General features: G+C 66.8%; 42 protein-coding genes and 2 pseudogenes (2 of these 44 only partly in view). 36 read left to right on the top strand and 8 right to left on the bottom strand.

The window, feature by feature from the left end; translation table 11 throughout:
- The 3 genes from ABYF38_RS00910 to ABYF38_RS00900 form a co-directional block, all read left to right on the top strand.
- Nucleotides 1–381, top strand: the 3' portion of a protein-coding gene (locus tag ABYF38_RS00910) for a dynamin family protein (protein WP_371152255.1). Its footprint begins 1,437 nt before the window's first position; the window shows 381 of its 1,818 coding nt (coding positions 1,438–1,818); the start codon falls outside the window, past its left edge; the stop codon is at nt 379–381.
- Nucleotides 378–1,967 (top strand): dynamin family protein, encoded by a 1,590-nt coding sequence (locus ABYF38_RS00905; RefSeq protein ID WP_371152254.1) that lies wholly within the window; start codon nt 378–380, stop codon nt 1,965–1,967. The genes ABYF38_RS00910 and ABYF38_RS00905 overlap by 4 nt, the downstream gene beginning before the upstream one ends.
- Nucleotides 1,968–2,077: 110 nt before the next feature.
- Complete coding sequence (locus tag ABYF38_RS00900; protein ID WP_371152253.1) at nt 2,078–2,776, top strand: hypothetical protein; 699 nt, start codon at nt 2,078–2,080, stop codon at nt 2,774–2,776.
- Between the two features lie 179 nt (nt 2,777–2,955).
- Here the strand turns inward: ABYF38_RS00900 and ABYF38_RS00895 are convergent, their stop codons facing one another.
- Nucleotides 2,956–5,664 (bottom strand): DEAD/DEAH box helicase, encoded by a 2,709-nt coding sequence (locus ABYF38_RS00895; RefSeq protein WP_371152252.1) that lies wholly within the window; start codon nt 5,662–5,664, stop codon nt 2,956–2,958.
- A gap of 181 nt (nt 5,665–5,845) precedes the next feature.
- Here ABYF38_RS00895 and aspS point away from each other — a divergent pair, with 181 nt between their 5' ends.
- Nucleotides 5,846–7,636 carry an aspartate--tRNA ligase gene (gene aspS / locus ABYF38_RS00890; protein ID WP_371152251.1) on the top strand — a complete coding sequence of 597 codons (1,791 nt, stop codon included), beginning with the start codon at nt 5,846–5,848 and terminating at the stop codon, nt 7,634–7,636.
- Nucleotides 7,637–7,785: 149 nt separating this feature from the next.
- Nucleotides 7,786–8,403: an L-threonylcarbamoyladenylate synthase gene (locus ABYF38_RS00885; RefSeq protein ID WP_371152250.1), complete on the top strand. Its 618-nt coding sequence runs from the start codon at nt 7,786–7,788 to the stop codon at nt 8,401–8,403.
- A 167-nt stretch (nt 8,404–8,570) separates the two neighbouring features.
- Here ABYF38_RS00885 and ABYF38_RS00880 read toward each other — a convergent pair whose 3' ends face one another.
- Nucleotides 8,571–9,575 (bottom strand): cell wall-binding repeat-containing protein, encoded by a 1,005-nt coding sequence (locus ABYF38_RS00880; protein ID WP_371152249.1) that lies wholly within the window; start codon nt 9,573–9,575, stop codon nt 8,571–8,573.
- A 363-nt stretch (nt 9,576–9,938) separates the two neighbouring features.
- Nucleotides 9,939–12,269 carry an MMPL family transporter gene (locus tag ABYF38_RS00875; protein WP_371152248.1) on the bottom strand — a complete coding sequence of 777 codons (2,331 nt, stop codon included), beginning with the start codon at nt 12,267–12,269 and terminating at the stop codon, nt 9,939–9,941.
- Nucleotides 12,270–12,465: 196 nt separating this feature from the next.
- Between ABYF38_RS00875 and ABYF38_RS00870 the strand changes: the two genes are divergently transcribed.
- The 12 genes from ABYF38_RS00870 (at nt 12,466) to nusB (ending at nt 25,826) form a co-directional block, all read left to right on the top strand.
- On the top strand, nt 12,466–13,863 hold the full coding sequence (locus ABYF38_RS00870; RefSeq protein WP_371152247.1) for a replication-associated recombination protein A: 1,398 nt from the start codon (nt 12,466–12,468) through the stop codon (nt 13,861–13,863).
- Nucleotides 13,864–14,041: 178 nt separating this feature from the next.
- Nucleotides 14,042–14,665, top strand: coding sequence for a 30S ribosomal protein S4 (rpsD, locus tag ABYF38_RS00865; RefSeq protein ID WP_371152246.1), 624 nt, complete (start codon nt 14,042–14,044; stop codon nt 14,663–14,665).
- Nucleotides 14,666–14,840: 175 nt separating this feature from the next.
- Nucleotides 14,841–17,531 (top strand): alanine--tRNA ligase, encoded by a 2,691-nt coding sequence (gene alaS, locus ABYF38_RS00860; protein WP_371152245.1) that lies wholly within the window; start codon nt 14,841–14,843, stop codon nt 17,529–17,531.
- A complete protein-coding gene (ruvX, locus tag ABYF38_RS00855) occupies nt 17,524–18,048 on the top strand; it encodes a Holliday junction resolvase RuvX (protein ID WP_371152244.1) in 525 nt (174 codons plus the stop codon). The genes alaS and ruvX overlap by 8 nt, the downstream gene beginning before the upstream one ends.
- On the top strand, nt 18,048–19,655 hold the full coding sequence (gene mltG / locus ABYF38_RS00850; RefSeq protein WP_371152242.1) for an endolytic transglycosylase MltG: 1,608 nt from the start codon (nt 18,048–18,050) through the stop codon (nt 19,653–19,655). The genes ruvX and mltG overlap by 1 nt, the downstream gene beginning before the upstream one ends.
- Nucleotides 19,649–20,491, top strand: a complete 843-nt coding sequence (locus ABYF38_RS00845) for a shikimate dehydrogenase (protein WP_371152241.1) — start codon at nt 19,649–19,651, stop codon at nt 20,489–20,491. The genes mltG and ABYF38_RS00845 overlap by 7 nt, the downstream gene beginning before the upstream one ends.
- 52 nt (nt 20,492–20,543) lie before the next feature.
- Entirely contained in the window at nt 20,544–21,791 is a 1,248-nt protein-coding gene (aroC, locus tag ABYF38_RS00840) for a chorismate synthase (protein ID WP_371152240.1), read from the top strand.
- The gene (aroB, locus tag ABYF38_RS00835; protein WP_371152239.1) at nt 21,788–23,428 is read left to right on the top strand and encodes a 3-dehydroquinate synthase; all 1,641 of its coding nucleotides are present in this window, start codon (nt 21,788–21,790) and stop codon (nt 23,426–23,428) included. The genes aroC and aroB overlap by 4 nt, the downstream gene beginning before the upstream one ends.
- Nucleotides 23,425–23,976, top strand: a complete 552-nt coding sequence (locus ABYF38_RS00830; protein ID WP_371152238.1) for a hypothetical protein — start codon at nt 23,425–23,427, stop codon at nt 23,974–23,976. The genes aroB and ABYF38_RS00830 overlap by 4 nt, the downstream gene beginning before the upstream one ends.
- A 109-nt stretch (nt 23,977–24,085) precedes the next feature.
- Nucleotides 24,086–24,646 carry a Pycsar system effector family protein gene (locus ABYF38_RS00825; RefSeq protein ID WP_371152237.1) on the top strand — a complete coding sequence of 187 codons (561 nt, stop codon included), beginning with the start codon at nt 24,086–24,088 and terminating at the stop codon, nt 24,644–24,646.
- A 172-nt stretch (nt 24,647–24,818) separates the two neighbouring features.
- Nucleotides 24,819–25,382 carry an elongation factor P gene (efp, locus tag ABYF38_RS00820; protein WP_371152236.1) on the top strand — a complete coding sequence of 188 codons (564 nt, stop codon included), beginning with the start codon at nt 24,819–24,821 and terminating at the stop codon, nt 25,380–25,382.
- Nucleotides 25,383–25,826, top strand: coding sequence for a transcription antitermination factor NusB (gene nusB / locus ABYF38_RS00815; protein ID WP_371152235.1), 444 nt, complete (start codon nt 25,383–25,385; stop codon nt 25,824–25,826).
- A 156-nt stretch (nt 25,827–25,982) separates the two neighbouring features.
- On the opposite strand, the gene ABYF38_RS00810 is transcribed toward nusB, so the two are convergent.
- The gene (locus ABYF38_RS00810; protein ID WP_371152234.1) at nt 25,983–26,369 is read right to left on the bottom strand and encodes a cupin domain-containing protein; all 387 of its coding nucleotides are present in this window, start codon (nt 26,367–26,369) and stop codon (nt 25,983–25,985) included.
- The gene (locus ABYF38_RS00805) at nt 26,370–27,179 is read right to left on the bottom strand and encodes a class I SAM-dependent methyltransferase (RefSeq protein WP_371152233.1); all 810 of its coding nucleotides are present in this window, start codon (nt 27,177–27,179) and stop codon (nt 26,370–26,372) included.
- Between the two features lie 252 nt (nt 27,180–27,431).
- Between ABYF38_RS00805 and pyrR the strand changes: the two genes are divergently transcribed.
- From pyrR to ABYF38_RS00735, 14 genes and pseudogenes are all read left to right on the top strand, one after another.
- On the top strand, nt 27,432–27,986 hold the full coding sequence (gene pyrR / locus ABYF38_RS00800; RefSeq protein WP_371152232.1) for a bifunctional pyr operon transcriptional regulator/uracil phosphoribosyltransferase PyrR: 555 nt from the start codon (nt 27,432–27,434) through the stop codon (nt 27,984–27,986).
- The gene (locus tag ABYF38_RS00795) at nt 27,986–28,972 is read left to right on the top strand and encodes an aspartate carbamoyltransferase catalytic subunit (protein ID WP_371152231.1); all 987 of its coding nucleotides are present in this window, start codon (nt 27,986–27,988) and stop codon (nt 28,970–28,972) included. The genes pyrR and ABYF38_RS00795 overlap by 1 nt, the downstream gene beginning before the upstream one ends.
- The gene (locus tag ABYF38_RS00790) at nt 28,972–30,273 is read left to right on the top strand and encodes a dihydroorotase (RefSeq protein ID WP_371152230.1); all 1,302 of its coding nucleotides are present in this window, start codon (nt 28,972–28,974) and stop codon (nt 30,271–30,273) included. Before ABYF38_RS00795 ends, ABYF38_RS00790 begins: the two co-directional genes overlap by 1 nt.
- Nucleotides 30,270–31,436: a carbamoyl phosphate synthase small subunit gene (locus ABYF38_RS00785; RefSeq protein WP_371152229.1), complete on the top strand. Its 1,167-nt coding sequence runs from the start codon at nt 30,270–30,272 to the stop codon at nt 31,434–31,436. Before ABYF38_RS00790 ends, ABYF38_RS00785 begins: the two co-directional genes overlap by 4 nt.
- The gene (gene carB / locus ABYF38_RS00780; protein ID WP_371152228.1) at nt 31,436–34,747 is read left to right on the top strand and encodes a carbamoyl-phosphate synthase large subunit; all 3,312 of its coding nucleotides are present in this window, start codon (nt 31,436–31,438) and stop codon (nt 34,745–34,747) included. The genes ABYF38_RS00785 and carB overlap by 1 nt, the downstream gene beginning before the upstream one ends.
- Nucleotides 34,744–35,652, top strand: coding sequence for an orotidine-5'-phosphate decarboxylase (gene pyrF / locus ABYF38_RS00775; RefSeq protein WP_371152227.1), 909 nt, complete (start codon nt 34,744–34,746; stop codon nt 35,650–35,652). Before carB ends, pyrF begins: the two co-directional genes overlap by 4 nt.
- Nucleotides 35,649–36,212, top strand: a complete 564-nt coding sequence (gene gmk, locus ABYF38_RS00770) for a guanylate kinase (RefSeq protein ID WP_371152226.1) — start codon at nt 35,649–35,651, stop codon at nt 36,210–36,212. Before pyrF ends, gmk begins: the two co-directional genes overlap by 4 nt.
- 10 nt (nt 36,213–36,222) lie before the next feature.
- Nucleotides 36,223–36,459: pseudogene (gene rpoZ / locus ABYF38_RS00765) on the top strand (DNA-directed RNA polymerase subunit omega); the annotation flags it as partial.
- Nucleotides 36,460–36,607: 148 nt separating this feature from the next.
- Nucleotides 36,608–38,002, top strand: a complete 1,395-nt coding sequence (locus ABYF38_RS00760; protein ID WP_371152225.1) for a bifunctional phosphopantothenoylcysteine decarboxylase/phosphopantothenate synthase — start codon at nt 36,608–36,610, stop codon at nt 38,000–38,002.
- Between the two features lie 55 nt (nt 38,003–38,057).
- Nucleotides 38,058–39,401 (top strand): AAA family ATPase, encoded by a 1,344-nt coding sequence (locus tag ABYF38_RS00755; protein ID WP_371152224.1) that lies wholly within the window; start codon nt 38,058–38,060, stop codon nt 39,399–39,401.
- Nucleotides 39,398–39,994, top strand: coding sequence for an RloB family protein (locus ABYF38_RS00750; RefSeq protein ID WP_371152223.1), 597 nt, complete (start codon nt 39,398–39,400; stop codon nt 39,992–39,994). Before ABYF38_RS00755 ends, ABYF38_RS00750 begins: the two co-directional genes overlap by 4 nt.
- Nucleotides 39,995–40,340: 346 nt before the next feature.
- Entirely contained in the window at nt 40,341–42,758 is a 2,418-nt protein-coding gene (locus tag ABYF38_RS00745) for an AAA family ATPase (protein ID WP_371152222.1), read from the top strand.
- Nucleotides 42,755–43,813 carry a 5-methylcytosine-specific restriction endonuclease system specificity protein McrC gene (gene mcrC / locus ABYF38_RS00740; protein WP_371152221.1) on the top strand — a complete coding sequence of 353 codons (1,059 nt, stop codon included), beginning with the start codon at nt 42,755–42,757 and terminating at the stop codon, nt 43,811–43,813. Before ABYF38_RS00745 ends, mcrC begins: the two co-directional genes overlap by 4 nt.
- Before the next feature lie 213 nt (nt 43,814–44,026).
- On the top strand, nt 44,027–45,436 hold the full coding sequence (locus tag ABYF38_RS00735; protein WP_371152220.1) for an IS3 family transposase: 1,410 nt from the start codon (nt 44,027–44,029) through the stop codon (nt 45,434–45,436).
- 1,151 nt (nt 45,437–46,587) lie between these two features.
- Here ABYF38_RS00735 and ABYF38_RS00730 read toward each other — a convergent pair.
- Nucleotides 46,588–47,732, bottom strand: a protein-coding gene (locus ABYF38_RS00730) for an IS3 family transposase (RefSeq protein ID WP_371152174.1) whose coding sequence is annotated in 2 segments (ribosomal slippage) — nt 46,588–47,447 and nt 47,447–47,732 — 1,146 coding nt in all. Because the reading frame shifts where the segments join, the coding sequence is not laid out codon by codon here.
- Nucleotides 47,733–47,931: 199 nt separating this feature from the next.
- Between ABYF38_RS00730 and ABYF38_RS00725 the strand changes: the two genes are divergently transcribed.
- Complete coding sequence (locus ABYF38_RS00725; protein WP_371152219.1) at nt 47,932–48,339, top strand: hypothetical protein; 408 nt, start codon at nt 47,932–47,934, stop codon at nt 48,337–48,339.
- Between the two features lie 284 nt (nt 48,340–48,623).
- On the opposite strand, the gene ABYF38_RS00720 is transcribed toward ABYF38_RS00725, so the two are convergent.
- Complete coding sequence (locus ABYF38_RS00720) at nt 48,624–50,156, bottom strand: hypothetical protein (RefSeq protein ID WP_371152218.1); 1,533 nt, start codon at nt 50,154–50,156, stop codon at nt 48,624–48,626.
- A 1,725-nt stretch (nt 50,157–51,881) separates the two neighbouring features.
- Nucleotides 51,882–52,667 (bottom strand): formate/nitrite transporter family protein, encoded by a 786-nt coding sequence (locus ABYF38_RS00715; RefSeq protein ID WP_371152969.1) that lies wholly within the window; start codon nt 52,665–52,667, stop codon nt 51,882–51,884.
- Between the two features lie 208 nt (nt 52,668–52,875).
- On the opposite strand from ABYF38_RS00715, the gene metK reads away from it, so the two are divergent.
- From metK to ABYF38_RS00695, 4 genes and pseudogenes are all read left to right on the top strand, one after another.
- A complete protein-coding gene (gene metK / locus ABYF38_RS00710) occupies nt 52,876–54,084 on the top strand; it encodes a methionine adenosyltransferase (RefSeq protein ID WP_371152217.1) in 1,209 nt (402 codons plus the stop codon).
- A gap of 77 nt (nt 54,085–54,161) precedes the next feature.
- Nucleotides 54,162–55,469 carry an AAA family ATPase gene (locus ABYF38_RS00705; protein ID WP_371152216.1) on the top strand — a complete coding sequence of 436 codons (1,308 nt, stop codon included), beginning with the start codon at nt 54,162–54,164 and terminating at the stop codon, nt 55,467–55,469.
- Between the two features lies 1 nt (nt 55,470).
- Nucleotides 55,471–56,070, top strand: a complete 600-nt coding sequence (locus tag ABYF38_RS00700; RefSeq protein ID WP_371152215.1) for an RloB family protein — start codon at nt 55,471–55,473, stop codon at nt 56,068–56,070.
- A 332-nt stretch (nt 56,071–56,402) separates the two neighbouring features.
- A pseudogene (locus tag ABYF38_RS00695) lies at nt 56,403–57,671 on the top strand (ISL3 family transposase); it runs 34 nt beyond the window's last position.

Genomic DNA, 57,671 nt, shown 5'->3' with positions numbered 1-57,671 from the left:
CCCGCCACCGGGCTGGAGCCGCGCGCGCGGGAGCTGGTGGAGGGCTGGCGGCGCCACGTCATGGAGATGATCGGCACCCAGGTGGGGGACAAGCGTGCCGCGGCCCGCCTGGCCGCCCTCGGGGTGAACGCCACCGGCGCGGCCCTGCTGATCCTGGTCTTTGCCTCCACCGGCGGCCTGCTGGGCGGCGAGGTGCTGGTGGCGGGAGGCACCGCCGCAGTGGCGCAGCGCGTCCTGGAGGGCATCTTCGGCGACGCTGCCGTGCGCTCCCTGGCCGCTAGCGCGCGGAAGGACTTCCTGGAGCGCGCCACCCAGTTCCTCACCGAGGCCAGCGAGCCGATCGAGCGCGCCGTGGAGAAGTACTGGCAGGAGGAGCGATGAGCACTCGCGATGAGTCCTTGCGCCGCATCCTGGCGGCGCTGGCCGAACTGGAGCGGGCCGACGCCAGCCTGCCCGCAGCGGGCGGCGCGAACGGGAGTGGGGCCGCCCGCAGCGCGGCTATCCGGAGCGCGGACGCCGCGAAGCTGGCGCCGTTCTGGCCGCGCCTGGCGGAACTGGATGCGAAGGTGCGGCAGCGCCGCGCGATGGGCCCCGGGCTGACCGTGGTGGCCGTGCTGGGGGCGACCGGGGCCGGGAAGTCCTCCTTGATCAACGCGCTGGCCGGGGCAGAGGTGGCGCCGGTTTCCGTGCTGCGCCCCACCACCTCGCGTCCCCTGGCGGTGGTGAGCCCGGCCAGCGCGGCAGAGGCGCGCCCCCTGCTGGGCTCGCTGGGGATCGAGGCTGTGCGCCAGGCAGCCATTACCCCGGGGCTGGTGCTGATCGACCTGCCGGACCTGGACTCCACCAGCACCGCGCACCGCGACGAGGCGTTGCGCGTGGCCGAGCTGGCCGACGTGCTGCTGTGGGTGCTGGACCCGCAAAAGTACGCCGACGCCGCCGTGCACACCGAGGCGATCGCCCGCTACGCCGGCCACGAGGCCGTCACCCACGTGGTGCTCAACAAGACCGACACGCTGGAGGCGCACGACGCTGCCGCAGTGGCCGCCCACCTGGGCGAGCTGCTGCCGGCCGGCTGGTCCGTGCTGCCCACCTCCGCCACCGGCGGGCGGGGACTGGCCCGGTTGCGCGAAGAACTCGAGGCGCGGGCGCGCGCCAAGGACAGCGCTTTGGCGCGGCTGCTGGCCGACGCCCGGGAGCTGGGCGGTCAGGTACTGGCGGCCTGCCCCGCAAAATCGCCCACCCCGGACTGGGGGCGCCTGACCGACGCCCTGGTGGAGAGCTGCGGCGCTGCGAGCGCCGCGGAGCAGGGGCAGCGCGCCTACGCGCGCGAGGCCGGCAGGCACTACAACGTCTTTGCCCGCCTGGGCGGGAAGGTGCTGCCCACCGAGGCGACGCTGGTGCCGGCCCGCCCGCTGCTGAGCGGGGTGACCGAGGAGCTGGAGGCTCTCGAGGCGGGCCTGGTCCACCCCAGTGGGGTGACCGAGCGGGCCGAGCGCCTCTCCCACAGCGCGGAGGAGGTGCTGCGCGGCGCCACCGTCGCGCCGGCCAAGCGCACCTGGTGGGCGCTCACCGGCGCGCTGTCCTGGGTCGGGGGCATCCTGCTGGCGGTGAGCCTGCTGTGGCTGGCCGGCCTGGCCGGCGCGCTGGCGCTGGGCTGGCCGCTCGTCAAGGCCCCGCTGCACCTGCTGGGACTGGGCGGTCCGCTGGCTTCTGGAACCTGGCTGGGCGAACTGCCCGCCCCGACCCTGCTGCTGGCCGTTTCCGTGGTGCTGCTGGCGGTGACCGGGGCCGTGGGTGCGCTGGCCGGGAGGACCGGGGCGCGCAAGCACGGCAAGGCCGTGCAGGAGCGGGTGCGGGCCGACCTGGCCAACCTGGTGGACAAGCAGGTGGCGCGGCGCCTGGCGCCGCACCTGGAGCGGCGCCAGGCGCTGGCCCGGGCCCGCGCGGACCTGGCCGCCGCGCTCTAGCTGGGCCCGCGTGGCCCTCCCGGCTCGGCGCTCGTCCTGACTCAGCCCGGCGTCGCCTGCTGGTGCGCCACGATTTGGCAGCTCGGTGTTCCAATCTCTAGGGGAGCAACATGGAGACGTACGACGACTTCACCGCGCGGATACTCGCGTTTCAGCTCGATTCCGTGCCGCCCGAGCCGACTCTCGGGTTGTCGCCTGCGCTGTCGAGCAAGGTGGCTCCGGCGACGGGCGAGTTCCGGCCCTTCCACGGGGACACCGTGGCCTACTTCCTTGACGACGCCGGCAGTGAGCTGGTCGCCGAGGTGACGCGGGACCTCTACGCGAGGTTCGCGCCGGCCCTCTCGGCGCCCATACCGATCGCGACAGCTCACGTCACGCTGCACGACCTGCGCGCCTCGGCAGAACTGGAAAGCATCAGGGCGCAGATGGAGAGCAGCCGGCCCCGCGTGGAGCAGCTCGTGGCGCGGGCGCGCGAGTTGGGGCCGATCCACACCGCCTGCACCGCAGTGTTCAACCTGGTCAACACGAGCATTGCCATCGGGCTCGCTCCGGCAGACGAGTCGGAGCATCGCAAGCTGATGCAAGCCCACGCTCTCTTCGATGAGATCGTCACCTTCGCTAGCTTCACCCCGCACATCACGCTGGCCTACTACCGGCCCGAGCCGCCGGTGCAGCTGCCCGGAGGAGAGCTACGCGAGCAGCTGGCGGGGTTATCGGTGCGCGTGCAGGGCGAGCCCGTGTTGCTCGATCCGGCCCGCCTGTTCGCGCTGCGCTTTGACTCGATGAGCAACTACTGGCAGCTGGGCTGACCCCTCTCCCAGGCCTGGCGCCGAAACTTGTCAATGGGCGTCGAGACTTGTCCTTAGCGCAGACGCTAAGGACAAGTCTCGTGGGGTTTGGACAAGGCCCGGCGCATCAGGACGCGGGTGGGGGGCGGGCGCTGCCGTGCAGTGCCCGCCCCCCACCGATGGTTTGGGGAAGCTGAGGCCTAGTAGTCGCGCTTCTTGCCGCGCCCACCCGGGAAGCCACGCTGGTCGCGGCCACCAAAGCCCCTGCCGCCCTCGCCCCGAGACTCCCAGCCAGAGCGGCCCTCGCGGGGCTCCCAGCCCGAACGCTCCTGGCGCCCAAAGCTGCGCTTGGGCCCTTCAAAGCCGCGCTTGGGCCCGTCGAAACCACCTCGGGTGCTGTGGCCTCGGCGCGCGCCGTGCTCGAAGGAACGCTCAAACGAGCGCACCTTGCGTCCCTCGAAGCCGCGCTCCTCGCGCTCCCCGCCACGCTTAAAGTCGCGCTCGAAACGGCCCCCGCGCTCGAAGTCCCGCGAACCACGCTCGAAACGGCCCGCGCGCTCGGAGGAGCGCTCCTGGCCGTCGCGCTCGAAACGTCCACCGCGCTTGCCGCCCTCGAAACCGCCCTCCTCACGGGAGAAGCGAGAGCCGCGCTCGCCGCCGCGCTTGAAGTCGCCGCGGCCTGGGCGCTCGGTCTCGAAACGCTCGCCGCCCTCGCGGCGCTCACCGTCGCGGTCCTCGCGCGCGAAGCGCCCGGGGCGCTCGGTCTCGAAACGCTCGCCGCCCTCGCGGCGCTCGCTGCGCTCCTGCCCGTCACGCTCGAAACGCCCGGCGCGGCCAAAGCGGCCCCCGCCGCGCGGGCCGTCGTCCTCCCGCAGGCGCAGCTGGCGCCCGGCCACCACTGCCTTGTGCAGGCGGCGGCGCGCCTCGGGGGAGAGGTCAGCGGAGATCTCCACCAGGGAGAAGGACGGGAAGATGTCGATCTTGCCCACGTCGGAACCCGACAGGCCGGTCTCGCCAGTGATGGCCCCCACGATCGCGCCCGGGGCGGCCTTGTCCTTGTGGCCCACCTCCACGCGGTAGCGGGTGGTCAGGCGGGAACGGCGCCCGCCCCGCTCCGCCGCAGAACGGGAGGGACGCGCGGGCTCGCGGCCCGGCTCGAAGCGGGCCCCGATGAACTCGCCGTCCTCGTCCACCTCCTCTTCCTTGCGCACCCGGCGCTTGCCCTCGCCGCGCTCCACACGCTCCGGGCCCTCGTCGCCGATGGCCAGGGCCAGCAGGGCCGCAGCCACGTCGGCCAGCTCCAGCGGGCCCTGCGCCGCCGGTCCCGCCTCGGCAGGAACGTCGGCGGCAACGTCGTCCCCCAAAACGCCGGAGGAAAGCGTGCCGGCCAGCAGGTCGGCGATCGCCTCGCGGTAGATGTCCAGGCGCCCCTTAGCGGCGCGCTCACGCAGACGCCCCAGCAGGGTGGCCGCGCGGTGCAGGGAGACGTCGCGCGGCGTGGGCAGCGCGATCTCCGTCAGCTCACTGCCCGTCAAGCGCTCAATCTGGCGCAGCCGCGACTTCTCCTTCGGGGTCAGGAAGGTCAGCGCGCGGCCCTCGCGCCCGGCGCGCCCAGTGCGGCCGATGCGGTGCACGTATGCCTCCGCCTCACGCGGCACGTCGAAGTTCACCACCAGGTCCAGGCGCTCCACGTCCAGACCACGGGCGGCAACATCCGTGGCCACCAGCACGGACAGCGTGCCCTCACGTAGGCGCTCCACGATCCGCTCGCGTTCGCGCTGCGGCACATCACCGGAGATCGCGGCCGCCGTGATCCCGCGGGTGCCCAGCTCCAGGGCCACCTCCTCCGCAGCCGACTTGGTGCGCACGAACACGATCGCGGCGCGCGCAGAAGACGTGGCCAGCACGCGGGACAGCGCCCCCACCTTGTGTCGGAAAGGCACCACCGCGTACTCCTGCTCCACCGTGGAGACAGTGGAGGACTGGCGGGCCACCTCCACCCGCACCGGGTTACTTAGGTGAGTGTCCGCTATCTGCTTGATCGCGGGCGGCATCGTGGCGCTGAACAACGCGGTGCGGCGGCCCGCCGGAATGCCCGAGGCGATAGTCTCCACGTCCTCGGCAAAGCCCATGCGCAGCATCTCGTCGGCCTCGTCCAACACCAGGAACTTCACCGAGTCCAGGTTCAGCGCCCCGCGCTCGATTAGGTCGATCACGCGGCCCGGGGTACCCACCACCACGTTCGCACCCGCGCGCAGGCCGCGCAGCTGCGGCTCGTAGGAGGAGCCGCCGTAAACCGCCAGCACGCGCGCCTTGTGCAGGGAAGCAGAAAAGTCCTCCAGCGCGTCCGCCGTCTGCATCGCCAGTTCCCGGGTCGGGGCCAACACGATAGCCTCCACGGCCTTCGCGCCCGTCAGATCGGCCAGCAGCGGCAGGCCGAAGGCGGCCGTCTTGCCCGTGCCGGTCTGCGCCACGCCCACCACGTCCCGGCCCGCCAACAGCGGCGGGATCGCCTGGGCCTGGATGGGGGTGGGGTGCACAAAGCCCATCTCGGTGATCGCGTCCAGCAGCTCGGTCGGCAGGCCCAGGTCCGCGAAAGTCGGGCCGGTGGGCTCATCAGAGGCGTCGGCGTCGTCGCCCTCCTCGGTGTCCTCGCCCTCGGCGTCGCCCTCGTAGTCGTCGGCCTCCAGGCCCTCGGCGTCGCCCCCGAAGTCAGCCCTATCGAAGTCCTCGTCCTCGTAATCCTCGGAGCCGAATTCCTCCGCGCCGTCCTCGAACGCGCCATCCTCGAACTCGCCACCATCAAAAGCGGCGCCGGCGGCAGCGTCGTCCAACTCGCCCTCGGTAAGCACCAGGCCGGCATCAGTCTCGGTCAGGGCAAACTCGTCCCTGGGGTTTTCGTTAGACATGGGGGAATCCTCAAAATAGGGCGCAAAACGCGTTAACTCAGCAACCCTAGCGGTTGGGGCTGAACCAATGCTGGGCGCCGGCAGTGACACTTCACACGCAGAGGCGATTGGTGCGGCGGCGAGCCGGACTAGACTTGGCCTGCTCCCGCTCGTCTCGCGGGCTGCAGAAAGAAGGAACTTCATGCTTCGCACTCACGACGCAGGCCTGCTGCGCGCCTCCGACGCCGGCACCACCGTCACCCTGGCCGGCTGGGTGGACCGCCGCCGCGACCACGGCGGTGTCGCCTTCATCGACCTGCGCGACGCCTCCGGCATCGCCCAGGTGGTCATCCGGGAGGAGGTGGCACACGACCTGCGCGCCGAGTACGTGCTGAAGGTAACCGGCGAGGTGCGTCTACGCCCCGAGGGCAACGCGAACGCCAACCTGCCCTCCGGCGACATCGAGGTGGTGGCAACCGACGTCGAGGTGCTCAACCCGGCCGCCCCGCTGCCCTTCCAGGTCTCCATTCACGCCGAGGACGCCGGCGCCGTGGGCGAGGAGGCCCGCCTGCGCTACCGCTACCTGGACCTGCGCCGCGCCGCCCCGCAGCGCGCAATCCGCCTGCGCTCCGACGTGTCCAAGGCCGCCCGCGCCGTGCTGGACTCCCACAAGTTCGTGGAGATCGAGACCCCCACGCTGACCCGCTCCACCCCAGAGGGCGCCCGCGACTTCCTGGTGCCCGCGCGCCTATCCCCGGGATCCTGGTACGCCCTGCCGCAGTCCCCGCAGCTGTTCAAGCAGCTGCTCATGGTGGCCGGCATGGAGCGCTACTACCAGATCGCCCGCTGCTACCGCGACGAGGACTTCCGCGCCGACCGTCAGCCCGAGTTCACCCAGCTGGACATCGAGATGTCCTTCGTGGAGCAGGACGACGTGATCGCGGTGGCCGAGGACGTGCTGCGCGCCGTGTGGAAGCTCATCGACGTCGAGATCGGTGACATCCCGCGCATGACCTACCGCCACGCGATGGAGAAGTACGGCACCGACAAGCCCGACCTGCGCTTCGGGCTGGAGCTGGTGGACCTGACCGAGTACTTCAAGGACACCCCCTTCCGCGTGTTCCAATCCGCGCACGTGGGCGCCGTGGTCATGCCTGGTGGCGCCTCCCAGCCGCGCCGCACCTTCGACGCCTGGCAGGAGTGGGCCAAGCAGCGCGGCGCCAAGGGCCTGGCCTACGTCACCATCGCCGAGGACGGTACCCTGGGCGGCCCCGTGGCCAAGAACATCACCGACGCCGAGCGCGAGGGCCTGGCCGCGGCCACCGGCGCCAAGCCGGGCGACTGCATCTTCTTCGCCGCCGGCGACGTGGACTCCGCCCGCGCCCTGCTGGGCGCGGCCCGCCTGGAGATCGGCAAGCGCACCGGATTGATCGACGAGGACGCCTGGTCCTTCGTGTGGGTGGTGGACGCCCCGCTGTTCAAGCCCTCCGGCCAGGACGACGACGTTGACCTGGGCTCCTCCGCCTGGACCGCCGTGCACCACGCCTTCACCTCCCCGACCCCGGAGTGGATCGACAACTTCGAGGAAAACCCGGGCGAGGCGCTGGCCTACGCCTACGACATCGTCTGCAACGGCAACGAGATCGGTGGCGGCTCCATCCGTATCCACCGCCGTGACGTGCAGGAGCGCGTCTTCAACGTCATGGGCATCGGCCCGGAGGAGGCCCAGGAGAAGTTCGGCTTCCTGCTGGACGCCTTCAAGTACGGCGCCCCGCCGCACGGCGGCATCGCCTTCGGTTGGGACCGCATCGTCTCCCTGCTGACCAAGGCAGAGTCCATCCGTGACGTGATCGCCTTCCCGAAGTCCGGCGGTGGCTTTGACCCGCTCACCCAGGCCCCGGCCCCGATCACCGCGCAGCAGCGCAAGGAGGCGGGCGTGGACGCCAAGCCGAAGTCCGAGCAGGGCGCGGATAAGGCCAAGCAGGGCGAGTAGCGCCGACGCGGGCCGGCAGGCCCTGCCCCGGTGAGGCACTAGCCACGGGGACGACGCCCCGCCCGGCCGCGCGGATACCGCCCCGGCGTGATCAACAGGTTGCGCTAAGTTGTGGCCCCCACCACGAGGTGGGGGCCACAATTGTTCCCATGACTGCTTACCTGGAGATTCACCCGGACAACCCCCAGTCGCGTCTGGTCGACAAGGTGGTCGACACCCTGCGGCGCGGCGGACTGATCGCCTACCCCACTGACTCCGGCTATGCCCTGGCCTGCACCATGGGCAACAAGGAGGGCCTGGACCGAATCCGGTCCATTCGCCAGCTGGGGGAGAAGCACAACTTCACGCTGGTGGCGCAGTCCTTTGCGCAGGTGGGGCCGTTCGTGATCGTCGGCAACTCCGAGTTCCGCCTCATCAAGTCGCTCACGCCTGGGCCCTACACCTTCATCCTGGTGGGCACCAAGGAGGTGCCGCGCATGAGCCTGAACCCGAAGAAGCACACTGTGGGCATCCGCATCCCCGACCACAAGATCACCCAGGCGATCGTGGCCGCCCTGGGTGAGCCGGTGCTGTCCTCCACCCTGTTGTTGCCGGGCCAGGAGGAGCCGCTCAGCGAGGGCTGGGTGGTGCGCGACGAGATCGGCCACCTGGTCGACGTGGTGGTGGAGGGCCCGGTGGAGTCCACCGCCCCTACCACCGTGATCGAGCTGCTGGAGGGCGCGCCCGTGGTGGTGCGCGAGGGCGCCGGCCCGGTGGACATGCTCTGAATGCCCGACGTCGCCGCCGCGCCGCCCGGCCTAGTTAGTGGGCGGCGCCGGCGGAGCGTCGGCTAGCCAAGCTACTGCTCGCACACGGGCGCGAGCTTCCCACTGTTTGGCTAGGTATTGTGAAGCCGAGTGGGGCCAGGAAGCGACGCTTCCTGGCCCCACTGCTGTTACGGCATTACGCACATCCTTCCAATCGCTATTAGGTCAAGGAGCGAACTGGGGCCACCAACAATGATGAGCTTGTCTACATCAAGTTTTCTCATGGCTTCGCGTGTTTTGTTGCCGAGGCAGGTGGGGTCTACGGCCAGTAGGGGTAGGCCTCGGTGGGCGGCGTAGGCGCCACCAACGAGGGCGTCAGGGTAGGCGTAACCAGAGACCATGACGACGCGCTCGGTGACGCCAATTTCCAGCATTACGGCAGCGGAGGTGTCGTAGCGGTCTTTGCCTGCAAGCCGCTTAACCTTGTCTGCCGGGAGCGTTGATTCGATTCTGGTGGAGACGGAGTTGGTGCCACCAACGATATAGATGTGCTGGGGGTTGATTGAGTCAACGATTTGTTTTGTCGCTGAGGAAAGGGCAGGGGCTTTACCGTCGACCAGGAGCAGTGGGGCCTTTCGGGCTGCTGCCAGTGGGGTGACGGACAGGGCGTCGGGGAAGTTGTGTCCGGAGGCGATTACCAGGTTGGCGTCGGCGGGCAGGGGGTGGCGTTTTTGGATCAGCTGGACTAGCTTTTCCGAGGTCTCGTAGCGGTTTTGCCCGGCCACGCGGTTGACCGTTTCTACCGCTGCGTCGATCTCCTGAGCCACGGTTGCAGACACGCTGACTTCGCCGCCCACGATGATTACCTCGGTGGGCTTTAGACGCTTGAGTTCTGCGGTTGAGGACTTGGGCAGGGAGCCGCGCTGGGTGAGTAGTACTGGCGCGCCGAGCCACTTTGCTGCGGCGCCGGCCCCCAGGCTGTCGGCAAAGCCCTCGCCGGAGGCGAGGAGGACCACGGAGGCGCCGTCGGGTGCCATCTCCTTGGAGACGTTGGCGGCGGTCTCGTACCGGTCTGCCCCGGCGATGCGAGCTTCGACAGTGGGCCACATCGAAGCCGCGTGCGCTGTGGTCGCCGTTGTCATTCCAGCGACACCGAACGCCAGGGCCAAACCAAGACCAAGAACCTTCTTCACTCTTCCTCCCGTCGGGTTACTAATCCAGCCAGCCACCGCAACGGTGAGCCTCGGGCTGGTTTCCTTTCCCGTGCCAACTTCCTCTGAGCGACGGTGCTCTGTTGGTTGGTCAGCGAGATTGGAGCGGATTGCGGGCAGGATAACCGATTCGTGCGCCTAGTTGGTGGGGGTAGGGACGCTTTTCCGTTTGGCTAAAGACGTTGCACTGTCGCAGCGTAGTTATACGTCCGCCACTGGCGGATGGACCAGCGGCCCGCATAGTGGGCGGCGCCGGCGGAGCGTCGGCCACCAAAACCAGTGGCACGAAGAGGGGCCGCCGCCTATCACGCAGACCGGCGGCGGCCCCGCTTTGCGCCCGCTTGCCTAGTGCTGGATGGAGAAGCGCTCGTAGATGCGGCGCAGCGGGGCGGGGGCCCACCAGTTCCATTTGCCCAGCAGGGTCATGGTGGCCGGGACCAGGATCATGCGCACCAGGGTGGCGTCGATGGCCACGATCAGGGTGAGGGTGACGCCCAGCTGCTTGATGACCAGGAGGTCGCCGGCCACAAATCCCAGGAAGACCACGCAGATGATGAGGGCGGCGGAGGTGACGATACGGCCGGAGCGTTGCAGGGCGAGCTCCACGGCCTCGTCGTTGCTCTTGCCGGCGTCCCAGTACTCCTTCATGCGGGCCAGCAAGAAGACCTCGTAGTCCATGGCCAGGCCGAAACCGAAGGCCAGGCTCACGGCCACCACCATCAGTTCCAGGCCGCCGGTGGAGGTGTAGTTCAGCACCGATTCGCCGATCCCATTGGTGAAGATCCAGGAACTCACGCCTAGAGAGGCGAACAGGGAGATGGCGTTGACCAGCAGCGCCTTGAGCGGGATGAGGAGCGAGCCGCTCATCAGGAAGAGCAGCACGAAGGTGGCCAGCATGATGATGGAGACGGACAGTGGCAGACCGTCCATGAGGGCGTCCCAGAAGTCAACCTGCACAGGGGCCTGTCCCACCAGCCACACTGGCGTAGGCGAATCCAGGCGGTAGATGGCTCGCACCACGGCATCGGCGGTGGGGGAGTTGGCCGCGCCGTCAACGTCGATCGCGTACATGGTGTGACCGTCGATTGGCATGGGAGCGGAGACGCCGGCCACGCCCGCCACGTGCGCGATGGTGCCCTCCACCCAGGCGCTCGACTCCTCCGGGCCGCCCTGAGTAAGCAGCGTGATGTCCGGCTGCGCGGCGGCGGGGAAGTGCTGCTCGACCTGGGAAAGGAACACCCGCTGGCTGGAGTGGGCCGGCAGCAGCTCCACGGTGGAGAAGACCAGGTGACTGGATCGCAGCGGGACCAGCATCGCCCCCAGGACCGCCAGGGAACCCACCAGGTACCACCAGGGCCGCTTGTGTACCGAGCGGGCCAGGCGGGAGAAGACGCCCTCCTCGGTGGAGACGTCCGCCAGGCGCGCGGTGATTGCCCGCAGTACCGGCAGGCGGGTGACCACGCTGGGCTTGAGTAGACGCCGCCCCAGCAACACCAGCACGGCAGGCACCAGGGTGACGGAAGAGATTAGGGCCAGCAGGATCACCGTGATCGCGCCGGCGGAGATGGACTTGAGCATTTCGGGCCGCATCACGGCCAGGCCCAGGATGGACAGTGCCACCGTGAGCGCGGAGAAGAAGACGGTGCGCCCCGCGGCGATCATCGTGTTGGTCAGCGTGGTGGCGATGAGCGGGTCCTCGCCTGGATGCCTGCGTCCCCTGCCCCGGCCGCCGCGCCGCAGTTGCAGACCGCGCGGGTCGGTGGCTGCCTCCTGCTCTGCGGCCAGGATCTCGGGTGCCAAGCGAGCCAGCTCCTCCCGGTAGCGCGAGACGTAGAGCATGCCGTAGTCGATGGACAGTCCCAGCCCCAGCACGGTGACCACGTTCAGCACAAAGGACTCAATAGAAAGGAAGTGGGCCACTATCCACAGCACACCCAGGGCGCTGACTATGGAGGCGGCCGCGCCCAGCAGCGGCATACCGGCGGCAAGGAAACCGCCAAAGATCAACACCATGATCAGCAATGAGGCCGGGAAAGCGATCGCCTCACCTGTCACCAGATCAGCCTTCACCTGGTCCAGCACTTCGTCGAACATGATCGGCGCGGAGCTGACCACCACCTTCGCGTTCGGCGCCACATCGGCGAGGGCCGGCCCCAGCTGGGCCATCGCCGAATTCACGGCGTTGCGTTGATCTTCTAGGCTGGCCTCTTCCAACTCAATTGCCCGCATTACTGCCGGGGCGTGCGGATCAAAATTAGCTAGCACTAAGAAACCCCGCCGGTCGGTGGCCACCATGCCCGCCGCGACCGGGTTATCCAACATTCCCTCCAAAACAAAAGGACTCACCACGGAGGAAACGCCCGGCAGGGAACTGATTTCTTTTGTCTGCTCGGCAAGCGCGGCGGCGACATCCTGGGGCGCGAGCACGTTCAGGTTCACCCCGGTGACCAGCGCCGTGACCGGCTCTTGGCTCCCGCGTAACTCCTCCAAGATCACCTTGCCTTGGTGCGACCTTGAGGCCGAATCCACGGTCTCGCCGTTGCCCAGCAGGTCGAAGATCGACTTGCCCGTCACACCGGCGGTGGAAACCAGCAGCGAAATGACAAACAGGACGATCCACGTTCCCGCCACCTGCTTGGGGAAACGAAGGCAGAGTTTGACCAGTCGCGTGAACATATTAGGCAGTATTGCACTGCACTCTTAGAGATTGGGCTGATAGAGGCCGTCGATTTGGTGGTGGTGGGGCGCGGGCTGGAAATCCTGCGGCGTTTAGCGCAGATGCGGCCAGGCGGTTTTGATGGACGACGCCCTGCCAGGCCGTCCTTACGTCGAGGACCGGAAGGCGGGCGGCCTTTCCCAGTAGCCTGTGGGGGTGGACCTTTTCGAGACAGCGGGGATGCCCCCGGGCCAAGGCGTGGGCGCAGGCAGCGGAGTGCCTGCGTTTAACCCGTCGGCGCCGCTGGCCGTGCGCATGCGTCCCACGCGCCTGGAGGAGGTGGTGGGGCAGCCTCACCTGACCGCTCCCGGCACCCCGCTGGCGCGCTTGGCCACCCCGGTGCGGGGCGATGACGCTGGCAGTAGGGCGATGCCCACCTCGGTATTCCTGTGGGGCCCGCCGGGCACTGGCAAGACCACCCTGGCGTACTTGGCGGCCACGCAGGGGGAGCGGCACTTCGTGGAGCTGAGCGCGGTGCAGCACGGCGTGAAAGACCTGCGTGACGTGGTCAAGGCCGCCCGGCAGCGCCTGGCGGCCACCGGCCAGGAAACGGTGCTGTTCGTCGACGAGGTACACCGCTTCTCCAAGTCCCAGCAGGACGCCCTGCTTCCCAGTGTGGAAAACCGCTGGGTGACGCTGATTGCGGCCACCACGGAGAACCCCAGTTTTTCCGTCATTACCCCGCTGCTGTCCCGCTCCATCCTGCTGACCCTGCGCCCGCTCAACGAGGAGGCGATCGCCACGCTGCTTGACCGCGCGGTGGCCAGCGAGCGCGGCCTGGCCGGGCAGGTGGAACTGCCCACCGAGGCGCGCGACGCGATCGTGCGGCTGAGCGGCGGGGATGCCCGGCGTGCCCTGACGGTGCTGGAGGCCGCTGCCGGCTCAGCCATGGACCGCCACGGCCAGGGCCACTCACTGACCCTGCCGGACATCGAAGAGGTACTAGAGACTGCCCTGGCCCAGTACGACCGCGGTGACGCGCACTACGACGTGGCCAGCGCCTTCATCAAGTCCATGCGCGGCAGCGACGTGGACGCCGCCCTGCACTACCTGGCCCGCATGCTGGTGGGCGGGGAGGACCCGCGCTTCATCGCCCGCCGCGTCGTGATCGCGGCCAGCGAGGAGGTGGGCATGGCCGACCCGACCGCGCTGCAGGTAGCGGTGGCCGCCGCCCAGACGGTGCAGCTGGTGGGCATGCCGGAGTGCCGCATCGCCCTGGCCCAGGCGGTGGTGCACGTGGCCACCGCCCCCAAGTCCAACCGCGCCTACGCCGCCATCAACGCCGCCATCGCCGACGTGGAGGCCGGCAAGGTGGGCCCCGTGCCGATCCACTTGCGCAACACCGTGCCGGCCGCCGCGGGACTGGCCGGGCGCGGCGAGTACCTTTACGCCCACGACGCCCCGCACGGCGTGGTGGCCCAGCAGTACCTGCCTGACGAGCTGGCCGGCGCCCGCTACTACGAGCCGACCACGCGGGGACGGGAGGCCGACGTTGCCGCCCGCCTGCCCAGGCTGCGCGAGATCCTGTCCGGCGGGCACGCCGAACCAAAGTAGACGCCGCGACGTAACGCGACTCACGCCCGCCGCGCGGCCCGGTGGCTGGCTGCGGGCCGCGCCCGCCTGGTAACCTGCTGCGGTTGCTTAACGCGACTCCTGGGGTCTTAGCCGCATGGTTGGCCCCGTCCCGGCTAAGCCGGGATGACGTTGAAACACGACAGAAAAGAGAAGAGACATGGCTGGTAGCCGCTCTCGCCGCACGGTGCGCCTCTCGCGCTCCCTCGGCCTCGCCCTGACCCCCAAGGCTCAGCGCTACTTCGACAAGCGCCCCTACGGCCCCGGTGAGCACGGTCGTGCCCACCGCAAGCAGGACTCCGACTACGCGGTGCGTCTGAAGGAGAAGCAGCGTCTGCGCGCCCAGTACGGCATCCGCGAGGCCCAGCTGCGTCGCGTCTTCGCCGAGGCCAAGCGTGAGTCCGGTCTGACCGGTGAGGCCCTGGTCGAGCTGCTGGAGATGCGTCTGGACGCCCTGGTGCTGCGCGCCGGCTTCGCCCGCACCATCGCCCAGGCCCGCCAGGTCGTTGTGCACCGCCACATCCTGGTCGACGGCAAGATCGTGGACCGCCCCTCCTTCCGCGTGAAGCCGGGCCAGACCGTCCAGGTCAAGCCGAAGTCCCAGACCATGGTTCCCTTCCAGGTTGCCGCCGCCGGTGCGCACCGCGACGTGCTGCCCGCCGTGCCGGACTACATGAAGGTCGAGCTGGAGAAGCTGCGCTTCGAGCTGGTTCGCCGCCCCAAGCGCGACGAGGTCCCCGTCACCTGTGACGTTCAGCTGGTCGTCGAGTACTACTCTCGCTGATCCACGCCTCGCCGCGGCCCCGGACTGCTCTCTTCGCAGCCGGGGCCGCGGTTTTGCAGGCCGGACGGCAACGTCGTCCACCCCAATCAAGCGCCGCTGGCGCGGGAATAACTAGCCCCGCATTCCCGCTAAAGTGTTCCAGCAGGTCAAGCCGCAACCGCGAAAGAGAATGTCAATGCGCACCAGTGAAATCCGCCAGCGTTGGTTGGACTACTTCGAGTCCAAGGACCACGCCATCGTGCCCTCCGTGCCGTTGGTGTCCCCGGATCCCTCCATCCTCTTCACCATCGCCGGCATGGTGCCGTTCATCCCCTACATCCTCGGCACCGAGGAGGCCCCCTGGCCGCGCGCCGCGAGCGTGCAAAAGTGCATCCGCACCAACGACATCGAGAACGTGGGCCGCACCACCCGCCACGGCACGTTCTTCCAGATGAACGGCAACTTCTCTTTCGGCGACTACTTCAAGGAAGGCGCCATCCACTACGCCCACGAGCTGCTCACGGGCTCCGTCGAGGACGGCAAGTACGGCATCGACCCCGACAAGCTGTGGGTGACCATCTGGGACCAGGACGATGAGTCCTTCGAGATCCTCACCAAGGGCGTCAACCTGGACCCCGACCACATCGTGCGCCTGCCCCGCAACCAGATCTTCTGGGACACCGGCCAGCCCGGCCCGGCCGGCCCCTGCGCGGAGTGGCACATCGACCGCGGCCCCGAGTTCGGTCCCGACGCCGTGGGCGGCAACGTGGACCCGGGCGGCGACCGCTACGTCGAGGTGTGGAACCTGGTGTTCGACCAGTACCGCCGCGGCGAGGGCGCCGGCAAGGACTACGAGCTGCTGGGCGAGCTGACCAAGAAGGCCATCGACACCGGCGCCGGCCTGGAGCGTCTTGCCTACATCATGCAGGGCAAGGCCAACATGTATGAGATCGACGAGGTCTACCCGGTGATCGCCGCCGCCCAGGAAATGAGCGGGCGCAACTACCAGGACGTGAAGGACACCGAGGACGGCGTGCGCATGCGCGTCATCGCCGACCACGTGCGCAGCGCCATGATGCTGGTGGGCGACGGCGTGCGCCCGGGCAACGACGGGCGCGGCTACGTGCTGCGCCGCCTGGTGCGCCGCGCCGTGCGTTCTATGCGCCTGCTGGGCGTGGAGGACGCCGCCATGCCGCAGCTGCTGCCGGCCTCCATGAACGCCATGAAGCTCTCTTACCCGGAGATCGAGCGCGACTTTGCGCGCATCAGCGACGTCATCTACACCGAAGAGGACGCCTTCCGCCGCACCCTGAGCGCCGGCACCACCATCCTGGACGTGGCCGTCGCCAAGGCCAAGGAGGCCGCCGGCGCCGGGCGCAAGCCCCGCCTGAGCGGCGCGGACGCCTTCACCCTGCACGACACCTACGGCTTCCCGGTGGACCTGACTCTGGAGATCGCCGCAGAGGCCGGTGTGGAGGTGGACCGCGAGAAGTTCACCGAGCTGATGACCGAGCAGAAGCAGCGGGCCCGCGCCGACGCCCTGGCCAAGAAGCAGGGCATGGTGGACGCGCGCGTCTACGACGACATCCTGGCCAAGTCCGGCGGCCCCACCCCGTTCCTGGGCTACACCGACAACACCGCCGGCGCCAGCGTGCTCGGCATCATCGTGGACGGCGCGCCCGTGCCGGTGGCGAGCGCGCCCGCCGACGTCGAGGTGGTGCTCTCAGCCACCCCGTTCTACGCGGAGATGGGTGGCCAGCTGGCCGACCACGGCGTGATCCGCCTGGCCGGTGGCGGCCTGATCGAGGTGGACGACGTGCAAAAGCCGGTGGCCGGCCTGGTGGTTCACCGTGGCCGCCTGCTGGAGGGCGAGGTGGCGCTGGAGGAGGCCGCAGTCGCGGAGATCGACGTGGTGCGTCGCGGCGCCATCGCCCGCGCCCACACGGCCACGCACATGGTGCACAAGGCGCTGCACGAGGAGCTGGGGGAGCAGGCCACGCAGGCCGGTAGCGAGAACTCGCCCTCCCGCATGCGCTTCGACTTCCGCCACGGCCAGGCGCTGTCCGCCGACGCGATCGCCGCGATCGAGGGCCGCGTCAACGACCGTCTCATGGAGAACCTGGCGGTCACCGACGCGGAGATGAGCCTGGACGAGGCCAAGGCCCTGGGCGCGATGGCCCTGTTCGGTGAGAAGTACGGCAACCGCGTTCGCGTGGTCTCCATCGGCGGTGACTGGTCGCGCGAGCTGTGCGCCGGCACGCACGTGGTGGGCACCGGCGCGATCGGCCGCATCTCCGTGCTGGGCGAGTCCTCCATCGGCTCCGGCGTGCGCCGCATCGAGGCCCTGGTGGGTGGCGGCGCGTACGCGCAGGACGCCGCCGACCGCATCGTCCTCTCCGAGCTGACCGGAATCCTGGGCGGCAAGGCGGCCGACGCTCCCGCCCGCGTGGCGGCCCTGATGGCCCGTTTGAAGACCGCCGAGCGTGAACTGGCCCGCATGCGCGAGCAGGAACTGCTGGCCGCCGTTCCCGCCCTGGTGGAGGGCGCCCGCGACGTGGCCGGCACGCGTCTGGTGGCGCACAACGCCGGCGAGGTGGCCAGCGCCGACGCGCTGCGCACCCTGGTGCTGCAGCTGCGGGATCGACTGGGCGAGTCCGCCCCGGCCGTGGTGGCGGTTGCTGCCGCCGCCGGTGAGCGTCCCGTGGTCGTGGTGGCCACCAACGCCGCGGCCCGCGAAAAGGGCGCGGCGGCGGGCGCGCTGGTGCGCGTCGCCGCCCAGGTGCTGGGGGGCGGCGGTGGCGGCAAGCCCGACCTGGCCCAGGGGGGAGGCCAGGACGTCACCGCGATCGACGCGGCCCTGGCGGCCATTGAGGCTGCCCTTGCCTGAGCAGGGGGTGCGCGGGAACGGCCCGGGCGCGGCGGCGGTGCCGCTGCGCCCGGGCGTTCGCCTAGCTTTCGACGTGGGTAGCGTCCGGACCGGGGTTGCCCGCACGGACGCCGAGGCCATCATGGCTGTGCCCTTGGTCACGTTGACGCCCACTCACGACGACGCCCTGATCCTGGACGCCCTGGACCTGATAGAGGAGTGGCGGCCGATCGAGATCCTGGTGGGCGACCCCAAGCACATGAGCGGTAAGGCAAGCGCATCCTCACAGCGCGCCACGTGGTTTGCGCGCGAGATTGCAAGCGAAACCCGCGTCCCGGTGCGCATGCTGGACGAGCGCCTGACCACCGTGACCGCCGGTGGACACCTGCAGGCCTCGGGCCGCTCGACGCGCAACCAGCGCGGCGTGGTGGACCAGGCCGCCGCCGTGGTTCTGTTAGAACACGCACTAGCCAGCGAACGGGTGAGTGGCAAGGCACCCGGTAGTCTCGTGAAGAGCGTACGGAAAGGCAGGCGTTAGTGAGTAACGAGCACGGCAACGGCGCCGAGAACTTGGCCGCAGCCCCGCAGGGCCCCATTCGTTCCCGTCGTGAGCTGCGCGGCTCTCGGGCGAACATCAGGCAGGACCCGCAGGAGAACGCCTCCCTGCGCCGCGAGGCGACCACTGACCACGCCGCTCCCGCCGCCACCACTCCTGCGGCCGCTTCGACCCCGGCCGCCGCCACGCCGACTGCCGAGCCGACCCCTGCGGCCGAGCCGACCCCCACACCCGCCGCCTCGCCTGCCGCGCGCAGTGACGAGGGCGCCGGGCGCGTGCGCGGGCCTCGTTTCGCACCGGTGGCGCAGTCTGCCACGCCGGTGGACGACGTCGTCCCCGCCCCCGCAAAGCAGGCAGCCAGCGGTGGCGCGGCCTCCCTGCTGGGGCCGGCCGCCCCGAACAACGGCGCCACCCCGGGCAACGGTGCCGGCGCAGGTAACGGGACCGCCGGCACCGGCGCGGACAAGACGAAGGCGGCCGCCCCGCTGCTCCCGGGCACCTCCCGGCCGCAGGGCAAGAAGCGCAAGAAGCGCACCGGCCGCTCGATCGTCGCCTTCCTGGTGGTGGTGCTCGCGCTGGGCGGCCTGGGCTACTTCGGCACCAAGATGGCCATGGACTTCTTCAACTCAAAGCCGTCGGCGGGCGTGACCGACTACCCGGGCCCCGGCACCGGCGAGGTCAACATCGTCATCCCCGAGGGCGCCAGCGGCGCGGCCATCGCCAACGTGCTGGTGGACGCCGGCGTGACGGCGAACGTGGAGCGCACCATCGCCGTGCTCGCCAACCACCCCGACGCCACCTCCATCCAGCCGGGCACCTACACGCTCAAGCTGCAGATGCGCGCGGATGCCGCCGTGGCCGCCCTGATGGACCCGGCCAACCGCGCGGACACGGGACTGACCATCCCGGAGGGCTACGTGCTTACCCAGGTCAAGACCCGCCTGGTGGAGATCGGTGGCTTCGACGCTGCAGAGGTGGAGGCCGCGCTCAAGGACACCACCGCCCTGGGGCTGCCCGAGGTCGCCAAGGGCAACCTGGAGGGCTGGCTGGCCCCGGCCACTTACGAGGTGGGCCCGTCCGACACCCCGGTCACCCTGCTCAAGCAGATGGTGGCGCTGCAAAAGAGCCGCCTGGAGGCCGCCGGCGTGGCGGAGGCGGACTTCCAGACCGTGCTGATCAAGGCCTCCATCCTGGAGCGCGAGGTCAACATCGACGAGTACCTGCCCAAGGTGGCGCGCGTGATCGAAAACCGCCTGCAGGACGCCGACGGGGAGACCCGCGGCCTGCTGCAGATGGACTCCACCGTGCTCTACGGCGTGGGCCAGGTGGGCGGCGTGCCCACGCAGGAGCAGCTGGCCATCGACACGCCCTTCAACACCTACATGCACCCCGGGCTGCCGCCGGCGCCGATCGCCAACCCCGGCGAGCGCGCCATCGAGGTCGCCCTGGCTCCCGCAGAGGGCAGCTGGCTCTACTTCGTCTCCATCAACCTGGACACGGGCGAGACCCTGTTTGCCAGCACCCTGGAGGAGCACGAGAAGAACGTCAAGCTCTACCGGGAGTTCTGCGAAACCTCCGACCGGTGCTGAGCCGGATGCGCGCCGCCGTTGTGGGCGACCCGATCGCCCACTCGCTCTCCCCGGTGCTTCACCTGGCCGCCTACGCCAGCCTGGGGCTGGACTGGGACTACCAGCGCTGCCGGGTGCCCGAGGGCCAGTTGGGTGAATTCCTGGGCGGCCTGGACGCCTCCTGGGCGGGCCTGTCCGTCACCATGCCGCACAAGGGCGCGGCGCTGGCGGCGGCCGACTCGGTGGACCCGCTGGCCCAGGCGGTGGGCGTGGCCAACACGCTGGTGCGGCACGCCTCGGGACACCTGACCGCCTTCAACACGGACGTGGCCGGGATCGCCGCCGCGCTGCGGGAGGTGGCCCCCTCCTCCTGGCAGCCGCGCCGCAGCGTCATCCTGGGCAATCGCGCCACCGCCTGCTCCGCCATGGCCGCGCTGGGGGAGCTGGGCTGCACCAGCCACAGCGTGATCGCCCGCAGGCACGGCGGACCCGGCTCCACCACCCTGGTGGCCCACGCCCTGGGCGTGGATCACCGCCCGCTGCTGTGGCGCCAGGACGAATTCACGGCCGCCGCCCTGCGGGAGGCCGACGTGGTGATCTCCACGGTCCCGGCCGGCGTGGCCGACCCGCTGGCTCAGTTCGTGGCCGCCAACGCCCCGGCGCACGCGCTGCTGCTGGACGTGGTCTACCACCCCTGGCCCAGCCCGCTCACTGCGGCTTGGCACTCCAGCGGCAAGACCGCCGCGCCCGGTTGGCTGATGCTGCTCCACCAGGCGGTGGACCAGGTGCGCCTCTTTACCGGCCACCAGCCGGACGTGGACGCCATGCGTGCCGCGCTGGCCGGCGCACTAGGGTAGGGGCCAGGCCGCTAAGCGGCACCCAGAGCACCCCAACGGAGAGGAAGCCCCGATGCAGTGGACCACCGCTGGAGAATCCCACGGCCCGTCGCTGGTGGGGATCTTGGACGGCATCCCGGCCGGTATCGAGATCACCACCGAGCAGCTGCGCACCGCCCTGGCGCGCCGCCGCCTGGGGTATGGGCGCGGGGCGCGCATGAAGTTCGAGCAGGACGAGGTGCGCATCCTGGGCGGCGTGCGGCACGGGCGCACCCTGGGGGGCCCGGTCGCCATCGAGATCAAGAACTCCGAGTGGCCCAAGTGGCAGACCGTGATGAGCGCGGACCCGGTGGACCCCGCCGAGCTCCTGATCGACGCCGGCACGGGTGACGAGCGGGAGGTGGCGCGCAACCGTCGCCTGACCCGGCCGCGCCCCGGCCACGCCGACCTGACGGGCATGCGCAAGTACAACCACCGCGACGCCCGCCACGTCCTGGAGCGCGCCAGCGCACGCGAGACCGCCGCGCGGGTGGCCCTCGGTGAGGTGGCCGCCGCCGCGCTGCGCCAGATCGCCGGGGTGGAGCTGGTCAGCCACGTCACCGCGATCGGCCAGGCGAGCCTGCCGGCCGACGCCCCGCGCCCCGCCGCCGGCGCCACCCCCGAGCTAGACGCCTCCCCGGTGCGGTGCCTGGACGACGCTGCCGCCGCGGCCATGATTGCCGAGATCGACGCCGCGAAGGCCGCCGGGGACACGCTGGGCGGCGTGGTGGAGGTGATCGCCTACGGCGTGCCGGCTGGGCTGGGCTCTTTTGTGCGGGCCTCCTCCAAGCTGGACGCCCGCCTGGCGGCCGCGATCATGGGCATCCAGGCGATCAAGGGCGTGGAGATCGGCGACGGCTTCCTCACCGCCGCCCGGCCCGGCTCGCGCGCCCACGACGAGATTGTGCCCGGCGAGGCCGGCCAGCCCGGTGCGGCGGGCGGCTCGGTGGCCGCCAGCGTGGTGCGCCTGACCAACCGGGCCGGCGGCATCGAGGGCGGCATGAGCAACGGCGAGCCGATCGTGGTGCGCGCAGCCATGAAGCCGATCTCCACCGTGCCGCGCGCGCTGCGCACGGTGGACGTGGCCACGGGGGAGGCGGCCACGGCGCTGCACCAGCGCTCGGACACCTGCGCGGTGCCGCCCGCGGCCGTGGTGGCAGAGGCGATGGTGGCCCTCACCCTGCTGGAGGCGCTGCTGGAGAAGACCGGGGGCGATAGCGTGGTGGAGGCCAAGCGCAACCTGGAGGCATACCTGGCGCACGACCCCTGGGAGGACCTGTGAGGCAGCACCACATCGACCCGGAGAACAACCTGCCGGACGCGGCCCTGCCCATCGTGCTGGTGGGCCTGCCGGGCGCCGGCAAGACCTCGGTGGCGCGCGAGCTGGCGCGTCTGACCGGGCTTAACTCGGTGGACACGGACGCGGAGGTGCGCCGCCGCACCCGCATGACGATCCCGGAGATCTTCGCCGAGCGCGGCGAGGCGGGCTTCAGGGAGGTAGAGCACCGCGCCATCGCGCACACCCTGTCCCTGGCGCACGGCGTGGTGGCGCTGGGCGGGGGAGCGGTGCTCCACCCCGGCACCCGCGAGCTGCTGCGCGACCACACCGTGGTGCACCTGCTGGTGGACCCGGAGGAGGCCGCCTGCCGGGTTGGGGCCGGCGGGGGCGGGCGCCCGCTGCTGGCGCAGGACCCGGTGGCGCGCCTGGAGGTGCTCAGCCAGCAGCGCGAGGGCCTGTATCACCAGGTGGCCACGGTGGCCGTGGACACGGTGGGGCGCACCCCGGAGCAGATCGCCACGGACATCATCGAGCAGGTGCGCCTGGGTATAGGACGCACCACCCGCATCGAGGTGGGCGGGCAGAGCCCCTACAAGGTGGCGGTGGGCCACGGCCTGGAGGCCGAGGTGGCTGCGCAGGTGGGCACCGTGCCAGGCCGCGCCGTGATCGTGCACCCGCACGCGCTGGCGCAGCGCGCCCGGCAGTTGGCCGAGCACCTGGAGTTCAGCCCGGCCACCTCTCCTGAGCTGAAGGTGGTGCTCCACCCCATCCCGGACGGGGAGGGGGCAAAGACGTTGGAGGTCACCGCCGGGATCTGGGAGGTGCTGGGGCGGGAGCGCGCCGGCCGCCAGGACGTGGTGATCGGCCTGGGGGGCGGTGCCTGCACCGACCAGGCGGGCTTCGCGGCGGCCACCTGGCTGCGCGGTGTGGGGGTGATCCAGGTGCCCACCACGGTCTTGGCGATGGTGGACGCCGCAGTGGGCGGCAAGACCGGCATCAACACGGAGGCGGGCAAGAACCTGGTGGGCGCATTCCACCCGCCGCGCGCCGTGGTGTGCGACCTGGAGGCGCTGCGCACCCTGCCGCAGATCGAGCGGGTCACGGGCCTGGCGGAGGTCATCAAGTGCGGCTTCATCTCAGACCCGATGATCCTGGAGCGCGTGGAGGGCCACGCGCAGGGACTGGTGGACGGGCCGGTGGAGGAGCTGCGCGAGGTCATGGAGCGCGCCATCGCGGTCAAGGCGGCCGTGGTGAGCGCCGACCTGCGCGAGGCCGGCCTGCGCGAGTTCCTCAACTACGGCCACACGCTGGCCCACGCGATTGAGCGAAACGAGAACTACCAGCTGCGTCACGGCGCGGCCGTCTCCATCGGGTGCGTGTACGCCGCCGCGCTGGCGGAGGAGCTGGGCGTGGCGCCGCCCGGCCTGGTGGAGCACCACCGCCGCCTGCTGCGGGCGGTGGGTCTGCCCGTCACCTATGCCGGGGACTTCGCGCCGCTGCGCGAGTTCATGGCGAGCGACAAGAAGGTGCGCTCGCGCTCCCTGCGATTCGTGCTGTTGAGCGAGCTGGGCAAGCCCGCAGTGCACGTGGTGGATGACGAGGCGGCCCTGGAGCGCGCCTATGAGGCGGTGCGCGCGTGAGCGCGATCGTCCTGGTGGGCGCCCCGGGCAGCGGTAAGAGCGCCGTGGCGGCCGAGTTGAGCAAGGCCGGCTGGCGGGTGTGGGAGTCCGACGCTGCCGCCAGCGCCGCCACCAACTCCAGCCGCTCAGAGGCCTACCTGGCTGAACGCGGCGATGAGTTCGCGGCCGCAGCGGCTGCCGCCGCGCGCGAGCGCCTGGCGGCGCTGGGCGACTCGCCGTCGGCTGGCACCGCGCAGAACGCGGCGCCGGGGGAGGTGCTGGTGTTCTCCTCGGAGGTGGTGGACGACCCGGCCGTTCGCGCCGACCTGGCGCGATTCGGGGCGGCGGGCGGCAGCGTCGTCCACCTGGACGCCGACCTCGCGGCGCTAACTAGGCGGCTCGGCTTCACCGCGCCAGGCGGGCTGGCCGCCCTCACCCCGCGCGCGATGCTGGGGCAGATGAGGCGCGAGCGCCTGCCGCTCTACCAGCAGGTCGCCACGAGCAACGTGGACACCTCCTTCCTGACGGTGGCCGAGGTCGCCGCCCGGGTGCTCGGCGCGGCGCTGTAGGCGAGCGGGTCGGGGCGAATAAAGGCTGGGGCCTTTCAGGGGGTGTAGCCTTTAGCCGCTCAAGGACCGGGTGCGGGAAGCTGGGTTTGAAAGGCAGGTTTGGGGCGGCATGGACAGTCAAGCAACGCCTGAGCAAAGCGGTGACGTGCCTGTGGCAGGAAGCAGCGAGTTTACTGATTCGCGCGCCGAAGAGCGGGCGTGGGAAACGTACACGCAACTGCAAGAACGCGTCACTCAGGTGGACACGAAGGCGTCCATTCTTCTGGCCTTTCTGGGCATCTTGCTAGCACCCATCCTGGTCTCCTTGGAGCCCGGCGGGCGAAGGTTGGAAGGGCTGAACGCCTGGGTACAGATCCTGCTTCTAGTGGGGCTCGGTGCCACGGTCTACGCGACGTGGTGGGCGGTGATGATTGTCTTTCCTCGCGGCTTGTCCAAGCCGATCGGCTCCGTGAGGGCCTCCTACCTGTATTTTCGGGCGGCAGCCAGCGCAAACCCACTTCAGCTGGAGCAGATTTTCGCACAGTGCCCGGTGAGGATGCTTGCCTCCCAATGCGTGGTGCTCGGGGGAATCGTGGAAAAGAAGTACCGATGCTTGAGGCAGTCGATGGTGGCAACATTGGTCGCGTTGGTGCTGCTCGGCTCAGCTGCAGTGGTGGGTTTCCTCAGCTAGGACGCCGGGCGGCAAGGCGGCCGCGTCCGCATTATCGACCGCTTGGCTGGCGCGTAGGCACTCTCACGTCCCTGGCGTGGGCTTGTGGCGTAGGCCTGCTGGGAAAGTGGTTGCTCACCTTGGTATCCTGATGGGCGGTAAAAAATCCAGACAGTGAACCGAGGTAGCGAAAGTGGCAACGACCAACGACCTGAAGAACGGCATGGTGCTCAAGATCGAGGGCCAGCTTTGGACCGTGATCGAGTTCCAGCACGTCAAGCCCGGCAAGGGCCCGGCCTTCGTGCGCACCAAGATCAAGAACGTGCTCTCCGGCAAGATCGTTGACCGCACCTTCAACGCCGGCCTGAAGGTGGAGACGGCCACCGTCGACCGCCGCGACATGGAGTACCTGTACCAGGACGGCAACGACTACGTCTTCATGGACACCCAGACCTACGAGCAGATCGCCGTTCCGGGCGAGACCGTGGGCGACAACCGCAACTTCCTGCAGGAGAACCAGCAGTGCATCGTGGCCCTCCACGACGGCGCCGTGCTCTACATCGACCTGCCGGCCTCCATCGTCACGGAGATCACCTACACCGAGCCGGGCCTGCAGGGTGACCGCTCCTCCGCCGGCACCAAGCCCGCCACCATCGCCACCGGCTTCGAGATCCAGGTGCCGCTGTTCCTGGAGATCGGCACCAAGGTCAAGGTGGACACCCGCACTGGCGACTACCTGGGCCGCGTGAACGACTAAGTGGCCCCTCAAACTACTTCCCGTTCCAAGGCCCGCCGCCGCGCGGTCGAGGTGCTGTTCGAGGCGGACCTGACCGGCCTGCGCGACGGCGCCCAGATCGCGCAGCTGCTGGAGCAGCGCAAGCAGGTCACCGCCGCGCCGTCCCCGCTGCCCGAGTTCGCCGCCGTCATCCTGGCCGGGGTGGCGGAGCACTACGCGCAGGTGGAGGACGTGCTGGAGACCTACCAGTCCGGCCGCGCGTTCTCCCTGCTGCCGCCCGTGGATCGCTGCATCCTGCGGGTGGGGGCCTGGGAGATGCTGTTCACCGACACCGACCCGAACGTGGTGATGGACGAGGCCGCCAACCTGGCCGCGCTGCTCTCCACCGAGGAATCCCCGCGCGTGGTGAACGGCCTGCTTGGTCGCCTGAAGGACCTGGCGCCCACGCTGCGCGCCACCATGTAGCAGGGGAGGGCCGACGCTGGCCACGTGCCGCCCCGAGAGGGCCGGCCGGAGCGCTGCCAGGCCGGCACGTGCACACCGAAAGGGGGTTGTGCCACTCGCGAGTGGCACAACCCCCTTTCAGCTGTAGCCGGGAAACATCCGCTCCCGGGCGGGGAGCTAGGCGGACTGGGCCGCCTTGGCCTTGCTCTGCCGGCAGTCCAGCAGGAACAGGACCATCTTGCTGGGCTCGAGCGCGATGACCTCGTGCGGCAGGCGGGTGGAGAAGTGCACCACTCCGCCCGGGGCCAGGTCCACGTAGCGCCCGTCGGCGCCGATGCGCAGGCGGCCCTCCAGCACCTGCACGATCGCGGGCACTGCCGCAGTGTGCTCGGAAAGGCGCTCGCCCTCGTCGAAGGCGAAGACCACGGCGCGCACCCCCTCGGCGCGCATCACGGTACGGGACACGGTGGCCTCCGGCTGGATCGAGACCAGAGCTGCCGCGTCGGGCAGGTCGGTCATCACCAGGTCGGCGCTGTTCGTGGCGGCGGGTGGAACGTCGGCCATTTAACTCTCCTCCGGGCGGTGGGCAACAATCGCGATGCCCTCAAGGTGGGACTTGTACTTGTTGAACGTAGCGCGCATGGTCAGCACGCGGCGGCGCAGCTCGCGGTCGCGCAGCACATTGAACAGGATGCGGGCCACGCCCCTGACGCCCTCGTCGCGCAGGTTACGGCCCGGCTTGAGCAGCGCCATCGGGGCGGTGCCCACCCAGTCCACCACCAGGCCGGCGTCGGTGAGCAGCGCCGTCCACTCGGCGCGCGTGAGCGGGCGGGCGTTGACGTGGATGGCGCGGGCCAGGTTCTTGGTGATGTCCACCTTCACCGCGTCCGCCACGTCGTCGGGGCGCAACCCCAGCTCGTGGATCGCGTACCGGCCGCCCGGGCGCAGCAGGCGCACCGCCTCGGCGATGATCTGGCGCTTGCCCTTCTCGGACTGCATGGACAGCATGGCCTCACCGACCACGACGTCCGCGCTGGCGTCCGGCAACCCGGTCTCGCGGGCGTCGGCCTGCAGGGCGTGGCCGTGGGCGGCGACCAGCTGGGAGACCCGCGCGGCCGCGTCCGGGTCCTGGTCCACCCCGGTGTAACTAGAGATGGGCGCCTTGCAGATCTCCGTGGCGGTGCGGCCCAGCCCGGGCGCGAACTCCACCACCTGCGCGCCAGCCAGCTCGGCGCGCGCCAGCATCGCGGTGGTCAGGGCGGCGCCCCCCGGCCTGAGCACGCGCTTGCCGGCGCGGGCCAGCACCCAGTGGCCCGGGGCGGTGGCGGTGGGACGATCGGACTGGGGCAGCGGAAGCGCATCACGACTAGACATAAGGCAAGCCTAAATCAGTTAAGCAAGGTGCGTCTGCATCGCCGGGCCGGTCAGGGCGAAACGCGGCCGGGTTGCCCACGCAGCGGTAGGGACGGCAGCGTCGGCCACCACCGCCCCCGCCACCAAGTGCCGTTAAACACAGGGCGGATTTCACTGCGCGGGCGCGGGCACCGCCAGGGGGAAAGCGGGTCTACGATTGAGCTTGCCAACATCCTTTAAGAGCCGTCCAGAGAGGCGGGGAAGGGGGCAGAAATGGTCGCAGACCAGCAAGCGTTCGAGGGCAAGGAGGTTCTTGGCGCTGCCGAGATCTCCCGTTCCCTCACGCGCATAGCCCACGAGATCATCGAGCGAAACTCTGGTGCCGAGGGAGTCATCCTGCTCGGCATCCCCAAACGAGGAGTGCCCCTGGCCCGCCGGCTCGCCGCGCGCCTGGCAGACGTGGGCGTGGTCGTGCCCGTCGGCGCACTCGACATCACCATGTACCGCGATGACCTGGACCGTCAGCCCACTCGCGTCCCCGAGCCCACCTTCATCCCCGGCGGCGGCATCGACGGCAAGACCGTGGTGCTGGTAGACGACGTGCTCTACTCCGGCCGCACCGTGCGCGCCGCCCTGGACGCCTGCAAGGACGTGGGCCGCCCCGCCAGCGTGCAGCTGGTCTGCCTGGTCGACCGCGGCCACCGCGAGCTGCCCATCCGCGCCGACTACGTGGGCAAGAACCTGCCCAGCGCGCGCTCCGAATCCATCCGCGTACTGCTCGAAGAGACCGACGGCCGTGACGCCGTGGTTCTGAAGAAGGAAAACTGATGCGTCACCTCCTCAACGCCGCCGACCTCTGCCTGGCTGAGGCCCTCGAAATCCTGGACACTGCGGAGGTGATGGCGGCAACGCAGTCGCGCTCCGTGAAGAAGCTGCCCACCCTGCGCGGCAAGACCGTGGTCAACCTCTTCTTCGAGGACTCCACCCGCACCCGCCTGTCCTTCGAGGCCGCCGCCAAGCGCCTGTCTGCGGACGTCATCAACTTCTCCGCCAAGGGCTCCTCCCTCTCCAAGGGCGAGAGCCTGAAGGACACCGCCCTGACCCTGCAGGCCATGGGCGCCGACGCCGTGATCGTGCGCCACTCCGCCAGCGGCGCCGCCCACCGCCTGGCCTACGCCGGCTGGATCGACGTGCCGGTCCTCAACGCCGGCGACGGCACCCACCAGCACCCCACCCAGGCTTTGCTCGACGCCATGACCATGCGCCGCCACATCGCCGGGCCGGGCCGCCCGGGCGGCGGGCAGGCCCCCGAGCGTGGCGCCACCCTGGAAGGCGCGCGCGTGGTGATCGTGGGAGACATCCTGCACTCGCGCGTGGCCCGCTCCAACGTGGACCTGCTGCACACCCTGGGCGCCGAGGTCACCCTGGTGGCCCCGCCCACGCTGCTGCCGATGGGCGTGGAGAACTGGCCCTGCCGCGTCAGCTTCGACCTCGACGAGGCCATCGCCACCGCCCGCCCCAACGCCGTGATGATGCTGCGCGTCCAGCGCGAGCGCATGAGCAGCGCCGGCGGCGGCTTCTTCCCCTCCCCGGAGGAGTACCACCGCGAGTACGGCCTGGGCACCAACCGCCTGGCCGCGCTGCCCGCGGACTGCCAGATCCTGCACCCCGGCCCCATGAACCGTGGGCTGGAGATCTCCGCCGAGGCGGCGGATCACGCCCGCTCCCGCATCGTGGAGCAGGTGGCCAACGGCGTGGCTGTGCGCATGGCCGCCCTCTATCTTCTCCTGGCTAGCGAAGGGACCGAGCTGTGATGAACACTCTGATTAAGTCTGCCGCCATTCTGGGCGGCGAAAAGGCCGACATCGCGCTGGTTGACGGCGTGATCGCCGCCATCGGGGCCGACGCTGCCGAGGCGGCCGGTGCCGGGGCGCGCGTGGTCGAGGCCGACGGCCTGGTGGCCCTGCCCGGCCTGGTTGACCTGCACACCCACCTGCGCGAGCCGGGCCGCGAGGACGCCGAGACGGTGGAGACCGGCACCCGCGCCGCCGCCCTGGGCGGATTCACCTGCGTGTTCGCCATGGCCAACACCACCCCGGTGCAGGACACCGCCGGCGTGGTGGAGCAGGTGGCCCGCCTGGGCCAGGAGGCCGGTTGGGTGGAGGTGCGCCCCATCGGCGCCGTCTCCAAGGGCCTGGAGGGCAAGGCACTGACCGAGCTCGGCGCCATGGCCGCCTCCAAGGCGCGCGTGCGCGTCTTCAGCGACGACGGCAAGTGCGTCCACGACCCGGTGCTCATGCGCCGCGCCCTGGAGTACGTGCGCTCCTTTGACGGCGTGATCGCCCAGCACTCCCAGGAGCCGCGCCTGACCGAGGGCGCCCAAATGAACGAGTCCCCGCTGTCCGCGCAGCTGGGCCTGGCCGGCTGGCCGGCGGTGGCCGAGGAGGCCATCATCGCCCGCGACATCCAGCTGGCCGCCCACGTGGGCTCCCGCCTGCACGTGTGCCACCTGTCCACCGCCGGCAGCGTGGAGCTGGTGCGCTGGGCCAAGTCCCGGGGCATCGACGTCACCGCAGAGGTCACCCCACACCACCTGTTCCTCACCGAGGAGAAGGCGGCCACCTACGACCCGCTCTACAAGGTCAACCCGCCGCTGCGCACCCGCGAGGACGTGGAGGCCGTGCGTGCCGGCCTGGCCGACGGCACCATCGACATCGTGGGCACCGACCACGCCCCGCACCCGCTGGAGGACAAGGACTGCGAGTGGGCCGCCGGCGCCTTCGGCATGACCGGGCTGGAGACCGCCCTGTCCGTGGTGCAGGACGTCATGGTGGACACCGGCCGCATGACCTGGGCCGACGTCGCCCGCGTCATGTCCACCACCCCGGCCAAGATCGGCCGCATCACCAGCCAGGGCCAGGGCCTGGTGGTGGGCGCCCCCGCCCACGTCACCCTGGTCGACCCCAGCGTGCGCCGCGTGGTGGACCCCGCCACCCAGGCCACCAAGTCCACCAACAGCCCGTACAAGGGCTGCGAGCTGCCCGGCCAGGTCATGGCCACCTTCTACGGCGGCCGCGCCACCGTGCTGAACGGAGAGCTGCAGGTGGAGGCATGAGCAAGAGCGAGCTGGCGCTAGTTGTCCTCGAGGACGGTCGCGTCTTTCGCGGTCGTGCCTACGGGGCGCGTGGGCGCACCCTGGGCAAGATCTTCTTCTCCACCGGCATGACCGGCTACCAGGAAATCCTCACCGACCCGGCCAACTGCGGCCAGATCGCGGTGATGACCTTCCCGCACATCGGCAACACCGGCATGGGGTCCCCGGCCGGGGACCAGAACACCTGGGTGGCCGGGCTGGTAGTGCGCGACCCGGCTCGGCGCGCCGCGTGGCGCGGCGAGGAGGGTGAGCTGGAGGACGCGCTGAGCGAGGCCGGCGTGGTTGGTATCAGCCACGTCGACACCCGCGCACTGACCCGCCACCTGCGCGACAACGGTGCGATGCGCGCCGGCATCTTCTCCGGCGACGCGCTGCCCTCCCACAGCGAGGACCTCAGCCCCGCTGCTGTGGCCGTGCTGGTGGACGTGGTGCGCTCCCAGGCGCCGGTCAACGGCGCTGAGGCCGCCCACCAGGCCCGGGCCGCGCAGGCCCGCGTGATCGAGACGATCGGCGGGGACGGCGCGGCGAGCGCCCACCTAGTGGCGGTTGACCTGGGCGGCGCGGCGGGGGCCGCGCAGCACCTGGCCCAGCGCGGCGCGCGCGTAAGCGTGGTGGCACAGTCCGTCACCCTGGACCAGCTGCTGGCCCTGGCGCCGGACGGAGTGTTCTTCTCTGACGGCCCGGGCGAGGCGAGCGGCGCCGGCAGCGCCGTTGAGCTGGCGCGCGGCGTGCTGGACGCGGGCGTGCCCTTCCTCGGCACCGGCCTTGGCCACCAGCTGCTGGGCCGCGCCCTTGGGTATGGCAGCTACAAGCTGACCGACGGCCAGGCGGGGGCAGAGGGCCACGCAGCGCCGGTCACGGCTGTGGACGCGCCCCTGACCGGGCTCTCCGTGGCCCCGCACGACGATGGGCGCTATGGCCGCGTGGAGGCCAGCCGGGTTTCGGTGGACGGCCGCGCGGTGGAGCAGCTGCGCGCGCTGGACGTGCCCGCCTTCTCCGTGCAGCAACATCGGGGCGCTGCGGCCGAGCCGCAGTACTCCGAGCACTTTGACCAGTTCTTGTCCCTCGTTGAGGCGCGGCGCGCCCAGGGTGGGGCCACCCCCAGCGTGAAGCAGGAGGGCTAATGCCGCGCCGTAGTGACATCAAATCCGTACTGGTGATCGGCTCCGGGCCGATCGTGATCGGTCAGGCCTGCGAGTTCGACTACTCGGGCACCCAGGCTTGCCGGGTGCTGCGCGAGGAGGGCGTGCGCGTCATCCTGGTCAACTCCAACCCGGCCACGATCATGACGGACCCGGACATCGCCGACGCCACGTACGTTGAGCCGATCACGGTGGAGGCCGTGGAGGCCATCATCGCCAAGGAACGCCCCGACGCCCTGCTGCCCACCCTTGGTGGCCAGACCGCCCTGAACACGGCGGTGGCGCTGGCCGAGGCCGGCGTGCTGGACAAGTACAACGTGGAGCTGATCGGTGCCCGCCTGGAGGCGATCAACGCCGGTGAGGACCGCGAGGAGTTCAAGGCCGTGGTGGAGCGCTGCGGCGCGGAGGTGGCCCGCTCGGCCATCGCCCACACGCTGGAGGAGTGCCACGCCGCCGTCGAGGAGCTGGGCTACCCGGTGGTGGTGCGCCCCTCCTTCACCATGGGTGGCCTGGGTTCGGGCATCGCGTTCAACGCGGAGGACCTGGACCGCATCGCCGGGGCCGGCCTGTACCACTCGCGCACCACCGAGGTGCTGCTGGAGGAGTCGATCCTGGGCTGGAAGGAGATCGAGCTCGAGCTGGTGCGCGACCCCGCCGACAACGCGGTGATGGTCTGCACCATCGAGAACGTGGACCCCGTGGGCGTGCACACCGGTGACTCCATCACCGTGGCCCCGGCCCTGACCCTGACGGACGCGGAGGTGCAAAACCTGCGCGACATCGGTATCGCGGTGATCCGCGAGGTGGGCGTGAACACCGGCGGCTGCAACATTCAGTTCGCCATTCACCCCACCACAGGGCGCGTGGTGGTCATCGAGATGAACCCGCGCGTCTCGCGTTCCTCCGCGCTGGCCTCCAAGGCCACGGGCTTCCCGATCGCCAAGATCGCCGCCCGCCTGGCGCTGGGCTACACGCTGGACGAGATCCAAAACGACATCACGGGCTCCACCCCGGCCTCCTTGGAGCCGGCCGTGGACTACGTGGTGGTCAAGGTGCCGCGCTTTGCCTTTGAGAAGTTCCCGGCGGCGGACCCGACCCTCACCACGGCGATGAAGTCCGTGGGTGAGGCGATGGCGCTGGGCCGCAACTTTGCCGAGGCGCTGGGCAAGGCCATGCGCTCCATCGACAAGAAGGACACCTGCTTCCACTGGCGCGGCCCGGCGCCGAGCCCGCAGGAGACGGCGCAGCTGCTGGAGGCGATCAAGACCCCCACGGAGGGGCGCCTGATCCAGGTGCAGCAGGCCATTCGTGGTGGTGCCACTTTGGAGCAGCTCTACGCTGCCACCGAGATCGCCCACTGGTTCTTGGACCAGCTGTTCCTGATCGACGAGGTGGCCCGCGCCGTGGCCGATGCCCCGGTGCTGACTCCGGCGGTGCTGCGTGAGGCTAAGGCCCACGGCCTGTCTGACGTCCAGATCGCGGAGATTCGGGGCCTGGAGGAGCGTACGGTGCGGGAGATCCGCCGCGCCTTCGCGGTGCGTCCCGTGTTCAAGACGGTGGACACCTGCGCGGCGAAGTACGAGGCCGCCACGCCCTACCACTACTCCTCCTACGACGAGGAGACGGAGGTGCGCCCGCGTGAGCGCGAGGCCGTGATCATCCTGGGCTCGGGCCCCAACCGGATCGGCCAGGGCATCGAGTTCGACTACTCGTGCGTGCACGCCACCTTCGCTCTGCGGGAGCGCTACGAGACCGTGATGGTCAACTGCAACCCTGAGACCGTCTCCACGGACTACGACATCTCCGACCGCCTCTACTTTGAGCCCCTCACGTTCGAGGACGTGATGGAGGTTTACGAGGCGGAGAAGGCGGCCGGCCCGGTGGCGGGCATGATCGTTCAGCTGGGCGGCCAGACGCCGCTGTCGCTGGCGGCGCGCCTGAAGGAGGCCGGGGTGCCGATTCTGGGCACCACCCCGGAGGCGATCGCTGCTGCAGAGGACCGTGAGGCCTTTGGGGCGGTGCTGGAGGAGGCCAACCTGCCGAGCCCGGCCCACGGCACCGCCGTGAGCGACTCGCAGGCGCTCAGCGTGGCGGCGGCCGTTGGCTACCCGGTGCTGGTGCGTCCCAGCTTCGTGCTGGGTGGACGCGGCATGGAGATCGTTTACAGCGAGGACGGCCTGCGCGACTACCTGGCGCGTTCCGGCGACTGCTACGCGGCAGGCCCGCTGCTGATCGACCGCTTCCTGGACGACGCGGTGGAGATCGACGTCGACGCGCTCTATGACGGCCAGGACCTGTTCATCGGCGGAATCATGGAGCACATCGAGGAGGCCGGTATTCACTCCGGCGACTCCGCGTGTGTGCTGCCGCCCATGACGTTGTCGTCCGCGGTCATCGAGCGGATCGCGGCCTCCACCCTGGCGATTGCTCGGGGCGTGGGCGTGCGCGGCCTGCTCAACATCCAGTTCGCGCTGGTCTCAGACGTCCTGTACGTGATCGAGGCCAACCCGCGTGCCTCGCGCACCGTCCCGTTCGTGGCCAAGGCGACCGGCACGGCGCTGGCGCAAGCGGCGGCCCGCGTGATGGCGGGGGAGACAATCGCGCAGCTGCGGGCCGAGGGCGTGCTGCCGGCCACGGACGCGCGCTTCACGGACCTGTCCGACCCGATCGCGGTGAAGGAGGCCGTGCTGCCCTTCAAGCGGTTCCGCACGGAGTCCGGCCGCGTGGTGGACACGGTGCTGGGCCCGGAGATGCGCTCGACCGGCGAGGTGATGGGCTTTGACGCCAACTTCCCGCTGGCCTTCGCCAAGTCCCAGCTGGCCTCCTACGGTGGTCTGCCCACCTCCGGCACGGTCTTCATCTCCATCGCAGACCGCGACAAGCGGCAGATCGCGCTGCCGGCCCGCCGCTTGCTGGAGCTGGGCTTCAAGATCCTGGCCACGGAGGGCACCGCCGTGGTGCTGCGCCGCAACGGCATCGACTGCGAGGTGGCGCGCAAGCACTCCGCCGGTCGGGGCGAGAACGGCGAGCCCACCATCGTGGAGCGGATCATTGCCGGCGAGGTGGACATGGTCATCAACACCCCGGCAGGCCAGGGCGCCCGCGCCGACGGCTACGAGATCCGTACCGCCACCACGGCGGCCGACCGCGCGATCATCACCACGGTGCAGCAGTTCGACGCGGCGGTGCAGGCGATCGACGCCGCCCGCGACGCCGAGCTGAAGGTGCGCTCCCTGCAGGAGTACGCCGCCGACCTGCGCGAGCGCCGGGCGAGGGCGGAGGTGGCCAAGTGAGCGCCGCCTTCGGTGATCGCCTGGCGGCCGCAGTTGCCGCCCACGGCCCCCTCTGCGTGGGCATCGACCCGCACGCCGGCCTGCTGGCGCAGTGGGGTTTGGACGACGACGCCGCCGGCGTGCGGAGTTTCGGCCTGACCGTGGTGGAGCAGCTGGCGGGCAAGGTGGCCGCCCTCAAGCCGCAGTCGGCCTTCTTCGAGCGCCACGGCTCGCGGGGCGTGGCGGCGCTGGAGGACGTGCTGGCCGCGGCCCGTGAGGCCGGCGTGCTGACCGTGCTGGACGTCAAGCGCGGCGACATCGGCTCCACCATGGGCGGCTACGCGGCCGCCTACCTGGACGACGCCAGCCCGCTGCGTGCCGACTCCATCACGCTCTCGCCCTACCTGGGCCTGGGCTCCTTGAACCCGGCCCTGGAGTTGGCCCGCCAGACCGGGCGCGGCGCCTTTGTGCTGGCCCTGACCTCCAACCCGGAGGGCGCCAGCGTGCAGCACGCCCGGACGGGGGAGCGCTCCGTGGCCGCGTCGATCGTGGCAGGCCTGGCGGAGTTGAACGACGCCGAGCGCGCCGAGGGCACCACCTGGGGCAGCTTCGGTGTGGTGGTGGGAGCCACCATCGGGGAGGCGGCCCAGACCACCGGCACAGACCTGCCGGCCCTGCACGGCCCGATCCTGGCCCCCGGCGTGGGCGCCCAGGGTGCCGGCCCCGAGGACCTGCAGCGAGTCTTTGGTGCCGCCCTGCCCTACGTGCTGGCCTCCTCCTCGCGGGGAGTGCTCAAGCACGGCCCTGCCGGGTTGGCGCAGGCGGCCCAGGCGGAGGCAGCGGCAATGCGCGCTGTGGTGGCGCAGGCGGCAGGTGGGGCGGCAACGTCGGCCACCCAGACGGCAATCCAGGGAGGGGCAAAGTGAGCACGCAGGCACGCCTAGTGGTACTGGCCGGCCCGACGGCCGTAGGCAAAGGCACACTGGTGGCCGAGCTGCGCCGCCGCCACCCGGACCTGTTCGTCTCGGTTTCCGCCACCACTCGCGCCCCGCGCCCGGGGGAGGAGGACGGGGTGCACTACCACTTCGTCACCCGCGATCGCTTCGAGGAGCTGGTGCGCGGCGGGCAGATGCTGGAGTGGGCGGAGGTGCACGGCGCAAACCTGTACGGCACCCCGCGTGGACCGGTGGAGGCAGAGCTCGCCGCCGGTCGCAGCGCCCTGCTGGAAATCGACCTGGATGGGGCACGCCAGGTGCGCGCCGCCATGCCGGAGGCGCTGCTGGTGTTCGTGGTGCCGCCGTCGTGGGAGGAACTGGAGCGTCGCCTGGTGGGGCGCGGCACGGAGGGCGAGGAGGAACGCGCCCGCCGCCTAGCCACGGCCAAGGTGGAGCTGGCCGCCCGCGCAGAGTTCGACCGCGAGGTGGTCAACGACGACGTGGCGCGTGCCACCAGCGAGTTGGAAGAGATTCTGGGCCTGGCCCGGTAGGATTGCGCCCATGGCTGTGACTGGAACTGGTAAGGGCATTATTGAGCCGCCGATTGACGAGCTGCTCACGCAGGTGGAGTCCAAGTACGCGCTGGTGACGTACGCGGCGCGCCGCACCCGCCAGATCAACACCTACCACCAGCAGCTGGAGCACGGCCTGTTCGAGACCGTGGGCCCGCTGGTTGACTACCAGCCGGAGGACAAGCCCCTGTCCATCGCGCTGCGTGAGATCAACGCCGGTCTGCTGCGTCGCGTGGAGCGCAAGGAGCCCGTCGCTCCGGTGGCCCCGACCATGCCGGACTTCTCTTCCATCGAGGTGCCGGGCGTGACCGACCAGGTTGCGACCGACTTCAGCGCGGACTTCGCGGCTGACTTCGCCACCGACTTCGGTCAGGATGCCTGACACCACTAGCAGTGCCCCCCGTGGCCTCCGGATTGTTCTGGGGGTAACGGGGGGCATCGCTGCATATAAGTCAGTTTTGCTGCTGCGCCTCTTCACGGAGGCGGGGCACCGGGTACGCGTGGTGCCCACCCACAACGCACTGCGGATGGTGGGGGAGGCCACGTTCGCCGCGCTGTCCCACGAGCCGGTGCGCACCGACGTGTTCGAGGACGCCGAGGGTGTGGACCACGTGCGCCTAGGGCAGGAGGCGGATTTGGTGGTGGTCGCCCCCGCCACCGCCGACTTCCTGGCACGCGCCGCTACCGGCCGCGCCGACGACCTACTGGGGGCCGTGCTGCTGACCGCCGCTTGCCCGGTCCTGGTGGCGCCCGCCATGCACACCGAGATGTGGAACCACCCGGCCACGCAGGACAACGTGGCGCTCCTGCGGCGGCGCGGCGTGAGCGTGCTGACGCCGGCCTCCGGGCGGCTGACCGGTTCCGATTCTGGGATCGGGCGCCTGCCTGACCCCGAGGCCATTTTCGCTGCGGCCATTGCATTGGTGGACGACGCTGCGCCGGCCGGTTCGGATGTTGCGGCGGGAGTCGGTGCGGCGGGGGCGTTTGTGGACGACGCTGCGCCGGCCGGTCTGGAAAGTGCGGCCGGGTGCGGTGTGGTGGGGGATTTGGCCGGTCGGCACGTGGTGATCAGTGCCGGGGGGACGCGCGAGGCGATAGACCCGGTGCGCTACCTGGCCAACGCCTCCACCGGCGTGATGGGCGTGGAGCTGGCTCTCGCTGCGGCGCGCGCTGGGGCGCGGGTGACGCTGGTGGCCGCGAACGTGGGCGCGGACCTGCTTGCGCGGCTGCCCGATGAGGTTGCAGTAGTGCCGGTGGTGAGCGCTGCTGATTTGCGGCAGGCGGTGCGGGCCGCCGCGAGCGGCGGCGGGGCTGGGCCGGTGGCGGATTGTGTCATCATGGCGGCGGCGGTGGCGGACTTTACGCCGCGCGAGCCGTTGGATGCCAAGCGCAAGCGCACGGACGCCGAGCGCGCCGGCGAGGGCGGCTGGTCCATCGAGTTGGTGCCCACGGTGGACGTGCTGGCTGAGCTCTCGCAGGATCCGCCGCTGGTCGGGGGAATTCCCACGCGCCCGGCCCTGGTGGTGGGTTTCGCGGCGGAGACGGGCGACGAGCACGGCAGCGTGCTGGAATACGGCGCGCGCAAGGCGCGCTCCAAGGGCGCCGATCTGACGGTGGTAAACCGAGTGGGCGGCGGCGCCGGCTTTGGCGCCGTGGACACGCAGGTGTTCCTGCTGGACGGGGCGGGCGGCAACGTCGGCCAGGCCAGCGGCAGCAAGGCGCAGGTGGCGGCAGCGATCGTAGAAGCAGTAGCGGCGCGGCTGAGCTAGCCGCCTGGCTCGAAAAACGTGTAGAAGGGGCCCTTCAGGGTGATATTGTGGGCGCATGACGTTGCTGCGCTTCTCTGTCCGCAACCACAAGAGCATCCGTGACGAGGTCGAGATCGACTTAACTCGACCGTCACTAAAGACGCTCCTGCCCAAGGACGGCGATTGGGGGACCTCCATTTACCCGCTTGCCGGGATCTTCGGCGGCAATGCCACGGGCAAGTCGGCGATTCTGGACGCCTTCCGATACGCCTACACCGCGATCGTGCTTTCTGCTACCGAGTGGCAAGCCTCCAAGAACATGGTGCGTGCCCCCTTCAAACTCGATGCTGAATCCCAGGAATCCTCGAGCCTGTACGAGCTTGACGTGGTTATCGATGGACGACGCTACCTGTACGGTTTCGAGGTCGACCGAGACGGAATCAGGCGCGAGTGGATGCGCGAAGTCACCTCGCGTTGGCGTACTTTGCTCGAACGGGACCGGGAAGAGAGCGTTCTCAGCTTCCACCAGAGCCTAGGTGGGAAGATCAAGGTAACGGCCAGGGAACTGGTGCTTAGCCGTGCACTGTTGTTGGAGGATTCCCCACTCAAGAGCTTCGCCCGCAAGCTCCTGGCAGGGTTTGACGTTGTCCTAGTGAAGGACTCACACCGTGCCGCACGGTTAAGGCGCCTATCAGACCTCCTCGTGGACGGCGACGTCACTTTCAGCGACCTGGAAGCGCTGCTGCGAGTCGCAGACATCGGCGTGACGAAGGTCAGGGTTGAGGAGAGGAACGTCCCGGAACGGATACGCCTGGCAATCTCACGACTCCGGCGTGAACTTGACGGCGACGCTCAGCGGGATCACGAATCTGTGCGGGAACCAGCTGAGGAAGTCAAAGAGGAGGAGCTGACCGAAGACGTCGCGGAACAGGTTGCCAGGCGGCTCGTCTTCTCCCATCGTGGCAGTGGTGAGGATTGCCCAGAGTTCTCCGTCCAAGAGGAAAGCGACGGCACCATCGCCTGGCTCGCGATTGCGGTGCCCGCGCTGCAGGTTTTGCGGCGGGGTGGCCTGCTGCTGGTCGATGAGATCGACGCAAGCCTTCACCCGCACCTGCTCGACGTGCTGCTCGGTGCGTTCGCGGACCCATGCGTCAACACTCGGCACGCGCAGTTGGTTTTCACCAGTCACGAGTCGTACGTGCTTTCGCCACTTAGCGATGTTCGGCTGGAGCCGGAGCAGGTTTGGTTCACCGACAAGACGGTCGAGGGCGTGACGGAGCTGACGTGCCTGGCTGATTTCCCCAAGCATCCAGACGCCAACGTTGCAAAGCGTTACCTCACGGGCCGGTACGGCGGAACTCCGCGACTTTCGCCCAGCTTGTTCGCTGCACTTATCGATTCTCGGCAAGCGGAGGAATGATGGCGGGAATGCGGCGAGAACGCAAGGCGAGGCCAGCGCGGCAACTTGCGCGGCGGATCCTTGTTGTCACAGAGGGGCTGCGAACTGAGCCCCAGTACGTCGAGGGGCTCAACGATTACCTGCGCAGCAGAGGGACTACTACTACGGTCAAGTCCGTTCCAGTAGGAAAAGACCCGCTCAAGGTTGTGCAGAAATGCATTGAGTTCCGGGACAACGCCGCACGGAGAGGCAAGGAATTTGACGAGTGCGTTTGCCTGGTAGACGTCGATCAACACCGGACGCTGGCCTCTGCGATTCATTTCGCTCAACGGGAGAAGATCAGCCTGCTGATTTCGAATCTGAAGTTTGAAGTCTGGCTGCGCTGGCACGTCGAAGACAGGCGGTCGGCTCTGACCTCGACACAGCTAGACGACTGCGTAGAGCGCTTGGGGCTCGTGAAGAACAAGGTGCTTTCGTCAACCTTCCCGTTCGGCGCGGTGGAAGCCGCATGCAAGATCGCTCGTACTGTTGACAGCGAGATGCGACCGGGGCGGCAGGGGCCAGATCCGTCATCGGCGCTGCCGATCCTGGTAGACCTCATGCGCAGCGCATAGGAAACCAGCCAACTAGTAGGGGCGGCCAGAGGGGACGTAGGCGAGGACAGTGGCAGCAAGGCGCAGGCGGCGGCAGCGATCGTGGAAGCAGTAGCGGCGCGGCTGACTGCCGACTGAAGTCCCTGGCCGGGGTTCGTTCTTAACCTGCATGTGTCCGGTCCCAGACGGTGACTTTTAGCCCGCTGCGGTGCCTTGCCCACTAAGGCTCACGATCTGGCCTTTCCGCGTTTAGGAGTTTCGCGCGTACCCTCCCCGGCGCGCCGTGCCAAAATCGGTGCAGCTCTCAATACGGGCACAGCAACTGCTGGGTCCGGGAGAAGCTGTGGCATCCGTGAAGGAGCGAGCGATGTTTGACGTGTTTCGGTTACGCGAGATACTTGCCGATTACAAACGGGACTTCGATGCCCGCCACTGGGCGGAAGAGAAGCACAAGTGGGAAGCGGTGAGACACTTCCAGGAGAACTGGGACGTAGAGGCCACCAACTTCTCCCGTATGCTGGAGCGTTCTCTTGCCAAGACTTCCAAGTTGCTCGCCTCCACAAACAACTTCCCGGCTGGGATGATCGTCGACTTAGCTAAGGAGGCGCCAGAGGAGGTTCGGGATCTGTTTGTCTCTCTATTTGACGAGAGTAGGGATTACTACGAGCGGATTGAGGCCTTCAAGCACGGGGCTCAGCGCTTGCTTGAGACTCATGGACACGGTGCGAAGCAGCACTTTCAGAGCGAGAACGCTATAACCACCTACTTGTGGTTGCGTTACCCAGACCGTTACTACGTCTACAGGTTTGGTGAGGCTAAGACAGCTTCCCAGGTGCTCGGTACAAGCTACCGATTCAGGAAGGGGGAGTACAAGGACAATCTGCGCAACCACCTCGCGTTCTATGACGAGATCTGCGCCACCCTTCAAGAAGATCCCGAACTAGCAGGACTGTTGCAGTCGCAGCTCACCCCCGACTGCTATTCAGACCCATCTCTCCGCACGCTCACGGCTGACTTCTGTTACTACGTTGGACAGCACTTTGCTCACGAACCACAGACGACGGCGCAAGAGTGGACGCCGAGCAAGGATCAGTACCATCCCGGCCTATCGGTTGACGACTGGCTGGCGCTGCTGCACGACGAGAACGTGTTCACGAGGTCGAGCCTGGAGATAGTCGCTCGGATCAAGGACTGCGGCGGGGAGTCTTCCTGCAAGTACCTGGCGCAGAAATACGGGGGCAGTTACAACGTCTACCTTTCCGGCTCTGTAGGTCTGGCGAAGCGGGTGGCGAAGAAGACCGGCTGCCCCGTGCCGGGCCGGGAAGACGGCAGCGCGCAATGGTGGCGTGTGCTCTACATCGGCAGGGATGCTGAAAAGGACGAAGTGGGCAGCTTCATCTGGCGGCTGCGCCCGGAGCTGCTGGCAGCGCTCGACCGCTTCGACACCTCCGAGGTTGCTCTTTACGCGTCTAACGAACCCAACGGAGAAGAGGAGCCCTTGGACCGCGAACGGCACTATTGGTGGCTGAACGCTAACCCCCGGAAGTGGAGCTTTGCCGATATTGCTGTGGGCGAGGAGCAGAGCTACACGCTCTACAACGAGCGCGGAAACAAGCGCCGCATCCACCAGCACTTCCTGGACGCCCGAGCGGGTGACCTTGTTATCGGCTACGAATCGACGCCGGTGAAGCAGATTGTGGCGCTGGGGCGGATCGTGGCGGAGCAAGACGGGGAAAGACTGCGATTCGAAAAGACCGAGGGCCTTCCCACTCCCATTGACTACGAGGTCTTCGCTGCGTGCCAGGAACTGAGGGACATGGAGTACCTCAAAAACCCAATGGGCAGCCTGTTTAAATTGACGCCCGAGGAGTACGACTTCCTGCTGGACCTCATCCGTGAGGAGAATCCGGTCCCGGAAGAAAAGGGAGCGGCCGGGTACTCACGAGCTGACTTCCTGGCCGAGGTCTACATGACCGAGGACCGTTACGACCAACTCGTCTCTGTGTTGGGGCACAAGAAGAACATCATCCTTCAGGGCGCGCCGGGCGTCGGAAAGACGTTTGCCGCCAGGCGGCTTGCCTGGTCGCTGATGGGGGAGAAGGACGACACCCGCATCGAGTTCGTCCAGTTCCACCAGAACTACTCCTACGAGGACTTCATGCTGGGGTACAAGCCCCAGGGTGAGGGCTTCGAGCTGCAGTACGGCGTCTTCTACCGGTTCTGCCAGCGCGCAGCCAACCAGCCGGACAAGGACTTCTTCTTCATCATCGACGAGATCAACCGAGGTAACCTCTCAAAGATCTTCGGCGAGCTGCTCATGCTGATCGAGCGGGACTACCGGGGGCACAAGGCGACGCTGGCGTACAACGGCATGAACTTCAGCGTGCCGGCCAACCTCCACATCATCGGAATGATGAACACGGCCGATCGTTCTTTGGCGCTGATTGACTACGCACTGCGGCGACGCTTCAGCTTCTTCGAGATCGAGCCCGGCTTCGACTCCAAGGGATTTACCTTCCTGCGCAAGGCGCTCGCGAGCGAGGCGTTTGATCGTCTGGTTGGCGTGGTCAAGGAACTCAACGCGGACATCCGCAAGGACAGGTCGCTGGGGCGAGGATTCTGCATCGGCCACAGCTACTTCTGCGGTCGGCCAGAGGCTACCGAGAAGTGGCTGACGGAGGTGGTCGACTACGACCTCGCGCCGATGCTGCGGGAGTACTGGTTCGACGACGAAGACAAGGCGGAGAGCTGGATCCGTAAGCTCCACGAGGTGCTAAAGCCGTGATCAAGGACAAGAGCATATTCATCAAGAACGTGTTCTATATGCTCTCCTACGCCTTACAGGACCTACGCCCCGACCGCGAGGAGGACGTTGCGGGCGAGGAGTTCGAACACATCCACGATCTCTTCGCGGCGATCCTGGCCATGGGCATTACCCGCCAGCTAAAGCGGGGACTGCACCGCGAGTACCTGAGCCACACCGAGGACCTTGGCACCCTGCGGGGAAAGATCGACCTACCTGGCACGGTGCGCAATCGTCTGGCCCGCCGGCAGAGTCTTTCGTGCGAGTATGACGAGCTCAGCGTGGACCACCTGATGAACCGTGTCCTCAAGACCACCGCGATGGTCCTGCTGCGGCATGGCGCGGTAAGCGAGCAGCGGCGCGACGAGCTGCGCAGGCTCCTGCTGTTTCTCACCGAAGTGACGGAGGTGGATCCCGCCGCGATCCGGTGGGCGTCTATCCGCTTCACCCGCAACACGCAGAGCTATCGAATTCTGCTGTCCATCTGCCAGCTGGTGCTGGAGGGCATGTTGCAGACCACCGAGCGTGGCGAGCTGCGGCTCATGAGCTTCCTGAAACCAGAGAACATGGCACGGCTGTTTGAGAAGTTCATCTTGGAGTACTACGCAGCCGAATGCCGACTGGCCAGGGCAAGCTCGCCGCAGATCAAATGGGCGCTGGATGACGGGGTGGGCACGATGCTTCCCACCATGCAGAGCGACATCGTACTCAGCCGGGACAACTGTTTCTTGATCATCGACGCGAAGTACTACTCGCGCTCGACGCAGGAGCGGTGGGGTAAGCACACCATCCACTCCCAGAACCTCTATCAAATCTTCGCCTACGTGAAGAACAAGGAGGCGGAGCTGGCAGCCAAGGGAGTGCCCCACACCGTTTCGGGCATGTTGCTCTACGCCAAGACCGATCAGGATGTGCAGCCCGACGGTGATTACCAGATGAGCGGAAACCAGATCGCGGTGCGAGCACTGGACCTGGGCAAGCCCTTCGCTGAGATCAGGGACCAGCTGGATGGGATTGCTGCTAAGCACTTCGGCTAGGACGCTGCAACGAGCGCGGGGTGGTTGACCGGCGCCGCCCGCACGAACAGCCACAGGGACGTCGGCGGAACGCTGCGGTCACAGCAGACGCATCGCTGGGGGGTTCGGTTCTCCCGATGCCCCCTGCGCAAATGATTGGTGCCTTATTGCAGCGTTCGAGTCTTTGTTGGACCGAACCCTTGTTGTTGGACAGTCCTGGTCTTGGGAGGGATTGTGTCGATAGAGGAGCGTTTTCAGCGTCGGTTGATGGTGCTGGATTTGTATGAGCAGGGCTTGCGGGTTAGTCAGTGTGCTGCGCGTGCGGGCGTGTCGTATGAGACAGCACGCCGGATTTGTCGGGAAGCTGATCGTGATGGTTTTGACCTAGCCCGTCAAGAACGCGTGCCGCGTTTCTGGCCGGTAGAATTAAAGACCGAGATCGGGATGAGATGGCTTGCTGGTGAAAACGCGGGCAAACTCACTCGCGAGTACGGACTACCGGCCGGTTCTTACCCGATCATTTTCGGACGCTGGCTAGAGGACAGAAAAATGGTCGACCCTGAAACAAGCGCTAAAGCCGCATACGAGCGCATTAACCGCGCCCAGAAAGCAGGATACCGATTCGAGCATTGGGGTAAATGGCTGCAAGAAATGCGCCACCACATCGAAACAGCCAAGGCTCAAGCCCCCAACGAAGAAAAACGCCAGGCTTTGGACGCGCTACACGTGGAGCTGCTGGAAAAATCTTGTGCTTTGAGGGATGAGGTTGATACGTGGCAAGAGCTCTTGATCCTCTTGGTCACTACCCTCAAAGCCATACACCCGGTATCAAGACTGTGCGCGATCGTGGGGCTTGCTCGCTCGACCTACTACTGGGCCCGGAAACGCTCGAACCAGCCCGACCCGGACCTAGAGGTAGTCAAGGCAGCCTTTGACTACGCCCAAGGCCGCTATGGGTGTCGGCGCATCACCGCGTTGATCGCTCAGGGCTTTGGCAACTACCCACCCCAGGTGTTCAACCACAAGAAGGTCGCCAGACTGATGAGGATGGCCGGACTGAAGGGGGCCTGCCCGCGTCGTAAGCACTACCGTTCGTTTGCTGGCACTCAAGCCAAAATCCCTAATCGTCTCCAACGTCGGTTCCATGCCGACAAGCCCGGTAAATGCCTGGTTACTGATATCACCCAGATTTCCTGGGCGGGCTCCTGGTACTACTTCTCGCCCTTGCTAGACCTGTACAACAACGAGATCGTGGCCTGGCAGCTAGGCAAAAGCGCCACCACACAACTAGTTACCAACATGATCAAACAGTATGCCCAAAAAGCAGACTTGACCGGGACAGTGATCCACACCGACCAAGGCGGGCAATACTTCTCATACGACTACCGCGAGCTGATTGAATCCCTAGGCGCTTGCCAGTCAATGTCTCGTAAAGGCAACTGCTTGGACAATTCCCCCGCCGAAGCATTCTTCGCCCGCCTGAAAACCGAACTAAACCTCAACTCAAACCCCCACGACGACTATGAAAGCCTGGAGGAACTAATCAGCCAATACATCACATGGTGGAACGAAGAACGAATCGTAAGCAAACTACACACAAGTCCGGTAAACTACCGGCAACAACACTACAAACTCACTGTCTAACAAACAGGGGTCAGTCCATGTGGGAGCAGTTGTAGCTTTCTTGTACCTATTGGGGCGCTACGGGGACATATATCGGCGCAACTGGTGCAAGAAAGGCTCAAGAGTTTGCGCACGGCCGGTCCCGCACCAGCCCTCCGGGAGACCTCAGTGGGCCACCTTTTCTGCACGTGCGGCATACCACTGGCTCAGGCCCACGAACACGGCCCCGCCCACGATGGTGCCGAGCAGCACCACGCTGAGGTTGCGCCCGGCCTCCGCCCAGGTGACTGGTGATGGCAGTCTTGAAACCGCTAAACCTGTCCATTGCTACCATCTTGACTCCCGCACGCCACTGAGGAGCGCGTTGTTCAAGCCAGGTGTCGACGACGGTCGAAAAGGGGACCATTCTCGCCGGTCGAAAGGGAAACCACTGGTTGGCGTTGTCTAGTCTGCCTGTTTCTGGATGTGAGCGGAAGGCAGGGTGGTCATGTTGGTGTTGCGTAGCCGGTAGGACGCGCCCGTGAGGGTGATGATGTCCCGCGTCGGGCTTAGTGGCAGGGGCGTTATGTGGGTCTTGAAGGAGAGCCCGTCATGGGAAGACCACCAGTGATTGTGGTGGAGAAGAAGGCCAGGATTGTGTTGAGTGTCCTGGCCGGAGAGATGACTATTTGTCGAAGCAGCAAGGCGTGAGAGGGGCAGTTTGCAGTGGATTGGTCGGTGGAAGGCTGACTTTCTCCAGGCGGGCAAGGCCGGCCTTGCGGCGGGCAGGTCCAAGCCCTCGACACGCGAGCAACAGTCGGGCCCGAAGGCTTGGAGCTAACCCAGGCGCTTGGCGAGGCTGGCCTCGAGATTCGGGTGTGGAAGAAGTCTGCGCAGTCCAAGCTCGGCGCTCTTCGAGGACCTCGAGGTAATCCGCATCGAAGCAGGCACCCGCCGACCGAGGGGTTCGTCAAACTGATCGACGTGCCCTTTTCTTAACTGGGAGGCTGGCAGGCCAAGGCCCGCCAAGAGAAAAGACCCAGGGGGCCATGGACTTGGCCCGCACGGAGGGCTGCGCGGGAGTTGGTGACCAAACACGCGCTGCCCGATGCCAGCGACGGCGACGCCGCAAGATCTGGGCCCTGACCCCTCAATGACGGGCACAACGTTTGGGTCTGGTGCAAGTTTTGGTGTCAGTTTGTGTAGATTGTTTCGTATTCGATTGGTGTGAGTTTGCCTAGGCGGGCTTGGCGGCGTCGGCGGTGGTAGGTGGATTCGATCCAGTGGCGGATGGCGGTGGCTAGTTCCTGACGGGTTTCCCACTTGCGGGTATTGAGCACGTTCTTCTGTAAAAGCGCGAAGAAGGACTCCATGGCAGCGTTGTCCGCACACGTACCGGCCTGTCCCATGGACTGGACCAGCCCGTAGGCGCGGGCAGCTTGCCGGTAGGCCGTGGAAGTGAACTGCGCACCACGATCTGAATGGATTACACACCCGGCTGGTGGGTGGCGGTCTGCTACCGCCTGGGCCAAAGCGTTAACCGCGAGAGAAGCGCTCATGGACGTAGCACTGCTAAGAGCCACGATCCGGTTAGACCACACGTCCTTGATCGCACACACATACAACTTGCCCTGAGTGGTGGGATGTTCGGTGATGTCAGTAAGCCAGAGACGGTTAGGCCCATCGGCATGAAAGACCCGCCCAACCAGATCAACCCCAACGCTTCTAGCGCTCTTGGTGGTCTTGGTCTTGCCTTTGGGTGCAGTAATAGACCTAATGCCCAACTCGTGACAGATCGACCACACCGTGCGGCTAGCCACCTTGACTCCCTGGCGGGCCAGCTCATCGGTAATCAGCCGGTAGCCAAAAGCAGGATCAGCACTATGGATGGCCCTCACCCGTTCCTTTAAGTAGCTACGGCGTTGTTCTAGCCGGCTTTGCCTACACCCGCGCCACCGGTAGAAAGGCTGGCGGGCGATACCAAGCACCCGGCAGATCCGACTAACCGCTATGCCCAAACCAGCTAGTTCTTCTACCAGGGGGTAGATCATTTTGGGTTCACATCACGGGCCAGGTAAGCCGCCGCCCTTCTAAGGATGAAGCACTCTTCTTCCTTCAACCGCAACTGGCGCTCTAACTGCGCGATACGAGCCTTGTCCTCACCCGCACTAGCCTTGAGCACACCCTTAGAAACCTGCTCGCGTCTGATCCAAGCATCCAGAGTCGAACCCCCAATCCCAAAATCAGCTGCTACCTGCGCCAACGTCATCCCAGCAGGACGATTCAACGCAAAACGCACCACATCCTGACGGAATTCCGGCGCATACTTCCTGGGCATCACAGCCCCCTCCCGCGAGACCAACAGCCCCGCAACCAGTGACACCAACCATTACACCATTCCCTTTGGCAAGCAACCGCGTGGCGTATCCTGCGTGATGACGGGCTGATCCTGGGCCTGGCGGTAGCAAAAACAGCGCCGGGAGCTGGCAAAAAAGCCTAACTCTGCCTTCGTCAGGAACGCGACCGGCCCGAACCAGGTGGGGCTGCTGGACTTCAGCGAGTTTTCAGACCATGTCGGGGCGGGACTTGGCGCATTACCGGATGCCGCCAATGGTTTTCCAGGGAGCGAACACCCCTTTGTACGTCTCGCCGAGTGCGAACCAATACGACGCATTTTCAATGCGATCGAGCTCGCCCTGGCTGACCACAGCGCGGTGTCTGGCTACCGTCTTCTCGAGGCAGTAGACCCCGACACCGGCGAGCTGGGCCCAGCGGGGAGGATTGTGACCGATAACGGTGGTCCGTTCAGGTCGCTGAACTTCGAGTTGTTCATCATGCAACACCCCGAACTACGCCACGTCCATGCGCGAGTGAAGTCGCCCGGCCAGAACGGATCGCGCGAACGCGACCTTTGGCACGTTAAAGAAGTGATGGGTTCTTCCTAGACGAGCATCTGCGACGCACTGACCTTGATTGAACGAGCCGAGGACTACCGAGTCGAGTACAACACCCAACGCCCGCACGAAGCAATCGCTTTCAACCGCCCCCTGGATGTCCACCTCGGCCGAGCCAGCGCGACCATCCCCACCTTTGAACAAGAAGAAATCCTGCCAACTACTTCACGCGGGACAACACCACCCAAAGGGACTTGACCAGAGCAGCTAAACCTGTACCCCGAGCACGGCTGCTTCCTGGTGGACTGCCTGCGCCACGTTGCCTGCTAACGTGCCTAGCTCTTGGTGTTTGGCATCAGGCTATGCGGGCCGATGAAGCCGACATGCACCTTCCCGGTGACACCAGAGGTATCGTCGTAAAAGTAGACACGCGGGGAGAGAGTGCCAACCTGTGGCGCAATTTTCAAATGTGGCTCCATTAGCAGCTTGCCGGTTCCGTTCAGGGCCGTGTCGACGGGGAGCATTCGGGCTTCGCGCAGACGCGGCATCTGCAAAACGGTGTCACTCTCCTTCATAGCCAAACGCTTGGCGGCAGCCTGCCAACGGTTTGGGCCTCCTTGCTTGCACCATGCCCAAAAATCGCCTTTGAATCCCGTTCGCTTGTCACGCACGAACTCAGCCAGGTTCTTTAAGCCGTGCCAAACAGTGTTGGCCCAGCGCGGCCCGCACTCGTGGGTATCAAGCTTCTCCTCTTCACGCAGGGCCTCGAACGGGACGCTCAGCTCTTCGCTCAGATGCTCTTGGGCAAGCTGGACGGCATCGGTCAGTGAGAAGGCTGACATGGGCAACTCGTTGAGTTCGGGCTGAGAGGTTCCCCAGAAAAGGTCTGGCTGTCCCCCACCTATAAGTGCGTTCTTGATGCGTTCCAGATGAGCGCGCGCCTCAGCGAGCTCGAGCTCGGACATGTCGAGAGTGTCCTTCAACTGGGAAATCGTCTGGTCTTTCGCCGCGATCGTGCTTTCTAACTCCTGCTTGCTCTCTTCGAGATTGCGCAAGGTGGGTGGCTGCCAGTCGAGCCCAATGAGCGTGTCGAAAGGCTTGAGGCGAGTGGAGAGGGAAGTTACCCCGAAGACGAGGCGGTCACGTGACTTCCAGGGGTGGCTTTCGTTGAGATGGCGCCAGGTGTAGTAGCGGTGGCTGTATATGTTATCTTCTACGTTACCGGGACCGTAGGTGCGCACGCCGCCGTTCCAGGTTGCTAGGTCGCCAAGGACGTCCATGTACTTGAACGTCGCAGCCCTATCGAGGGTGTAGACGTTGGCAACGCCGGCGCTTCTAGCGGCGACGTCAGCGGCAAGGCGCTCCCAGTCGATTCGTGCCTCGTAGACGTCCTTGGGCTCGGTGAAGACGATGTATGGCACGCGGCGGTCAGCATCACGAAGCTCAGCGACCAGGTTTTCTACATTCTCCGAAGAAATCTTGGTAACGCCGTCAATGAGCTTGCTAATACCCAGGCGGCATTCATTAGAGAGAGCAAGCAGGTCACTAACCACTCGAGGGCGCCCGACTGCAATTTTGGCGGCCACGTTCGGGCCCTCGCTGTAATTCTCAACTAAGGCGTGCAGAACGTCGTCCACCACACGGAATCTGGCAAAAACGCGCCACTCTTGTCCGGTGGGGTCAATGTCAATAGTCTCGAACTCCAAAGCGTCTTCAAAACCGGAAAAAACGCTCTCTTCTCTGACTTCTCGCTCCATGTCCTCGCGAGGATTGTACGCCCACTTGTCGAAGGTGGTGCGGTAACGCTTCAAAAGCTCGTTGGGGTCGTAAACCTTGGTTTCCCACATGGCTCGGTAAAGAAGGCTCATTGTTCTCTCCTTAATAAACCTCTATGTTTACGTCTGGGGGCGACTGGAGACATGTTAACATCGGGGCGCATGCATTTGGGGCTCTTCCCATTTTAGGGTGTAGTTGGGGTTTGTGTCCCGCGCCGGGCTTAGTGGCAGGGGCGTTATGTGGGTCTTGAAGGAGAGCCTGTCATGGGAAGACCTCCAGTGATTGTGGTGGAGAAGAAGGCCAGGATTGTGTTGAGTGTCCTGGCCGGAGAGATGACTATTTGTCGAGGCAGCAAGGCGTGAGAGGGGCAGTTTGCAGTGGATTGGTCGGTGGAAGGCTGACTTTCTTGAGGCGGGCAAGGCGGGCTTTGCGGCGTGCAGGTCCAAGCCCTCGACACGCGAGCAACAGTTGGAGGCTGGAAGACTTGGCTCTAACCGCGGGCGCTTGGCGAGGCTGGCCTCGAGATTCGGGTGTGGAAGAAGTCTGCGCAGGGCAGGCTCGGCGCTCTTCGAGGACCTCGAGGTAATCCGCATCGAAGCAGGCACCCGCCGACCGAGGGGTTCGTCAAACTGATCGACGTGCCCTTTTCTTAACTGGGAGGCTGGCAGGCCAAGGCCCGCCAAGAGAAAAGACCCAGGGGGCCATGGACTTGGCCCGCACGGAGGGCTGCGCGGGAGTTGGTGACCAAACACGCGCTGCCCGATGCCAGCGACGGCGACGCCGCAAGATCTGGGCCTTGACCCCTCAATGACGGGCACAACGTTTGGCAAGCAACCGCGTGGCGTATCCTGCGTGATGACGGGCTGATCCTGGGCCTGGCGGTAGCAAAAACAGCGCCGGGAGCTGGCAAAAAAGCCTAACTCTGCCTTCGTCAGGAACGCGACCGGCCCGAACCAGGTGGGGCTGCTGGACTTGAGCGAGTTTGAGACCAGCCAGGGCGGGACTTGGCGCCTTGCCGGATGCCGCCAATGGTTTTCCAGGGAGCGAACACCCCTTTGTACGTCTCGCCGAGTGCGAACCAATACGACGCATTTTCAATGCGATCGAGCTCGCCCTGGCTGACTATGAAGCGCTGTTCGGCCACCCTCTTCTAGGGGCTGTAGACCCCGACACCGGCGAGCTGGGCCCAGCGGGGAGGATTGTGACCGATAACGGTGGTCCGTTCAGGTCGCTGGACTTCGAGTTGTTCATCATGCAACACCCCGAACTACGCCACGTCCATGCGCGGGTGAAGTCGCCCGGCCAGAACGGATCGCGCGAACGTGGGTTTGGCACGTTGGAGTACGAAAGGCTCTTCCTAGACGAGCATCTGCGACGCGCAGGTCTGTGGTTGAACGAGCCGAGGACTGCCGAGTCGAGTACAACACCCAACGCCCGCACGAAGCAATCGCTTTCAACCGCCCCCTGGATGTCCACCTCGGCCGAGCCAGCGCGACCATCCCCACCTTTGAACAAGAAGAAATCCTGCCAACTACTTCTCGCGGGACGACTAAGTACTCGGGAGGTGCATTAACTGCTCAATCGTTTGCGCACACCCGAGCGGACTACGGCCCATTCGGTGGCATCGGTGCCGCCCACCGCATCGGTGCCGCCCACCGCACATGCCGCCCACCGCACGTGCCCCGGCCCGGCCCTCAGCCCACCGCCATCCACCCCAGCGCGGGCACCCACACGCCCCCCGCCTGCTGCGAACGGCAAAAGAGCGAAGGCCGCGCGGTTGAACGACCGCGCGGCCCGCACCAGCCTTCTGGGAGACCTCAGTGGGCCACCTTTTCTGCACGTGCGGCATACCACTGGCTCAGGCCCACGAACACGGCCCCGCCCACGATGTTGCCGAGCAGCACCACGCTGAGGTTGCGCCCGGCCTCCGCCCAGGTGGCGTGGTCCACGCCGTGGAACAGGCCCAGGGAGAAGGTGGTCATGTTGGCCACGACGTGCTCCATGCCGGAAGCCACGAAGGCGGCCATGCCCCAGGCCATGAGGATCATCTTGGCCACGTCGCTCTTGGTGCGGGTCACGGCCCACATCGCCACGCAAACCAGGACGTTACACAGGATGGCGCGGAAGAACAGCGCCGTGGTGGTCTTGTGGGTCTTGGCGGCCACCAGCGCGGCGAGCGCCTGCCCGGGCACGGCCTGCGAGTCCATGATTCCCGAACCCAGCACGATGGCTGAGAGCACCATCGCGCCGGCCAGGTTGCCCAGCACCATGAGAGCGAACGCGCGGGCGGTCGGCCCCAGCGCCACCTTCTTCTCCAGCAGGCCGACGGGCAGGATCATCATGGCCGACGTCGCCAGCTCACCGCCCGCAAAGACGCACATGATCAGGCCGATGCCGAAAATGCCGCCCTCAACCAGGGAAGCGAAGGGAGAACCTGCCATCCGCAGGGGGCCACCGGCGGTGAGCATGAAGATGTCTGCCAGGCCGATGAACGTGCCGGCCATCATCGCAGCCACGAAATAGGGCAGGACCGCCGCCGATGCCTTGGCCTTGTGGTTGGCTGCCGCCACCTGGGCGGAAACATTCTCAATCTGCGTCAACACAGTCAGCAATTGTCCAGCCTGGACGGAAGCTGAAAGCGGGACCTTTGGAAGGGGAACACCGCACCGCCACGACCGTCCCGGGCGCCGGGCGGCGGGCGGAACGTCGTCCCCGCAAGGTCAACGTGCCAAACCACCAATCACTTGGACCGGCCGCTTAGTGACAAGTGCCAATGTGTACCTTGGCCTGGCAGGCGCCTAGACTTGCCGGGTGACTAATACGCCGCTACAGCTTTTTACCTCTGAATCCGTTACTGAAGGACACCCGGACAAGGTCTGTGACCGCATCTCTGACGCGATCTTGGACGCGATCCTGGCCGTTGACCCGCAGGCCCGGGTGGCCGTGGAGACGCTGGTGACGAACGGTTTGGTGCACGTGGTTGGCGAGATCACCACCGATGCCTACGTGGATATCCAGGCGATTGTGCGCCAGACGGTCAACGAGATCGGCTACACGTCCTCCAAGATCGGTTTTGACGGCAACTCGTGTGGCGTGGCGGTGTCGATCTCGTCGCAGTCGCCGGAGATCGCGCAGGGCGTGAACTCGTCGCTGGAGAGCCGGGGCGGGCAGGACGTGGACGTCTATGACCGTCAGGGCGCCGGCGACCAGGGCCTCATGTTCGGTTACGCCACGAATGAGACGCCCAGTTTCATGCCGCTGCCGATTCACCTGGCCCACCGCCTGGCCGAGCGCCTGACCCAGGTCCGTAAGGAGAACCTGGTGGCGGGCCTGCGCCCGGACGGCAAGACGCAGGTGACGATCGGTTACCAGGACGGCCAGGCGCGCACGGTGGAGGCGATTGTGGTCTCCACGCAGCACGACCCGAGCGCCACGCAGGAGTACCTGCGCGAGCAGATCGAGCGCTACGTGATCGCCCCGACGCTGGCCACCGAGCCGGGCCTGGAGGGCCTGGTGGTGGAGCCGAAGATCTACGTCAACCCGTCCGGTTCGTTCGTGGTGGGCGGCCCGATGGGGGATGCCGGCCTGACCGGCCGCAAGATCATCGTGGACACCTACGGCGGCATGGCCCGTCACGGCGGCGGCGCGTTCTCGGGGAAGGACCCGTCGAAGGTGGACCGCTCGGCGGCGTACGCGACGCGCTGGGTGGCGAAGAACATCGTGGCCGCCGGCCTGGCCGACCGCTGCGAGGTGCAGGTCGCCTACGCGATCGGCAAGGCCCGCCCGGTGGGTATCAACATCGAGACCTTCGGCACCGCCCACGTGGACGAGGCCGTGCTGCGCGCCGCCGTGGACCAGGTGTTCGACCTGCGCCCGGCCGCCATCATCGAGCGCCTAGGACTGCGCGCCCCGATCTACAGCGCCACCTCCGCCTACGGCCACTTTGGCCGCGACCTGGAGCAGTTCTCCTGGGAGCGCATCGACCGCGTGGAGGAGCTGCGCGCCGCGGCCGGCCTCTGACCGGTCTGACTGAGGGGTGTTGCCCAGATTTCGGAAAATTCTTCCGCAGGGCTGGCTGTGCGGGGTAGCATGGTGGCGTGCTTCTCGAATTCTCAGTCCGCAACTTCCGCTGCTTTCGCGATGAAGTCACGCTGGACATGACCAGCCCGGCGCTGTCCACGCTCAAGCCAAAGGACGGCTTGAGCTGGAATGACGTGACTTCTAGGATCGCCGCAGTCTACGGCCCGAATGCATCCGGCAAGTCCACGCTTCTGCGCGCTCTTTGGTCGCTTGCGCGGGCAGTCTTTGGTGAGCGAGATGTGCTCTTTGAGCCGCACCTATTTGACGGTGCGCATGTTGAAGAGCCAACTGAGTACCGCATCGAGTTTGTACATGACGGCGTTCGGTATGAATATGAAGTCCACGCGCACGTGTGGGGGATTAGCTACGAGTCACTCCGGCGCGTAGTTGTAGGTTGGAACAGGGTATTTCTGCGTCAGCAGGCTGGGCCAGATGCGCCGATTTCTGTTGTACGTGGAGACGCTCTCAAGGGGGCTACTGCGCAGGTTAAGAAGATTACTACTTCCCGCGAACTGTTCTTAGCTACCGCACTTCGGTACGAGCATTTTGAGTTGGCGCCCATCGCTCAGGCATTCTCGATGATTCGCTTCATTCATCATGATGATGACGAAAAAGATGCAAGGCTTCAGTGGGTAATTCAACTCCTTGCTTCCGGCGGAAAGTATTGGAAACGCCTTTTCTCCGAAGTTGTGAAAATGGCGGACCTAGGTGTTAATAGAATCGAGATTGAGGAGCGAGAGGTATCCAAAGAGGGTATTGAGCGAATGCGCCGACTTTTTTCATCCGTGGAGGGGCGGGAGCTGGACATACCTGAATCGCTTCTGATGCAAATGCGGCGCGCGCTTGTGTTTTTCCACCAAGGCGCAGATGGGAAAGAGCGTCGTTTGTATGTTGGCGATCAATCCGCCGGAACACTCACCTGGTTGGCTACTGCTGGCCCTGCGGTTACGACATTGGGAATGGGGGGTGTAGTAGTCATAGATGAGTTGGACGCAAGCCTGCATCCAGCTCTGACTGGTGCTCTAGTTGAGCTGTTCAAGGATGAGACTCTCAACGTGAGGGGGGCGCAGCTCATCTTCTCTACTCATGACATCTCTCTGCTTGATAACTCGCCAATCCAGCTTCTTGAGTCTAAAGAGGTCTGGTTGACCAGTAAGTCTCCCACCGGGGCAAGTGAGCTATATTCAATTGCCGACTTTGGCTCAAATAGAGTGGGTACAAATAAGTTCCGGCGTTATGTTGCGGGCGCATATGGTGCTGTCCCGTCAGTTAGTGTCTCAGGTGTCCACCGGCTGTTGAGTGATCTGAACAGAGGGGTGAGATAAGTTGGCGCGGCGCCGTCAGCGTCCGGTAAGGCGCGTAGAGGCTAAGCCCGTTTTGGTTTTGACTAATGGGCAAAGAACTGAGCGTGATTACTTTGAGCGGCTCAAGAAATTTGTGGCCACTGGGGGCGTGTCGTTGACGGTGAAATTCAAGAATCTTGATCCAGATGGGCTTCTTGGTGTAATTCAGAGGGGTGACTATTCGACTTATTCGTCAGTGTGGATAGTGGTCGATCATGATGGTGTGGATCGCAAAGAGTTCTTATCTGCTTGTGTCTATCAGAGGCGAAGAATGCCTCCAGTGGTGGGGGTCGTATCGCGACCGTGCTTTGAAGTATGGCTCGTTGCTCACTATGAACGTGTCAAAAGGTATGTTTGTCAACGGGACGTGCAAGTGCACTATTCGAGCGTTGCGGGCGTGTCTGAAAAGTCTCGAAAAGCGATTCCGGATGATTTTCCCTTTGATAAAGTTGGTGAAGCTGTTGATCGGTGTCGGCTAGTTGGAGAAGAACAGCCAGGTGAAAATGAGCAAGGGCCGTCTCCATCCACCGGGATGCCGCATCTGGTCCGAGAGCTAGGACTCGTGAAGCAGCCAATTCCTTAATGTGGAGGAGTTGCGCGCCGCGGCCGGCCTCTGACCGGTCTGACTGAGGGCGGGCGCCTGGCACTCGGGTGCGGGGCGCCCGCCCTCTTTTGTCCCGCCTGGCGGTTCGCGTTGGGGCGGCGGCGTGGATTTGTGGGCGGCGGGTGGCCGACGTCGTTCACGCGGCATGCGGCGGAAATTGGCCGACGTTGCCAGTCGACCGGTTTGGGGGCTCTTCCCAATTGAGGGTGTATTGGTGGTGTGATCCAGGGGAGGGTGTGTTGGTGTGTGGGTAGGGGTTGAGGTCTTCCGATGATGGGAGTCATCACACCGCCCACACGAAAGACCTCAACGTGTCCAACGCTACCTTCGTCGCGCCTGATCTGACTACTTTTGCTGGCTTGGACGAGCTTGGTCTTGTCGTTACTGGCCAGCGTGTCGAGCCTGAGCGGGCGATACTGGAATGCCGCCTGGTCGAGCCTGATGACTGGTGTGGGCGGTGTGGATGTCAAGGCCTGGCACGTGACACGGTCAAGCGCCGGCTGGCTCACGAGCCCTTTGGGTGGCGTCCCACCACACTGGAAGTGCGAGTGCGTCGTTACCGCTGCCAGGAATGCGCACACGTATGGCGTTAGAACATGGACCTGGCAGCTGAGCCCAGGGCACGCCTATCGAGGCGTGCGGTGCGTTGGGCGTTGGAAGCCTTGGTGTGTCAACACCTGAGCGTATCCCGCATCGCTCAGGGCCTGTCCGTGGCTTGGGACACCGCCAACGATGCTGTGCTGGCCGAAGGACAGCGCCTCTTGATCAACGACCCCGTCCGGCTTGAAGGAGTCAGAGTTATCGGCGTGGATGAGCATGTTTGGCGCCATACTCGCGCAGGTGACAAGTACGTAACCGTGGTCATCGACCTTTACCCCCGTCAAGGATGGCACTGGCCCTGCCCGGCTACTCGCCATGGTCCAGGGCCGCTCCAAGCAGGCTTTCAAGGGCTGGCTGGCCCAGCAGCCCCGAGCATGGAGAGATGGCGTGGAAGTGGTCGCGATGGACGGTTTTAGCGGGTTTAAAACCGCCACCACCGAGGAAATGCCCCAGGCCAGGGCCGTGCTCGATCCCTTCCACGTAGTACGCCTGGCAGGCCAGGCCCTCGATGAGTGTCGTCGGCGTGTTCAGCAAGAACTACATGGACGGCGGGGACGGGCTGATGATCCCCTGTACAAGGCCCGCCGTACTCTGCACACCGGTAGCGACCTGCTCACCCCTGCCCAGCGCAAGCGTTTAGACGCGCTCTTCGCCAACGATGACCATGCCCAAGTCGAGGTCACCTGGGGTGTGTACCAGAAGATGGTGGCCGCTTACCGTCAGCCCGAGCGGGCCAAGGGCAAAAGACTCATGCAAGAACTGATCACCGCGATCTCTAGCGGCGTACCTGCCGCCCTGAGCGAGGTCATCACCCTGGGGCGAACGCTGAAGAAACGCGCCGGTGACATCCTGGCCTACTTCGACCATCCCAGGACCAGCAACGGCCCCACCGAAGCACTCAACGGACGCCTGGAACACCTACGCGGCTCAGCACTCGGCTTTCGCAACCTGACCAACTACATCACCCGCAGCCTGCTCGA

Origin of the sequence: Buchananella sp. 14KM1171 (assembly GCF_041380365.1) — a bacterium.
GTDB lineage: Bacteria > Actinomycetota > Actinomycetes > Actinomycetales > Actinomycetaceae > Buchananella > Buchananella felis.
The sequence above is the reverse complement of the archived record's forward strand: the minus strand, read 5'-3'. Positions and strand labels throughout refer to the sequence as shown.

What these genes read in the sequence shown, in the direction of transcription:
- ABYF38_RS00905 (WP_371152254.1), top strand. Translation starts at nt 378, where the DNA reads ATGAGCACTCGCGATGAGTCCTTGCGCCGCATCCTGGCGGCGCTGGCC.
- ABYF38_RS00900 (WP_371152253.1), top strand. Translation starts at nt 2,078, where the DNA reads ATGGAGACGTACGACGACTTCACCGCGCGGATACTCGCGTTTCAGCTC.
- ABYF38_RS00895 (WP_371152252.1), bottom strand. Translation starts at nt 5,664, where the DNA reads ATGTCTAACGAAAACCCCAGGGACGAGTTTGCCCTGACCGAGACTGAT.
- aspS (WP_371152251.1), top strand. Translation starts at nt 5,846, where the DNA reads ATGCTTCGCACTCACGACGCAGGCCTGCTGCGCGCCTCCGACGCCGGC.
- ABYF38_RS00885 (WP_371152250.1), top strand. Translation starts at nt 7,786, where the DNA reads ATGACTGCTTACCTGGAGATTCACCCGGACAACCCCCAGTCGCGTCTG.
- ABYF38_RS00875 (WP_371152248.1), bottom strand. Translation starts at nt 12,269, where the DNA reads ATGTTCACGCGACTGGTCAAACTCTGCCTTCGTTTCCCCAAGCAGGTG.
- rpsD (WP_371152246.1), top strand. Translation starts at nt 14,042, where the DNA reads ATGGCTGGTAGCCGCTCTCGCCGCACGGTGCGCCTCTCGCGCTCCCTC.
- alaS (WP_371152245.1), top strand. Translation starts at nt 14,841, where the DNA reads ATGCGCACCAGTGAAATCCGCCAGCGTTGGTTGGACTACTTCGAGTCC.
- aroC (WP_371152240.1), top strand. Translation starts at nt 20,544, where the DNA reads ATGCAGTGGACCACCGCTGGAGAATCCCACGGCCCGTCGCTGGTGGGG.
- ABYF38_RS00825 (WP_371152237.1), top strand. Translation starts at nt 24,086, where the DNA reads ATGGACAGTCAAGCAACGCCTGAGCAAAGCGGTGACGTGCCTGTGGCA.
- ABYF38_RS00810 (WP_371152234.1), bottom strand. Translation starts at nt 26,369, where the DNA reads ATGGCCGACGTTCCACCCGCCGCCACGAACAGCGCCGACCTGGTGATG.
- ABYF38_RS00805 (WP_371152233.1), bottom strand. Translation starts at nt 27,179, where the DNA reads ATGTCTAGTCGTGATGCGCTTCCGCTGCCCCAGTCCGATCGTCCCACC.
- pyrR (WP_371152232.1), top strand. Translation starts at nt 27,432, where the DNA reads ATGGTCGCAGACCAGCAAGCGTTCGAGGGCAAGGAGGTTCTTGGCGCT.
- ABYF38_RS00795 (WP_371152231.1), top strand. Translation starts at nt 27,986, where the DNA reads ATGCGTCACCTCCTCAACGCCGCCGACCTCTGCCTGGCTGAGGCCCTC.
- ABYF38_RS00790 (WP_371152230.1), top strand. Translation starts at nt 28,972, where the DNA reads ATGAACACTCTGATTAAGTCTGCCGCCATTCTGGGCGGCGAAAAGGCC.
- ABYF38_RS00785 (WP_371152229.1), top strand. Translation starts at nt 30,270, where the DNA reads ATGAGCAAGAGCGAGCTGGCGCTAGTTGTCCTCGAGGACGGTCGCGTC.
- carB (WP_371152228.1), top strand. Translation starts at nt 31,436, where the DNA reads ATGCCGCGCCGTAGTGACATCAAATCCGTACTGGTGATCGGCTCCGGG.
- ABYF38_RS00760 (WP_371152225.1), top strand. Translation starts at nt 36,608, where the DNA reads ATGCCTGACACCACTAGCAGTGCCCCCCGTGGCCTCCGGATTGTTCTG.
- ABYF38_RS00755 (WP_371152224.1), top strand. Translation starts at nt 38,058, where the DNA reads ATGACGTTGCTGCGCTTCTCTGTCCGCAACCACAAGAGCATCCGTGAC.
- ABYF38_RS00750 (WP_371152223.1), top strand. Translation starts at nt 39,398, where the DNA reads ATGATGGCGGGAATGCGGCGAGAACGCAAGGCGAGGCCAGCGCGGCAA.
- ABYF38_RS00745 (WP_371152222.1), top strand. Translation starts at nt 40,341, where the DNA reads ATGTTTGACGTGTTTCGGTTACGCGAGATACTTGCCGATTACAAACGG.
- ABYF38_RS00720 (WP_371152218.1), bottom strand. Translation starts at nt 50,156, where the DNA reads ATGAGCCTTCTTTACCGAGCCATGTGGGAAACCAAGGTTTACGACCCC.